Raw genomic sequence first — 57,671 nt, forward strand, 5'->3', positions numbered from 1 at the left:
AGCAGATGGGGACACAGCAAGCAGGCGCAGGATAGGGGAGTGAATACCTAGCTCTGGCTTACCGTAAGCCGTTTCCGAGGAAGAGAACAATAGTGCGCTACCAACGATTTGCTCATTGAGCTCAGCGATGATTCGCACAATTGGGGCATCTCCATGGACGGAATCAAGAAGCGATTTCCGGTATTCCAGCCATAACGGTTCGGGCATGATCTTTGAATATTGGTGGTAAGCGTCCAGTATCACTTCAGCGATGGCATCACGATCATGATTCTCAGCTTCACGGATAATAATCTCTTGTGACATATTCTCGCGATCCCCTTTCAATTAAATGTATAGTTCATACGAATGGAGTCATTATATACGATAATTCCGAGTTATATAAGGGGTATTTTATAATCTTGATAAATGAATAGAAAAGCTTTATATGAAATAAACATAACAGTCGATTACAAAGGGATTCGTTAACGCTTCTTCAGTTCAAACGTTGAACTTATGTATTAATTATACGTCGGATTTTTTAAAATCCGATTATTTTACACGGAATTTAAGTTGACAAAAAATGGGGGCGTGAATAAGATATAAACAAAATCTATAGGAAAGCAACGCTATATTTCATTGTTTTTTCATCGGAATAGTAAAGTTAACAGAAATTTAGGGGGAATAGGGATGAACATTGAAAATATTGAGGCTTTTGTCTACATCAATCATTATGGAAGCTTCAACAAAGCGGCCGAAGTCCTATATATTTCTCAGCCGACAGTTACGGCACGGATTCAATCGCTCGAAAGGGAATTGGATTGCAGAGTGTTTGATCGGTTGGGTAAGCAGATTAGCCTAACGGATAAAGGGAAGCAATTTCTTCCCTATGCCCAGCAGATTCTCCAGATCTATCAGAACGGTAAACATCAGGTTCAGGCCAAGGGGCATATTCCGAATGAGCTGAGGATTGGCAGTACTGTCTCGGTTTCCAATTATCTGATGCCCCATCTAATGCTTCATTTGAAGCGTAAGTATCCGCATATCACGATCAAGCTGATGACAGCTTCTACGGAAGTGTTGATTGATAAACTGAAATCCAAAGAGCTAGATCTGGCTTTTATTCGGAAGGTCGTAAATCCAGCCATTCAAGCCTTTCCTTTCTGCGAAGACCCCATTTCGTTGTATGTAGAGAAGGGGCATCGCTTAGCAAAGGCACAACGTACATCGCTGGAAGATATTCGCCAGGAGACGTTAGTCTTTTTTGAATGTGGGTCTTTAGATTGGATGCGGCTGCATCGTGTATTTGAGAGCATGGAACAGCCGCCGAAGATTGAATATCAGGTGGATAACCTGGAGACGGCCAAGAAGCTGGTGTTGAAAAAAGCAGGCATATGTTTTCTTCCGGCACTCAGTGTACAAGAAGAGGTATCGGCAGGGACGTTAGTACGGGTGGATATTGCGGAGACGGAAGGTATCTCCTTACGAACCAGCCTGATTTCACTTAATGGTGAGAACGCTGAATTCATAGAAACTCTACTTGAACTCGGGATTGGTAAAACGGGAGATCGACTAATTGTATAGATGTATTAAAAAACTCTATTAGCGCATCGGCACATGCAGTGATAAAGTTAATTGCATATAATCACGACTATTTCGATAGGAATTATAAATTTAATTCGAAAGGATGGAGAGCTTGCGATGAGTGAGACATACAGGCTGGCAGAACTGAAAGATGCGGAGAATTTGCTAGAGGTTACATACCGTGCTTATGAGCTGATTCGTGAGCTCGGGCTGCATTGGCCGGCGGCTACAGCTGGCTTGGCACTTATTGAAGACAATATTGCTACGAATGAGTGTTATGTGCTTGAAGTTGATGGAACGATCGTTGCAACGATAACACTTTCAAAAGAAGAAGAGATTAAGAAGATTAGCCCACTTCCTTTTATTAAATGGTTTGCTGCTCATCCGGATTACAGTAACAGAGGTTATGGTGGAAAGCTTCTGGATTGGGTGGAAGAGCACATTATTGCTGGACAATTGGGTTCGGCTGCGGTCACGCTGGCAACGGCGAAGAAGCACCCATGGTTAGTTCAAATGTATGAACGCCGGGGGTATGAACGGTTTCTGGAGCTGGACCAGCAGAATGGTGACGGCATTATGTATCTGATGAAAAAAACACTTATAGATAAACCACAATTCATTCAAAGGGGATAGAACAATGAAAAAGTCCATTTCACTAGTAATTGCATCGTTATTGACTCTGGCGATTGCCGGTTGCGGAAATAGCAGCACGAACAGCAGTAAGAACGGAAATGTGTCTGATGCCACAACACCAGCTAATGCTTCGGAAAAGGTAACTAAAATCATCGTAGGTACGGGTACTGCTTTTCCGAAAGTCTGCTTCATAGATGAGAACGGCAAGCTTACAGGCTTCGATGTAGAACTGCTCAAAGAAATCGATAAGCAGCTTCCAGAATATGAATTTGAGTTTCAAACCATGGATTTCAGTAATTTGCTGCTGAGTCTGGAAACTAAAAAAATCGACCTTGTCGCCCATGTCATGGAGAAAAATCCAGAGCGGGAATTGAAATATTCTTTTAACAAAGAAGCCTATGCCCACTGGAGAAACCGCATCGTAGTGGCGAAGGATAATGATTCGATCCAATCACTCGATGATCTTAAAGGAAAAAAGGTGTTAGTCGGTGCGACAAGCGCACAAGCGCAAATTCTGGAGAACTACAATAAAGAACATGACAACGCAATTAATATCGTGTATCAGAACGGTGCAGCGAATGATACCGTCGCACAGATTAGTACTGGGCGTGTGGATGCTACGCTAGCTGCAGATTTTGTCCTGCCGATCATTGATCCGCAGAGTCAGCTAAAAGCTTCGGGCGACGAGCTGTCCTCCGCAGACATCCTCTATGTTTTCCGTAAGGATGATGCCGATTCACAAAAGCTGTCAGATGCGATTGACAGTGCAATTAAAGAGCTGAAGACAAACGGAACACTGGGTAAGCTGAGCACGGAATGGCTGGGTGCGGATGTTACTGCGGATTCGGTTAAATGATTGAGCCGGTGAGCACGGGAAGGGAGGGAATATATGGGCGCACAGTTTGATATCAGTTTTGTATTTTCGTTTTTGCCTAAGTTACTAGGGACTTTAAGCACCACGCTTCTGATTGTCGCCTGTTCTCTACTGACAGGAATTATTGTCGGCTTTCTCGTAGCTCTGCCAAGACTTTATAAAGTGCCTGTGTTAAAAACCCTCTCCGAAATCTATATTTCTTTTTTTCGGGGAACTCCGATTCTTATCCAGCTCTTCTTGTTTTATTATGGTTTGCCTGAAATCATGAAGCTGGTCCATGTGGATATGACCCGAACTCCAGTACTTGTCTTTGTGATTCTGACCTATGGTCTGCATACGGGAGCATACATGTCCGAAATGATTAGGGCTTCTGTGATGGCAGTGGATAAGGGGCAAGTGGAGGCTGCATATGCTGCGGGAATGACGGGGTTTCAAGCTTTTATACGAATCGTGCTGCCCCAAGCGCTAGGTATAGCAGTTCCGGTATTCTCCAATCTAGTAATTGCACTACTGAAAGATACGTCATTAGCTTTTACCCTCGGGGTGATGGAAATGTCAGGTAAAGCTCAGACGCTTGGCAGCCTAACACAGCATTTTATTGAAACGTATATCGCGCTTGCGCTTATCTATCTGGTCATCAGCTTTACGATTGAGAAGCTGCTGCTTGTAGCAGAACACCATCTGCTGAGGCATGAGAAACGGAATACACCGGAGAAAAATTTGTATAAAATCAACAAAAGCTGGTCCTACCGTCGCATTATTGCAGAATTAGGAACGGGCAAAGGAGGTACCGGATTATGAAACTAGACCCATCGTTTATATGGACCGCTCTGGTGCAAATTCTGAGTGCAATTCCTACGACCTTATATATTACCTGTGTCTCTGTGTTAATTGGTTTTGTGATTGGTGTGGCTGTAGCCTTAATCCGGCTATACAGAGTTCCACTGCTCTACCCGTTGGCAGTTGGTTATGTAACTTTCATCCGAGGGACTCCAATGCTGACGCATCTGCTGCTTATATATTTTGGGCTTCCTGTACTGATTGATGGTCTGGCGGCGCATTTCGGCTGGAGCTTTAGGTCGGTTTCGATTCCGATGATCGGTTTTGCTTATATTTCGTTCTCGATTACTGCTGGAGCTTATATGTCAGAGGTCGTCCGTTCCGGTCTGCTCGCTATGGATCGTGGTCAGCTAGAAGCGGCCCACTCTATCGGTATGACTACTCCCCAAGCACTGAAGCGGATTGTTTTTCCTCAAGCGCTTGCGGCAAGTCTGCCTAATCTTTCGAATTCAGTAATCGGTATGCTTCACGGATCTACCCTAGCTTTTACCGTTTCGGTGGTGGATATCAATGCTAAGGCACAGATAGTGGCTTCGACGAACTGGAAGTTTTTTGAGGCTTATTTAGCGGCAGCGCTGATCTTCTGGGTACTAACGTTTCTGATCGAACGCGTGACGTCGGTCATTGAGAGAAGGATCAATCTGTACAATCGAGGTGGAGTAGCATGATCAAACTTGCACAAATTTCGAAGTCATTCGGTCGGAATCAGGTGTTAAACAATATAGATTTAACGGTGACGAAGGGTGAGGTTGTCGTCATTCTCGGTCCCAGTGGCTCAGGCAAAACGACTCTCTTACGCTGTGTGAATTATCTGGAGAAGCCAAGCAGCGGAGAGATCGCTATTGGAGATTTCAAAGTAGACTGCAAACATGCTCGTAAAAAGGAGATTCATCAGCTTAGGCAAAAAACGGCAATGGTATTTCAGCAGTACAATTTGTTCCGTCATAAAACCGCGCTGGAGAACGTGATGGAAGGGCTGCTAATTGTCAAAAAGCTTCCGAAGGACGAAGCGAGAAAGCGGAGTATTTCACTGCTTGAAAAGGTTGGTCTTGCCAGTAAGCTTGACGCTTACCCAAGTCAGCTATCCGGGGGTCAGCAGCAGCGTGTAGGGATTGCTCGAGCCTTGGCGCTTGAGCCAGAGGTTATATTGTTCGACGAACCAACATCGGCGCTGGACCCTGAGTTAGTGGGTGAGGTGCTGGCTGTTATCCGAAAAATTGCCAAGGAAGGTATAACAATGATTGTAGTCACCCATGAAATGGGGTTTGCACGCGATGTGGCAAATCATGTGGTTTTTATGGACGGAGGCGTCATTGTTGAAGAAGGAACGCCGACAGAGTTGTTTAATCATCCGCGCGAAGAAAGAACGAAGCAGTTCCTAAAGCGGATCACACCTGAATTTAACTATTCCATATAGGAGGAAAAACAATGGCTATTACAATCAGCGTACTCGATCAAAGTCCGATCTATCCGGGAGAAACGCCGGAGGAAGCATTCCAGCATACCATTAAGCTGGCACAACTGTCCGAGGAGCTTGGATTCCAACGATTCTGGGTTTCCGAGCACCATGACTCCGAGCAGGTAGCTGGTTCGTCCCCTGAAGTACTCATCTCACATCTGCTGGCCAAAACAGAGCGCATTCGCATTGGATCAGGTGGCATTATGCTCCAGCATTACAGCCCGTATAAAGTGGCGGAGAACTTTAATGTACTAGCTACGCTGGCTCCTGGCCGAGTGGATCTTGGTGTGGGACGTGCTCCCGGCGGTCTCCCGCGCAGCACTCAGGCACTTCAGCAAGGAAGGGCTGAATCCCCTAGCCTAACGGACAAAATCATCGAGCTGGAGAAGTATGTACATAACCGGCTTGAAGAAAACCATCCGCTGGCAGGGTTGAAGGCAGGTCCCCTTCCTGGTACTCCGCCTGAGCTATATGTACTTGGCGCAAGTGTAGGCAGTGCAGAGATTGCTGCTGAACTTGGATTACCTTATGTATTCTCCTTATTTATTAATAGCGATAAGACAGTAGCGCTAGATGCTATTCGTGCTTACCGCAGCGGTTTTGTTTCTTCACAGGGCAGACAACCGCAAGCAATTATCGCTTTAGCACTAGTGGTGGCTGATACTGAAGAGGAAGCGAAAGAACTGGCAGGCGCGCATAAGTTGATTCGGATTCAGCTGGCAAGCGGAAAGAAGCTAACTGTTGGGACTCAGGAACAGGCGGAAGAATTTGCCCGGCAGAGTAATGAAGCCTACACAATTGAAGAGCTGGAACCAGAGATTACTAAAGGAACAAAGGCATCTGTGCGTGAACAGTTGTTGGGACTTTCGAAAGCATTCGGTGTCGAGGAGTTTATCATAACGACGAATGTACAGCCGTTTGACAAACGACTCCGTTCCTTTGAACTGCTGAGCGAAGCTATCGCTGAAGTGGCGGCAGAAGCATAAGCGGCCGGATCAGGGGCACACAAAAGATCGTGTAAAGGAGGGAGACTGTATATGACAAGCAAAGCAATAGAGCTGAGTGCGGAAGCGCTTGGAGAAGAATTAATCGGGATACGCCGTCATCTGCATCGGCACCCGGAACTGTCCAACGAAGAATATGAGACAACAAAATATATTATTACCCTGCTGGGGCGGGCAGGAGTCAGGGTCGTAGATTACGGTCTGTCTACCGGAGTGATCGCAGAAATTGGGGGCAAGCAGCCCGGTCCGGTCATCGCGCTGCGTGCAGATATCGATGCCTTGCCAATCCAGGAGGAAACTGGAGCAGCTTATGCTTCGTTGTATCCCGGCAAAATGCATGCCTGCGGACATGATTTCCATACCGCAGCTTTGATCGGTGCTGCCTATCAATTGAAGCAGCAAGAACATCAATTGCAAGGGACGGTACGCCTGTTGTTTCAACCGGCCGAGGAGAAGGCGCAAGGGGCACAGCGGATCATTGCTAGCGGGGCGCTAAAAGAAGTCCGGGCAGTAATCGGGCTGCATAACAAGCCGGAACTGCCAGTCGGAACGATCGGTATTACGGCGGGCCCTTTAATGGCAGCGGCTGACGGGTTTGTGATTGAAGTGCAGGGTGGCAGTTCTCATGCTGCCGTTCCAGAAGCTGGGATAGACCCGATTGTAGCTGCTTCGCATATCGTGACTGCATTTCAATCCATTGTAAGTCGCAATGTCAGTCCCCTACAAAGTGCGGTGGTCAGTGTGACGCAGATTCACAGCGGAAATTCATGGAATATCATCCCCGAAAAAGCCGTGCTTGAGGGTACAATCCGTACATTTGATGAAACAGTGCGCAGCAAAGTACTTGACCGCTTTCGGGAAGTGGCGACTGGTGTGGCAGCTGCTCTTGGAGCAAAAGCCACTGTCCGTTGGATAGAAGGGCCGCCTCCGATTATCAACGACACTACCTTAGCGGCTTTAGGAGTAGAGTCCGCTGAAGCTCTTGGCTATCGAGCGGTCAAACCAGAGCTTTCACTGGCTGGAGAGGATTTTGCTTTCTATCAGCGCGTGGTACCGGGATTGTTCGTCTTTATTGGTACTGAAGGAAGCCAAGAATGGCATCATCCAGCCTTCAATCTGGATGAACAGGCACTCCCTTTGGCAGCACGATTCCTTGCGGATACGGCTGTACGTTCCCTTGAGAACTACAATTCCAGTGGAGGTGCAGAATTATAGCTGAACATAAAAGCTACGATGTAATTATCGTAGGCGCAGGCTCGATGGGCATGAGCGCTGGTTACAATCTTGCGAGGCGCGGAGTGAAGACACTACTAGTTGATGCCTTTGATCCACCTCATACACAGGGTAGCCATCATGGGGAATCCCGGCTGATCCGACATGCTTACAGCGGTGAACCCGCATACATTGATTTAGCTTTGCGGGCAGATACACTATGGAAAGAAGCGGAACAGTTGAGCGGAACAGAACTGCTTGTCCGCTCAGGCGTGTTGAATCTCGCGGATAGCACAGTATATTCCTTCAACGGTCGTCTCGAAGAAGCGAAGAAACGGAAGGTGCAGGTCCAGCATCTGGATGCCGAAGAGATCCGGCGGCGCTGGCCGGTACTGAACATACCGGAATCATTCGCAGCAATGTATGAACCAGATGCCGGGTATTTGTACAGCGAACGCTGTATTTCCGCCTACCGCCAGCTTGCCCTTGGACATGGTGCGGAACTGTTGACGAACACTCCAGTAGTGAATATTACCGCTCGCGAAGGTAGCATTACGGTTCATACGACAAATTGCGATTATCACGGAGCGGCAGCTATCCTTAGTACCGGAGCTTGGTTTGGTGCGTTGGCACCTTTTGTACATTTGCCGATTAAAGCAATCCGCAAAGTTGTGGGCTGGTTTGAGAGCTCCCCTGCTTTTGCTGCGGGTAATTTTCCTGGCTTTACGTTAGGAGCAGAGGAAGGTGGCTATTACGGATTTCCCAGTATTGATGGAGCTGGTCTGAAGATCGGCCGGCACGATACAGGGCTGGAATGGAAGCCGGGTACACAGCTTGCCCCGTTTGGCATTGAAGCCAGCGATGAGGGTGACCTCCGCAAGGTACTAGAGTCATATATGCCGGGTGCAGCTGGCCGATTGCTAAAAGGTTCTGTATGCAAATATGAACATACGCCTGATGAAGATTTCGTTGTAGACCGCCATCCGCTCCACTCCAATGTGCTGATAGCTGGAGGGTTTTCGGGGCATGGTTTTAAATTTTCTAGTGTTGTAGGTGAAATACTGGCCGATTTGGCGATCAGTGGAGTCACCGGTCATAATATCAAGCCTTTTTCGTTATCTCGTTTTGCACCACCGGATCATTCTCAAACAGATCGTATATTGGAGGGGATTTAATGAGCAGCGTTCAAATCAGTGATTTTTTAAGAACGTACCATCAATTAGTAAAGTCGACCGCCGGGTTAACGGAGGAGCAACTGAAATGGAAGGCGGCACCCGCCAGTTGGAGTGTGACTGAGGTGCTGACTCATCTGGCTGATCACAGCATCGTAGTTTCGTTCCGCATTCGTGATATTCTCGCTGCTACGACTGCACAGCTTCCCGTCTTCAATCAGGATGCTTGGGTTAGCGGTCAGTACGCCAACAGCGGAAATGCTTCCGACAATCTGGAGCTGTTCCGCAGTCTGCTTTACTATAACAGCCTTTTGTTTGAACGCCTTAGCGAAGAAGATTGGGAGAAAAGCGGAATTAATTTCAAGGGGGAGACCGTGAAAATTTCCGATATCGTGCACGGCTTCACTGCACATGTGGAGAGACATCTTGGCCAGATCGAGCGAATCAAACAGGGCGCAGCTAATGCATCGTTTGTGCAATGAGCTTAGTGAAGTCCTTACATTCAGTTCTATAGTCTGTATTTAAAACAAAACTTTTAGGAGGAATGAACATGACCAAACCAAGACAACTGAAGCTGGGTGCACTGCTGCATGGGGTAGGAGGCAGCACGTCGATGTGGCGCCATCCAGATGCCAAACCGGATGCCAGTGTAAACTTTGAATTATACAAAGAGTGGGTACAGAAGGCAGAAGAAGGCAAGTTGGATCTGATCTTCATCGCAGACGGTCTGTACATTAATGAAAAGTCCATTCCTCATTTCCTTAACCGGTTTGAGCCGTTGACCATTCTTAGCGCACTCGCAGCCGTCAGCACTAACATCGGTTTAGTCGGTACCTTGTCTACCTCGTACAGTGAACCATTTACCGTAGCACGTCAATTCGGCTCACTGGATGTAATCAGCGGCGGCCGGGCCGGCTGGAATGTGGTGACTTCACCGCTGGAAGGCTCTGCCTCGAATTACAGCAAAAAAGAGCATCCTGACCATGGAAAACGCTACCGTATTGCCACCGAATATTTGCAGGTGACACGCGGACTATGGGATTCTTGGGAAGATGATGCGTTTGTACGAGACAAGGAATCAGGTGTATTCTTTGATCCGCAAAAAATGCATACCCTGGACCATCAAGGAGAGTTTTTCTCTGTGAAGGGACCGCTGAATATTGCTCGTTCGAAACAGGGGCAGCCTGTCGTATTTCAGGCAGGATCCTCGGAAGTCGGTAAGAATTACGCCTCCAAGGAAGCAGATGCTATCTTCACTGGACACGAAACGCTAGAAGATGCCCAAGCATTCTATAACGATGTCAAGACACGGGTAGCTTCGTTTGATCGGAATCCGGATGAGGTGCTGATCTTCCCTGGAATCGTTCCAATCATCGGTGACACACCGGAGGAGGCAGAGCGCAAATACCAGGAGGTTGCTGGCCTTGTAACGATTGAGAATGCACTGAACTACTTAGGCAGATTCTTCGAGCATCATGATTTCTCGCAATATCCGCTGGATGAGCCATTCCCTGAGCTTGGCGAGTTGGGGCGCAATAGCTTCCAAAGCGGCACGGATAAAATCAAAAAGGATGCGAAGGAGAGAGGCTTGACGCTTCGACAGGTCGCCTTGCAATCGGCTACCCCACGCAGCAGCTTCATTGGCACACCGGAGCAAGTAGCTGATCAGATTCAAGCTTGGTTTGAGAGTGGTGGGGCAGATGGATTTATGATCGCGGCTGCCGTCCCTAACGGACTGGAGGAATTCATCGATCGGGTAGTTCCGATTCTGCAGGAGCGGGGTTTGTTCCGCACTGAATATGAAAGTGACACGCTACGTGGAAATCTCGGCATTCCGTTGCCGGAGAACCGCTATTCCAAAGCTTCTCAGCCAGCAGGGCAAATTTGACGGTTGATCCAGTATTCGCAATCCACCAAAACTCGAATATTGCGGAGATGATGCATTACGCCGGCCAGCTGCAGGATGAAATGATTGAATACCGTCGTGATTTGCATGCCCATCCGGAGCTACTGTATGATGTCGTCCGCACTTCTAATAAAGTAGCAGAATTGTTGGAGGAGTGGGGGATCACAGTACGGAGAAATGTCGGCAAACATTTCGGAATGGGAGTGGTCGGCCTCCTGCAAGGCTTAGCAGACAATGGTAATAGTGGGCCCACTCTTCTTCTAAGGGCAGATATGGATGCCCTGCCGATACAAGAGTGCAATGAGTTGCCTTACAAGTCAGTCAATGACGGCATTATGCACGCCTGTGGCCATGATGCCCATACCGCTATGCTGTTGGGGGCTGCCCGAACCCTGGCAGCCTTCCGCGAACGATTGATTGGCACGATCATTTTCGTCTTTCAACCAGCTGAGGAAGGCGCTGTCAAGAGTCCGCTTGATGGAAGATTACTCTCGGGCGGCCGCGATCTCATTGAGGATAACTTGCTGGAAGGTGTCGACTATGCCTACGCGCTACACGTCATGCCAGAGCTTCCAGTCGGAACGCTTGGCATTCACCCTCATGATGCCATGGCAGCATCCAGTCACTTTAAGGTGGAATTTCAGGGGACATCCGGTCATCATAGTGCTCCGCACAGAGCTGTAGATGCGATCCAGATGGCGGCACGATATATAGGAGAGATTAACGGAATGATGGCTAATCGAATCGATCCGCAGGAGGCGGCGGTGTTGGCCTTCGGAACGTTGCAGGCTGGTACTGCTGTTAATGTGATCGCTGAACATAGTGTACTTACAGGAACGTTCAGAGCATTTACCAAGACGACGGTAGCTGCAATTACAAATGGTTTACAACGCCATGCTTCAGCCATAGCTGAGTCTTACGGAGGAAAATACAAGCTGGAGCTGCGTGAGGGAATTGCAGTAGTGAACAATGCGGAAGCGGTGCAGCAGGTGCTTCATGCAGCCCGTGCAGTTCTAGGAGAGGATCAGGTAATACTTCTGGAGCAGCCAAGTCTGGCTGGTGAGGATTTTGGTTGGTATCTTGAAAAAGTTACTGGTGCCTTCGCCTTTATTGGTTGCGGCAATAAGGAGAAGGGAATTCTCCATGCTATCCATCAGCCACAGTTTAATATCGATGAAGCGATGCTAGGTCATGGTACGAGTATACTGGTTAGACTCGCAATACAGCATAATGGCTCGGTCAGCAGTGAAAAAACGTAAAAGGTACCCAACTAGGGTACCTTTTACATTTGTTTAAGCTTGTCAACTCACCAGAAATACGTTTCGAATGTGTAACCGTTTTTCCCAAAGAAAGTTATCTCCCCGCTTGTTACTTCCTCAGGAATGTCAAAAAACATGCCTTGTTTACCCGTGATATCATAGGTGTGAGTTACTTTCTTTTCATGAACTTTGTAACTTACCTCAAAATGACTGAATTGCTTCTAAAGACCTTGACCGAACATACCGACACTAACGAGTTGTCCGCTCCTCTTCACTTGGACGTCGTCTTCATCATCCCCCATGCCTAAATCCATATTCCAGTCTAAACTCCCGTTTTTTAAACGATCGACGTATTTCAACGTAAGCGATTCTACGCCATCTTCCTCTTCGATATGTAGAGTACAGCCTCATCAGGAGATTCGAGTTCAGCACGAAAGTCATGATCCGTGGTAATGATCACTGTTCTAGTTGCTACATCCCAATCAACGGAGATCCCGATTCGTTCGGCAAAAGCGCGCAATGGAACAGGATCATTAGTTTGACATTATGCAAACACTTAACTATACTTAATATAGTGACTTACTTAATTATATTTAATGGACAAATCATAAATGAATTCTAACTTCTTAAAGAAAAGAGGATAATCATGGAACAATATCGGATCAATGCAGACAACGGCTTAGAGTTTGGACTTTATACATTAGGTGATCATCTAGCGAACCCTGAAACTGGGAGCCGAATATCTGCCAAACAACGCATACGTGAAATTATTGACTTGGCTCAATTAGCGGAGCAAGCAGGAATTGATTTTTTTAGTGTAGGAGAGAGTCATCAAGAGTATTTTGCTACTCAGGCGCATACCGTTGTGCTGTCAGCAATTGCACAGGCTACTAAGAAAATGAAACTAGGTAGCTCATCTACGATTATAAGCACCTCTGATCCGGTTAGGGTGTACGAAGATTTCGCTACAATTGATTTGATTTCAAATGGTCGAGCTGAAATAATAGCTGGCCGTGCCTCTAGAGTGGGGTTATATGAATTATTGGGCTATGATCTTAATAATTATGAGGAATTATTTGAAGAAAAATTCGACTTGTTATTAAAGATAAATGAAAACGAAGTTATGAATTGGAAGGGAGAATTTCGTAACCCTCTCAAAAATGCAAGAATCCTCCCCCGTCCTGAGGGAAACTTACCGATATGGAGAGCTGTAGGGGGAACTTCTGCCAGTGCGATCAAAGCAGGCATTGCAGGTGTACCTATGTTTTTGGCCCATTTAGGGGGTCCCGCAGTCTTGTTTAAAAGATCCATCGATGCTTATCGTGAAGCTGCGAGCCAGAACGGATTCGATCCGTCGAAGCTGCCTGTAGCGACTGCTGGATTCTTTTACGCGGATGAAACTACACAAAAGGCACAAAGAGCCTATTATCCATATATAAACGAAGGAATGAAACTAACCAATGGACGTGGTTTTCCTAAACAGGCGTTTGCTCAAGGAGCCGATCCCCGTGATGTTATGAATATTGGCAGCCCACAGGAAATCATTGAAAAAATTCTATATCAACATGAACTTTTCGGCCATCAACGATATATCGCACAAATGGATTTTGGTGGCGTGCCTTTTGAAAACTTAATGAAAAACATAGATTTAATCGGTTCTGAAATTCTACCAGCTATTAAAAAATATACGGCAAAAAAATAAACTCCAGGAGGTCAGAAATATGAAAATTGTAGCATTATCAGGGTCAAAGATAGGCTCGAAAACCAGAATCGCTATGAATTACACAGTAAATTCGTTTCATGAAAAATACCAAGATGCAGAAGTTACGCTTCTAGATCTGGCGGAGTATGATGTTCAGTTCAGTGATGGTCGCAATTATCTGGAATACGAAGGGGACACCAAGTACGTAATTCAAACAATCATGGAAGCAGATGTTATCGTAATCGGAACGCCTATATTTCAAGCTTCCATCCCAGCAACACTAAAGAATATATTCGATTTAGCACCCGAAAAAGCATTTCAACACAAGGTTGTAAGTATGCTCATCACGGCAGGTTCTGCACGTCACTATCTGGTAGCAGAGCAGCAATTGAAACCGATATTGGCCTATATGAAAGCGCAAATTGTTCAAACGTATGTATTTATAGAAGAGAAGGATTTTTATCGAAAAGAAATAGTAAATGATGATGCGTTATTCCGTATAGATCGCTTAGTGGAAGATACCTATGTACTCTCTGAGACTTATGCCAAAATTCGAGAGGCTGAAGAAGCTAAATATGGTTTCTAAGGAAGATACTTTTTTTCAAGTTCACCCTTCATCCATTAGGATGAGGGGTTATTTGTACAATTTCTTTCCAACAAGGCTCCCAGTTGCGCTGCTAATTCTAGATAAGTTACAGGTCTTTCATTCTTAAACCACCATTCAACGACACCCACATAAGAAGAAGCTAGAAATTGTACGACTAGCTCTTTATTTAAGCCTTCGTTTTTACCTTTTGTGATATCCACTTCGTCTTTAAACTCTTCGATTAGAAATTCTAGAAAGCGACTCCGGAAGAAAGGTGCTCCTTTACTAGCCAACATCATGGAGAAAAATGCATAGTTACTCTCAAAATATTCCATCCAAAATTACAGATCCCGTTACAAAATCCAAATCAGATGCTGCTTCACATTTCTCACGAAGTTCATTGATATGGTTCTCGATAAGTTTATTAAGTAGATCATATTTATCCATGTAGTGAAGGTAAATGGTACCACGACTCACGTTTGCTTTATCTGAGAGTTCCTGTAGGGTTATATCGTCAAATTTTTTTATGGACATTAGGTCAATTACAGCTGTCTTCAAGGCTTCCTGTGTTTTTAAGGATTCTTCGATCAACTTTAGGCAATTTGCTCACCGAACTTTCTTTATTCATCAAAAATAGAGTAAGAATTCTTTATATAACATACTATAACAAACTCATCAAAGGGGATATCTGTTTGAATTTATTCACTTAAATCTAAGAAGTGATATCAATATGTTTATCTAGTAATCGTTTATTTTGATGAGAAAAGTGTTTAATAGGAGGGTTAGATAATGGGATTAACAGATGCAGCAAAGACGTATAATGAAAGAATGTTTCCAGGCTACAAAATTATATCTCAATGCATCCCTTTCATAGGTTATCCGCGTAGTCTTAATGCTCTGCGGTGTGTGAATGAAGCAGCAGCTAAATCGGAATAAGAAGTTTAGGAGGGAATGATTATGAACAATCGTACATGGCTAATTACAGGTGTCAGTAGTGGTTTTGGTTATGAGATGAGACGCTTATTTGCAAATGGTGTTTACAGATCCAGTGCCGCTTAATACCGCGATTGGTAATGTAACTTTTGCTCCAGGCGCCCGAAATAACTGGCATGCGCATCTGGTTGGCCAAGTTCTGTTAGTCACCGGAGGAAATGGGTGGTATCAGGAAGAAGGGAAGCCTGCCCAATTGCTCAAAACAGGTGATGTGGTCAACATTCCACCTAATGTAAGACATTGGCACGGTGCGACAAAGGATAGCTGGTTCGTGCATTTGGCCATGACGCCAGGGGAAACGGAATGGTTTGAGGCACTTTAGAAATTGAATCTTATAAAAACTTAGAAATGGAGGCATGCTCTGTGGAATATATTAAATTTGGAAATACGGGAATGGACATCTCACGGATTTGCCTTGGTTGTATGAGCTTTGGAGAGGTGTTGCCTGGAGGGCATCAATGGGTGCTTGATGAGGAGAACAGCCGTCCTATCATAAAAAGAGCGCTAGAGCTCGGCATCAACTTTTTTTGATACAGCTAATATTTATGCAAGTGGTTCTAGTGAAGAAATTATCGGACGTGCGCTTAAGGACTATGCGAATCGGGAGGAAATTGTTCTTGCCACGAAGGTCTGGGGTCAGATGCGTCCAGGTCCAAATGGTGGTGGGCTTTCCCGAAAAGCTATTATGAGCGAAATAGATAACAGTTTGAAGAGACTTGGAACCGATTATGTGGATCTCTATATCATACACCGCTGGGATTACAACACACCCATTGAAGAAACCATGGAAGCCTTGCATGATGTGGTGAAGTCTGGAAAAGCCAGATATATCGGTGCCTCTGCCATGTATGCTTGGCAATTTCAAAAAGCATTACATGTGGCCGAGAAGAATGGCTAGACTCGTTTTGTATCCATGCAAAATCACCTTAATCTCATCTACCGCGAAGAGGAAAGAGAAATGATGCCGCTCTGTCAGGATCAAAAAATTGCGGTAACTCCTTACAGTCCTCTAGCATCAGGAAGATTGATTCGAGATTGGTCGGAAGTAACGCGTAGATCCGAAACCGATCTCATTCAAAAATCCAAGTATGATTCAACCGCTGATGTAGATCGATCAATTGTTGAGCGAGTAGCTTCATTGGCAGAGAAACGCGGTGTTCCGCGTACACATATCGCACTTGCATAGATGCTGCAAAAAGCTTCTGTAGCTGCGCCTATTATCGGTGCAACGAAAATCGCTCAGCTCGTAGATTCAGTAGATGCGCTATCGGTGAAATTATCTCCTGAAGAGAGAGATATTGTTCCTAGAAGAACTGTATGTTCCGCATCCCATCGTAGGAGCCCAGTAGTTACTGATACCTATAAGCCGTACTATATGTACTTAACCATCAACGGATAACACCTTTAGGTAAACGAATTTAATTAAGCCTGTGATCAGAACCAAAGGATCATAGGCTTTTTTTACGCAATAAATGATTTAACGTAATTCACTTGGAGTCCGCTGTTTAATTTGTTTAAATACTCTGTTGAAGGTACGGATATTAGTGAAACCACATTCCAGCGCGATCTCCAGAATGGATTTGTCTGTGGTCAGCAGCAGTTGTTCTGCCTGATTAACCCGGATGTTGCTGAGGTACGCAATATAGCTCATACCTGAAATGCTCTTAAAGAAGCGTGAGAAATAAAAGAGGCTCATATTGGCTTGGCGTGCAGCGTCAGCAAGTGTGATGGAATGCATATAGTTGACGTCGAGATATTCAAGAACCTCCTGCATAATCTTCATGTTAGTAATACGCCTTTTGTCTTTCTGTGGATTTATTTTATCCAAAGGGACATGCCGTAAAATGAGTCCACTCCATTCGTGCAACAAGCCAATGATTAACTGTTCATGATATTCAAGCTTCTGATTATATTCGCGCATAAGCTCCTTCATAATGGCAGAAAGTCGGTTGTTGATAGCTACTTCATCTTCTCTAATGACTAAGCACTTATCAATAAAAGGAGAGGTCAGTCTCACATTCAGAGGCCACCCTCCAGGAAAACCGATTAAAGAAGGATTAAAAATAATCATCATTATCTTAGAACTGCCGTCCTTGCTGTCATAGTAATGAATGTCTCCGCTGCTACATATAGCCATGTCACCAGCTTCCAAGATCCGCGTTTCCGAATTGATTCCCATCCGAATGGAGCCCTCGAATACATAGACTAATTCAAGATCATTATGCCAGTGGGCTAGGAAATCTATATCATCAGACACTATTACTGTGAAAGGAAAATTCGAATGATAGGTTCTATTTTCGTGAAAAGCTTTCATAGGATCTCCTGTTCATGCGATTTGAATTGAATGTTCTCCTTTAAAACTTAGCAAAAAATGACCATTCACACAAGTGAAATGGCGAGCAGATATCTCCAATCTGGATTACAATTTCATCAGATGGAAGTAAGCTAGTTTTCATATAAAAAGGAGATTGCAGCATGACGAATAAGGCATTGATTGTAAAAGGTGGATGGGATGGGCATGAACCTAATGAAGTAGCCGCGATATTCGCTGGCATACTTGAAGCTGAGGGTTTTGAGGTCGAAGTGTCTGATACACTAGATAGCTTCAACAATACAGAGAAGCTTGCCGAATTAAGTCTTATTGTACCGGTGTGGACCATGGGAGAAATCAGCAATGATCAGGTATCTTCCGTTCTTAAGGCTGTAGCTTCTGGCGTAGGAATTGCCGGTTGTCATGGAGGGATGTGCGACTCCTTCCGTAACAATACAGATTGGCAATTTTTGACCGGATCTCAGTGGGTGGCGCATCCATTTAACGATGGGGTAGAGTACGAAGTCAATATAGTACACTCTGGCTCAAGCGCCATTGTGGAGGGCATCCAAGACTTTAAGGTGAAATCGGAGCAATATTATTTACATGTGGATCCAGCGGTAAATGTTATAGCAACAACTACGTTTGTAATGAGTGAGGGTGAGCATTCAGCGAATGGTGTCATCACAATGCCCGTTGTATACACAAAAAAATGGGGAACAGGCAAGGTTTTCTATAATTCACTTGGACATCATGCCGATGTTTTCGATATTCCGGAAGCCAAGGAACTGATGCGAAAAGGTTTTTTATGGGCGGCTAACTAAAACTGAGATAAGGTGGGAATGATCTTGCGCAAAGTGAAGGTAGGTATAGTTGGCTGCGGAAACATCAGCAGCATTTATTTTGAAAATTTGAACGGTACCTTTGTTAATACTGAGGTGTATGCTTGTTCCGACTTGGATAAAGAAAGAGCAGAGCAGGCAGCGCAGAAATATGGAGTTCCTCATGTGTGGACGACAGAGCAATTACTTGCTTCGGAAGAGGTTGAAATTGTTGTTAATCTGACAACGCCTAATTTTCATTTTGATGTGTGTAAACAAGCCTTGTTAGCCGGTAAGCATGTGTATGTGGAAAAGCCATTATCCCTTTCCCTAGAAAATGGCGCAGAGCTAGTTCACCTGGCGAAGGAAAAGAATCTGTTCCTCGGCTGCGCGCCAGACACTTTCCTCGGAGGCGGACTGCAAACCTGCAGTAAGCTGATTGCGGACGGCTATATCGGACAACCGGTGGCAGCAACAGCCTTTATGCTCTGTCATGGACATGAAAGCTGGCATCCAGATCCGGAATTTTATTATAAAGCCGGTGGCGGACCGATGTTTGACATGGGACCCTACTATCTAACTGCCCTAGTGTCTTTGCTGGGCCCAGCAAAAACAGTATGCGGCATCACTAAAACTTCCTTTGCCCAAAGAACCATTACTAGCGAAAAGAAGTTTGGTAAAGTCATTGATGTAGAGGTGCCTACACATGTTGCCGGAACAATTGAGTTTGACAGTGGTGCTGTGGCAACGATGATCACCAGCTTCGATACTTGGCATAGCACATTGCCGAGAATCGAGATCTACGGATCGCAAGGAACTTTGATCGTACCGGACCCTAATAACTTTGGAGGGCCGATCCTTCTACGTCCGGCACACAGCCCGGAATTCCATGAGATTCCGCTTATCTATAACTATGCAGATAATAGTAGAGGCATTGGCGTAGCTGACATGGCCCGTTGCATCGACACAGGGGAAACGCCGCGTGCAAACGGAGAACTCGCCAATCACGTACTTGAGATTATGCATGCGTTCCATACAAGTTCTGATTCTAAACGGTATGCGGAGCTGGTCACCAGCTGCGAGCAACCCAAACCATTGCCGCTTGGCTTAGTTAAAGGATATTTAGGATAGCCTATACCTGAAATAAAATACTAAATGTAACGCTGCAGTTAATCAGCATTCAAAAGAGTAGAAGACGGATCGATCTGTCTTCTACTCTTTTTGGTCTGATGAAGCTCTGATTTCCGGTACATTAGCGGTGTAATCCCATATTTATCTTTAAACGATTTCTGGAAATGACTTTGACTGGAGAAACATAGGTATGTGCTTATTTCACTAATCCTTTTGTCGGAGAATGCCAGCTGATCTTTGTCTTCTTCTAGCTTGCACTGTTTAATAAAAACACTTAAATCAAAGCCCAGTTTCTTTTTAACTTTTCGTGATAGATAGGGTCGACTATAGCCCACATGTTTGGCCACGTCGGTGAATGGAGAAGCAAGCCGTAATCATTACTCCCCGGGTTCAGTGTGTGAATGGTTATTCGATACAGTTGGAGGCATACGTATATCTGGAGAAAATTCCTTTATTATTCAACTTGTACCCGGAGGTACTTTAATTTATGCCATTGCGAAATATGTCAGCATATATGGAACTGTAACTAGCAAATGGTGAATCACATATTGTAACCTGCGGAACATTTATTTATGAGATATAAAAACGCGTTTGGAATTGATATTTAATAATGTTAATAATAAATCACCTAAAGAATCGGTACTCTTACCAGGAAATCTTAAAAGGCATTTTGATAATACGAGCAAGTCTGCTTATGTGTGGCTGCATAAGACCGTATGTTGAACCTTGGTTCTGACATGCGGTCTTATTTTTTACTTCGTGTTATATTACATAACATCTACTATCATCTGTTTGAAGAAATTACATTACAGCAGCTATCGGATGTGTCCAGACTCAATCCAAACTATTTATCACAGCTCTTCAAGAAAGAGTTAGGGTTGACTCTGATGAATTTCATTCAAAGAGAACGTATAGAATAAGTAAAAAAACTGTTAGATCTTTCAAATGATATAATCTCATCGATTGGTTCGCGACTTACTTTTTTATGATTAAGCGCATTTCATCAAAGTATTCAAGAAGCATGTGGGTGTAACACCAAAGCAGTATAGGAATCGAAGTGTAAGAGTAAATACATGAAATTAGATAACTACTGATAAATCTGGACAGTACGCGCCAGGTGTTGCTTGGGAACTGGGGAATCAATTCCTGAACTATGTCTGGAACTCAGAGGCAACAGACAAGTGGAAGCAATTCAAAAAAATTCAATGAAGGTGCCAAATCATCACCGGCCCTTGGCTTCACATTTGACAGCGAACCAGTCAAATCAGAGGTGGGGGCACTTGCAAACGTTTTAAGAGAATATCAAAAGATGCTTGAGACGGGGTCGGTCGATCTGGACAAAGAGTTGCCTAAGTATATCGCTGCCCAAAAATCAGCCAGCCTCGACAAAGTCATCGCTGAGAAGCAAAAACAGCTTAACGAATTCCTTGCAAGCCAGAAATAATCTCACAAGTATACAAATAAAAGTCCCAGTGGATGCTTTTTTTGACATGCTCTTTCTCTTAAAGTATGCTTTAGACATCTAATTCAAGCATAGGAGTGGATATAGTCTATTGACTGTATTCACTTTTTTCTTTGTCATTACTATGAGGAGGTTAATTCATGGACATAATCATTAGACAAGAAAAAATTGAAGATAATAACGAAGTGTACCATGTAGTCCAAAAAGCATTTGAGAAGGCAGATTACTCAGACCATGATGAACACAACTTAATAAATAGACTTAGAACATCAGCGAAGTTTATTCCGGAGTTGTCACTTGTAGCTGAATACGATAATGAAATCGTAGGACATATTCTTTTTACAGAAATAAAAGTGGGGGACCAGACTCTGATTGCGCTAGCACCTGTTGCTGTATTACCAGAAATGCAAAGCAAGGGTATAGGGAAGCTGCTCATTACTGAAGGGCACAGAATCGCAAAACAGCTTGGCTATAAGGGCGCTGTTGTTTTAGGTCATGATAAGTATTATCCGAAGTTTGGTTATACAAAGGCTAGTCAATATGGAATAGAGGCACCCTTTGAAGTTTCTGACGATAATTTCATGGCCGTTGAGCTTGTAGATGGCGGTCTTTCAGATGTCCATGGTGTTGTAGAATATGCTAAAGAATTTTTTGAAAAATAGATTAAAGTGCTCCAATGGAGAAGGAAAACCAGTCATTTTTAACGACTTTGGGTTTCCTTTTTTTTATATTTAGGCAAGTGACGTTCCTTAAAACTTAAATCGAATATCGAAAACGACTTGACGAACGATAATATCCTGTTTAAACTGAAGCAGTGATTTAGTAAATTAGTAAATTATAAAATCAGTAAATTAGTAATTGGAGTGAGGCAATGAAAATAACCACAACGTTAAAGTATAAACCGGTTGTCATGTCAGGAAGTTTCGAAAAGGTGTGAAAATCTGTAAAGGATAAGGGGTATTAAAATGTTTTCCAATCGTTATGTTCGGACAGTTATTCTCTCCCGTATGTTGTTGCAGCTCGGAATATGGATACGGAATTATGCCGTCCTTCTTTATGTTTCTGAATTGACAAATAATAATCCGGTAGATGTATCTTTGATATCGGTTGCTGAATTTGCACCGATCTTTATATTTGGTCTGATTGGAGGGACCTTTGCTGACCGATGGCGACCGAAGAGAACCATGGTATGGAGCGATTTGTTATCTGGCTTGTCCGTGGGGGTGGTGCTGATTTCGGTTATGAATGGCGGATGGGTTGCACTTCTCATCGGATCTTTCGTGTCAGCAAGTTTATCTCAATTTTCTCAGCCTTCGGCCATGAAGCTGTATAAGAGACATGTACCAGCTGAACAACTGCAGGGGGTTATGGCGATGTCCCAAACACTTGTCGCTGTCTTTACAGTTTTGGGACCCGTTATCGGTACGTTTATTTTTATAAAGTTTGGAATTAAAGTATCTCTAATTCTGACAGCCGTAATGTTTCTAGGATCCTCGCTTATATTGTCGTCCCTTCCACGGGATGAAGAGGAACCGAAGTCTGGAAAAGCCAGCGGGTTCATTAACGAGTTAACGGCTGGCCTACGTTATATTGGGTCGAGTAAACCCTTAAGAACACTTAGTTTAACTTTCTCGGCTGTGGGATTGGCATCTGGACTAACTCAGCCGCTTCAAATCTTCCTAGTCATCGAAAATTTGGGTAAGGATAAACAATTTCTGCAGTGGCTCGTGATGGCTAATGGAGCATCCATGTTAGTTGGCGGAGCTGCCATAATCGCGATAGCCAAAAAAGTAAGACCACAGCTACTACTGTTGATAGGCTTGCTCGTCAATGCCGTCTGTACGGTTGGAATGGGTGCGTCTAAGGAAATATGGCTGACGATTATTTTTTTAGTCATCAGTGGTTTGTTTTATCCTTGTATTCAAGGAGGGATTCAAACACTTCTTGTACGGAATACCGAAGGTGCTTTTATTGGACGGGTTTCGGGAGCGATAATGCCTATTTTTATGGGAATGATGGTCGTTGGCATGTTCATTTCCGGTTACCTAAAGGATACGTTCTCCCTAATGGGTGTATTTATGACGAGTGGTGTTTTTGTGGTTATCGGTGCGCTTTTTCTGCTTCCCATTGTTGTTAAGAAAAGAAGTAAGAGTGAGCATAATCATTCCATGAATATTCAATAACTACGATAAGGAGAGAAAGAAATGGATATGAATAAACGCAAAGAGCTGATCGAGGAGTACAAACAAATTAAGATTTATATGGGTGTTGCTCAAATCAAAAACCAGGTTAACGGCAAAATCTTTATTGACAGCTATCCTAACTTGAAAAACAAATGGCTTACCCTGCAAATGCAGCTGGATTCAGGGAGATTTGCAAATGCCCAGCTCCAGAAGGATTGGAAAGAATTTGGTGCCGATGCGTTCATGTATGAGGTACTGGAACAGAAGGAAATAGATAAGGTAACAGATATGCGCTGGGAACGGAAGAAAATCTTAAAACCATGGTTAGAGAAGTTACAGCCATACGGAGATAGAGGTTATAATAAACCACGAATTGACTAACAAGTAAATCCAAGCTAAGATAAAACCGTCGTTTAGTAAATTAGTAAAATAGTAACTGGAGGAAGAAAATAATATGAAAATACCTACAACATTAAAACATAAACCTGTTGTTGTATCGGAAAATTATGAGCAGGTTGACGGCCGATTGGCAGGAAATACGGACGCAAAAGGTCTTTCTCTTGGATTGGCCCAGTGGAACGATAGAGGAAAAGTCGATATATCAGCTAAGGTATGGAGATATACTGGAGAAAAATGGTCCAGACAATCGGAGGAGCTTCCTCTCCATCGTGTTCTTGATTTGTCCATTCTGATTTGTCGGTCTTTGGAACATTTTCGGGAAGCGTATCGATATGAGAATTTATATGACACTGAGCAGCCTATAATTGATCGAATTGGCTTGCAAGGGGATGCCATGACCGTAGGAATCTGTACGGACAATGAGCGAATTAATGAAGATATTAAACTGTTCAGTCAAGCGCTGAGCGATGATGATGAAATGATCGGTGAGCGTCTGAGCACGTTATCCAAAATATTAAAGGATATGGGATATTAATTAGGAAGTGGCAGTCAATCGGGGCAAAGCAGCCTTCGTGACTGTCACTTTTTTATTGTAATCAGTTTATATGCTGATGGAACACCTATCGGATGAGAAATCGTTTAATTGAGAGCACTTTACTAAAAGATAAAATGAGAGAATTAGGCAATGATTTAATACTATTGTGGTATCTGTTTAGTAAAGAATTGTTGCATACTTGAATAGTACTCAAACTAATTTGACTAAACTTCATGAGAAAGGAAGAGCACAGAAGCGCAAGCGTAAATTAGGAAATAGCGGCTTGGAAGTATCGGTAGTAGGGCTTGGCTGTATGGGAATTGGCTCAAAAACCATATATTCTCCCGATTCCAGGTACTACAAAATTAAACAGATTAGAAGAAAACCTATTTGGAGCCGACCTTAAATTAACAACGGAAAATGTAAATCATCTGAATGAAGCGATTTAGAAGTTGGATATTTAATATAACTTGATAAAAGAGGGGTTAACCATATTAATGAGTTAACTCCTCTTTTATTTATTAGACGTCTCTATGGGATGTTTAAGGATAATTTAATTATAATTGTTTTTACTATCCAGATTGTCAGTAGAAGCTGATAAGCTGTACATTAACTGATCGGGTTTGGACGCATAAAGTAAAATTACAGGCTAAAGGAGAGATTTTTTGACAAATAATGAGGTTGTTGAAATTGCTGATGTGTATTTACTACCATTGATATCGGAGTTGTACGAGTTGAATGGTTATGAAATTCAGCCCATTCCGGCACATGATGGAGGGCGTAATGTCGTTTATACTTGTGAAAAAGAAGGTACTGACGCCAAAATACTCAGAATCGCCTTCCTAAATGACAGAAGCCGGGAAGATTTTTTAGGTGAAGTTGAGTATGTTAGGTATTTATTTGAGCATGGCGGAAGTGTCTCGAATGTAGTCAACTCCCTAAAGGGGAATCTGCTGGAAGAGATCATTCATAATAATCATACTTTTTTTATCTGCCTGTTTAGTAAGGCTAAGGGGAAATTGCTTGTAGAAAATAATTATCGGTACCGGGAAGAAGCTCCAATTACAGAATACTATTATAACTGTGGTAAGGTTCTAGGGAAAATGCATGAATTGTCGAAAAGATATACTCCTGTTCATCGTCGGCATAGTTTTTTTGACAGATTTAATGCCGAATATATTGATAAATTGATACCTGACTCCTTATCTCTCCTTAAAGAGAGATTGGTAAAACTTCTTAAAACTTTAGAAGAATTGGACAGGAATCTTGAGTCATTCGGTTTGATCCATTTTGATTACAATGATGGGAACTATTCGATAGATTTTGATACTGGACAAATCACTGTGTATGATTTCGATAATTCATGTTTCTGTTGGTATATGTTTGATCTGGCAGGTCTCTGGACACAGGGCGTGGGATGGACACAATTCGAACCAGATGCTGTTAAACGAAAGAAGTTCATGGATGATTATTTTGAAGTAGTCCTAAAAGGATACAGATCTGAGACCGCGGTAGATCAGTCAATGATGGATAAGCTCCCCTTATTCATCCAAGTGACGCTCATGGAGAATATTGTAGATGCATTCGAGGTAATGAGGAACAATGGTGTAGTACCCACATGTGATGAGGAATTATCCTATCGCATAAAATGCATGGAAGACGACATTCCGTTTATGGGTTTTTTCGATGACATTTACTCGTGTGAAGAACCATTTGAATATGAGGAAAGAGATATTAGTCTCTAATTTATAGGAGTTGAAGCTACGGTGACCTACGCGAAGCCAAAATTGGCCATGAGTGAAATTGAAAAAGTATTAGAGAATCATCTTAGACCAGGTGCAGTTGAGATTACACCTCTTTCCGGTGGTAATATAAGCAACGTGTTTTCTTTTATCCTCGAAGGGAAAGGATATGTAGTTAAATTCAGCGATCTGGCAGGAGCGTATGAAACAGAAAACTATGTATCGAATCTGCTGTCAAGTCAGAACATCCCTTTTCCGAAATGTTTGGCATTAGGAAAAACTAGTCAGATAACCTATTTAATCATGGAACGAATGGAAGGACGCAACCTATCCGATTACACGGCAGAGGAGCAAACCCTTCACTTGCCTGAAATTATCAGCATTTTGACAAGAATGGGAGCAGCGGATATTGGGGCAACTTACGGGTATGGGTGGATCGGTGCTAATGGCAACGGGGTCTATTCATCTTGGAAAGACTTTGTTGTTGCAGTAAATGCTGAGGATCAAGCGGGAACGTTCTGGGAGAATTGGTATGATCTCTTCCATACGTCTTGCTTGGAGAAGGATGTATACGAAGAAATATACAGTCGGTTGATGGACTACGTACCCTATAATGAATCTAATAGAAGCTTTATACACGGAGATTTTCAGCAGTGGAATATTTTGTCCGATGGAACACGAATTACCGGGATCATCGATGGGAATTGCATGTACGGTGATTGTCTCATAGACCTTGCGATTCTCGATCGGCATATGCCTTGGAGTGATGTTATTAAGGTGTATCAAGACTATCAAGAAAAGAACGGAATAGAAACTCCTAATTTTAAAGAGCGGCTAATGGGAGCCTATTATTTCAAGGGACTTGATGGACTTCGATTCTACGCAAAAATGGGATGGAATGACGCTTATCAGAGCACAAGACAGTTTCTTTTAAACTTGTAGGTTGTAGAGCTGGGAGACTAATTGATTAAATTTGGAAATCGTAATTCTAATGATACTAAAAGATTAAGAGCACCCGTTTGTTTAAATGGGGGCTCTTTTTATTTATGGAGGCCAAGAATATGCTTTTACTCGAGATTCACGTTTACAATCTGTAATAAGTGCACCTGGACTTGTCATTAATCCACTATCTACAGCTTTGTCCAACTTGTTAAAATGTAAGCGCAACCATATTATCTATTGATTGGAGGAGTATGGCATGAAAAAGATTGGTGCAGGTTTTATATTCTTATTGGTGATGTGCGCAGCAATATCTACAACAGCTTTCGCTAAACAGCCTTATTCATCCTACTGGTTTCCAGAGCAATTGCTTCAGTGGAGTCCTGCATCCGATCCGGATGCCGCATTCAACCGGAGCACAGTCCCACTGCAAGATCGTTTTGTGACAGATGGTGTTAATCCCCATGCGACCAAAGCGCCGAAAGTTATGGCCTTATCAGCTCTGAACTCGGGAACAAGTGGTGTGCCATCACAAGGCTCGGACAAATTTGAGGCTAACACGTTCTCCTATTGGCAGTATGTTGACAAGCTGGTTTACTGGGGCGGATCAGCTGGCGAAGGGATCATTGTACCTCCAAGCGCGGATACTATCGACGCCGCTCATAGGAATGGCGTACCGATCATCGGAACGGTATTCTTCCCACCTACCGTGTATGGAGGAAAATTTGAATGGGTGGAGCAAATGCTTCAACAGAACAGTGACGGCTCGTTTCCTGCTGCAGATAAGCTGATCCAGGTTGCGAACTATTATGGATTTGACGGCTGGTTCATTAATCAGGAGACCGAAGGTGGTATGCCGGCTGATGCACAGAAAATGAAGGCTTTCCTAAGTTATCTAGAATCACACAAGTCGGAGTCTATGCAAATCGTATGGTACGACTCTATGACTAAGGAGGGTAGTATCAGTTGGCAGAACGCACTAAATGACAAGAATGCGATGTTCCTACAGGAAGATAATAAGAAAATAACAGACAGTATATTCCTAAACTTTTGGTGGAAGGATCTTAAAAGCTCCGCAGAGAAGGCCAAAAGCTTGGGAAGAACTCCATATGATCTGTATGCAGGGATCGATGTTGAAGCCAAGGGCTACGATACAAATGTGAACTGGAAACTACTGTACCCAGATGGCAAGCCTGCCGTCACTTCCCTTGGCATTTATCGCCCAGACTGGGCTTTTAACAGTGCAGAGAGTATGGAGGATTTCTTCGTACGTGAGAACAAATTCTGGGTGGGGCCAAACGGGAACCCCGGGAACACCGTGAGCGATCAGGCATGGAAAGGGATCGCGAATGATGTGGTAGAATCCTCCCCAGTAAATAAGCTGCCTTTCATCACCAACTTCAATACAGGAAGCGGACAGAAATATTATGTCCGAGGGCAGCAGGTACGAGATAAAGGATGGAATAACCGAAGCTTGCAAGATATCCTGCCTACATGGCGCTGGATCGCAAACAGCAAAGGAACAGCACTTACTCCGAGGCTTGATTGGTCCGATGCATATTACGGCGGTAGCTCTCTGAAGGTATCAGGTGAACTGAGCCATAACAATGCCACACATTTGAAGCTCTACAAGACAGACCTGAAAATTGAAGCAAGTACAAAGCTATCGATTACGTATAAAACGCCGAACAAGCCAAGTCTAAAGGTTGGTCTCGCTTTCGCAGACCATCCCGACCAATTTGTCTTCCTTAACGTGAAGGATAAAGCTTCGTCAGGCTGGACTACCGAAACTTTGAATTTGACCCCATATAAAGGAAAACGTATCGTTGCGTTGTCACTGTACTTTGATACCAAGGATACGATCAGTAATTATAGCATTCAAATTGGCCAGCTCTCCATCCAGAATACTAATGATTCAATTAAAGCACTGCCGGCAGTTCGCGAGCTTAAGGTCACTCAATCCGATTTCCGTAATGGAATTTACGGAGATGCTAGATTACAGTGGAAACCGCTTGATCAACAGGTGAAGCAATATGAAATCTATCGTGTACTGCCAGATGGCAGAGAAGTGCTGATGGGTGCAACAACGAATCATGTGTTCTATGTTCCTGAGATGAGCAGAATAGACAAAGAAACGGTCACAGAATTGAAGGTCGTTGCGATCAACGCAAGATACGAGCAAGGTCAGTCCTCCAGCGTCAAGGTCAGTTGGCCGGATTATCCGAAGCCAATCGCTGGGTTCAAGGCTGATCGGACCCTGGTGGCACCAGGTGAGAGCGTAAACTTCATTGACTTATCGACGGAAGTAACAGAAGGATGGTCATGGAATTTCGAAAGCGGAAGCCCAGCTGTGAGTACATCGAAGAACCCTGCTGTAACGTTCAATCAGGAAGGCGTGTATAGCGTGACACTTACTGCAACTAACAGCGCGGGGCAAGATACCATTACGAAACAGGCGCTCATCACAGTAAGCAAAGAAGCTGGAGCGGTGAAGAATTTAGCACTTGGAAAAATTGCAACGGCTGATCATGCATGCGGAGATAAGGAAGGAGCAACGAACGCCGTTGACGGCAAAGTTACGGATAACAGCAAATGGTGCGCACTTGGAAATCTGCCTCATTGGCTTCAGGTCGATCTCGGAGCCGAGCATCAAATTAGCACTTTTATCATCAAGCATGCTCAGAGTGGAGGAGAATGGTCCGGGTTTAATACGAGCGATTATACCATTCAGGTGAGTATTGACGGAACGAATTGGACGGATGTCGTTAACGTTCAGGGAAACTCGGAAGCTGAGTCAACAGACGCAATCGCGTTGGTGAAAGCACGCTACGTAAAATTAATAATTCTTAAACCCACGCAGGGAGCCGATACGGCGGCGCGAATCTATGAGTTTGAAGTCCATGGGTTATAGCTCCAGTGTAAAAGATGGAGTATAGTCCGAGTGTTGGTTATTGATTACTGGAATCAAAAAAAGAACCTGAGTCGTTTATCAGGTTCTTTAATATTGCATATGAACAGACACGATGATATAATCATATCACGTCTTTACATTGTTTATCGGACAAAGTTAATGCATATTATATTAATAATGTACCATGCCGCTAAACTCTTGTCAAATGTTTCTTTCTAAATTTAATAGATAGGAGAGATTGAATGAGTTCTTTAGTTCTTGGGTTTCAGGAAATAGATCATACGCAGCTTTCGCTTGTTGGTGGAAAAGGGTTAAATTTAGGGAGATTATCAACTATCGAAGGAATAAATGTACCAGAAGGATTTTGTGTTACAACAGCGGGCTACCAAAAAGCTATCGAAAAGAACGAAAAGTATCATACTTTATTAGATCAACTATCCATGCTAAACGTAGACGATCGAGAGCAAATTGGAGAAATCAGTAGGAAAATTCGAGAACTCCTTATGGAAGTAGAAATTCCTTCAGATGTTGTGACAGCAGTTACTCACTATCTCTCCCAACCTGGTGAAGAACAGGCTTACGCAGTACGTTCTAGTGCAACTGCTGAGGATTTACCACATACCTCTTTCGCCGGCCAACAGGACACCTATTTAAATATCATTGGACGAGAAGCAATCATGCAGCATATAAGCAAATGTTGGGCGTCTCTATTTACGGATCGCGCAGTAATCTACCGAATACAAAATGGTTTTGATCACAGACAAGTTTATTTATCCGTTATTGTTCAAAAGATGGTTTTTCCACAGGTATCAGGAATTATATTCACCGCTGATCCAATGACCTCTAATCGAAAGTTGCTATCCATTAATGCCAGTTTTGGGCTCGGTGAAGCTCTGGTTTCTGGCTTGGTATCTGCCGATTGTTATAAAGTACACGAAGAGAAACTCGTCGATACGATGATAGCAACCAAAAAAATAGCTATCTACGGCATAAAAGAAGGTGGAACAGAAACCCGGAAAATCGATCTCGAACAGCAAAAATCTCAAACACTTACAGAACAACAAGTTTTACAACTGGCACGAATAGGTAGAGCGATTGAAGCTTATTTTGGTTGCCCGCAAGATATCGAATGGTGTTTGGATCATGATACTTTTTATATTGTTCAAAGTCGACCAATCACTACTTTATACCCGATCCCTGAAGTAAATGATCAGGAAAATCACGTTTACGTATCTGTTGGTCATCAACAAATGATGACGGATCCCATGAAACCACTAGGATTGTCTTTTTACCTGTTAATAACTCCTGCACCTATGCGTAAAGCCGGCGGAAGGTTGTTTGTTGATGTTGCACATATGCTGGCTTCACCTGCCAAAAGAGAAACTTTCATAAATACCCTTGGAAAATCCGATCCGCTCATAAAAGATGCATTTATAACCCTAATAGAACGAGAATATATAACATCGATACCAGATGATAGAAAAGAACGGAGTCCCGATAATAGCAGTAAAGATAGGTCGTCAGAAGTTTTTCAAGCCCTAATCGAAAATGATCCGGCAATTGTTTCTGATTTGATTAAGAACAGTCAAACATCGATAGAAGAATTAAAACATAACATCCGAACAAAATCAGGAGCTGATTTATTTGATTTTATTCTCGAAGATCTCCAGGAATTAAAGAAGTTCTTATCTAACCCACAAAGTACAAAGGTTTTTATGACTGCTATGAACGCTTCGTCATGGATCAATGACAAAATGTACGAGTGGTTAGGTGAAAAAAACGCAGCAGATACGCTTTCTCAATCTGTACCCAACAACATTACTTCGGAAATGGGTCTAGCGCTATTGGATGTTGCAGATGTGATTCGTCCTTACCCGAAAATAATTGATTATTTACAACATGTAAAAGATGATAAATTTTTGGATGAACTGGTTAAGTTTGAGGGTGGACGGGAGACTCAAGACGCTATTTATGCATATCTCAACAAATATGGGATGCGATGTGCCGGTGAAATCGATATTTCGAGAACTCGTTGGAGCGAAAAACCAATTACACTTCTCCCCATGATTCTCAATAATATCAAAAACTTTGAGCCAAATACTGGAAAATGGAAATTTGAGCAAGGACGACAGGAAGCTTTGGAAAAAGAACAAGAGTTGTTAAATCGATTGAAGCAATTAGCGGATGGTGAACAAAAAGCTGAAGAGACCAAACGAGTGATCAGTTTAATCCGGAATTTCATCGGTTATCGTGAATATCCAAAATACGGTATGATTAATCGCTATTTCGTTTACAAACAGGCATTACTGAAAGAAGCCGAACAACTAGTAGAAGCGGGAATTATTCATGAAAAAGAAGATATATTTTATCTCTATTTTGAAGAACTTCACGAAGTCGCACGCACAAATAAACTGGATTATCAGATCATCAGTAAACGAAAAGACGATTACAATTTTTTTGAAAAACTAACTCCGCCACGTGTAATCACTTCTGATGGTGAAATCATTACGGGTAAGTACAACCGAGAAAATCTGCCAGCCCAAGCGATTGTAGGTCTACCTGTTTCTGCCGGAGTTATAGAGGGACGAGCACGTGTCATCTTAAACATGGAAGAGGCAGATCTGGAAGATGGAGATATATTAGTCACCGCTTTTACTGACCCTGGTTGGACATCATTGTTTGTATCCATTAAAGGCTTGGTCACCGAAGTTGGCGGACTGATGACCCATGGAGCGGTTATCGCTCGTGAATATGGCTTACCGGCTGTTGTGGGAGTAGAAGACGCTACCAAGCTGATAAAAGACGGGCAGCGAATTCGTGTGAATGGCACTGAAGGGTACATTGAATTATTGTAGAAATATTTATATAAAAATTTTTATCGATGTTCTCTTTCGCATATCTAAATTTCGGTTTAATGTAGGAAAAGGAAGTAAATGATATGGGGATATGGACAACCTCATAAATTCTTCAACTAAGGAGAGTATAAATTATGATTAATAAAATGGGTCAAGTAATGTTATATGTAAATAATCAAGAAGAATCCAAAGATTTCTGGACAGAGAAGCTAGGGTTTGAGGTGATTTTGGACGAAACAAATGGCCCTATGAGATTTATCGAGCTTGCTCCGAAAGGTGCAGCTACTAGCATTGTTCTTCATAATAAAGAGTTGGTTGCCCAAATGAATCCTGAAATGAATCTCGGAACACCTTCTATAATGTTCTTTTCAGATCATTTTGATCAATTGAATCGAGAGTTAAAGAACAAAAATGTTACGGTAGGAGATATTGTAGAAATTCCCGGTGGAAGAGTATTCAATTTCGCTGACAGTGAAAATAACTACTTTGCTGTAATGGAAAAGGACAATAGATAATAGGGTAACATGCAATATAGCTATAGTTAAATAAGTTACGTCAGCAGCTAATCCAAATGATTAGCTGCTTTTTTTATTCCCATATTGGGCGTTAAAAACTTCAAAATCTTACTTGTTAAGTAAAGAATATCATGGTATTCTGCAGAAAGAGGAGATGATCAGATGTTTGAGAAGGGATCGTTCCAACCCGTTCAATCCACTAAGTTAGTGGACGATGTTGTTAACCAAATCCAACATAAGATTTCAACAGGAACTATCTTACCAGGAGACAAATTACCTCCAGAACCTGAATTGATGCAATTATTTAATGTAGGGCGATCAACGATAAGAGAAGCAGTCCGTGTGTTAGTTCATGCTGGACTATTGGAGAAAAAGCAGGGTTTTGGAACTTACTTAAAATCCAGTCCTCTTATTCAAGAACCACTCACCCATCGTTTACTTCGTGCAGAATTGATTGAAGTCTTCGAAGCTCGAAAAATGATTGAATTAGAAATCGCAAGATTAGCAGCTCTACGACATGATGACACTGATTTATCCAACATGCGGAAACATTTGGATACAAGAAATATGGCTCTACAGAAGAATAATCGTGAACTGTATGCCAAATCAGATATAGAATTCCACATGGCAGTAGCAATGGCAAGCAAAAACGCTGTGATCATTGATTTATATAGAACCTTTACACATATTTTGTCAGATGCAATGAGTAAATTAAACCGTAATTATAGTTCACATGATCCTCAATCCGATTACCATGAACAAGTTTATGAATCTATTAAAAATGGGGATCCAGATCAAGCGGTACAATGCACTCTGAGTATTTTAAATGGAACTCTTTCTGAGCTTTAAGCTCAATACAGACATTTATAAGGAGGGGAATTTGGGGCATGATTATATCTCTCAAAAATGTATCGTGGCAGCGCGATACAACCATGATTTTACGCGATATGAATTGGGAAGTGAAACAAGGGCAACATTGGTGTATCGTCGGATTAAACGGTTCAGGTAAGACGACGATGCTTAACGTAGTGAACGGCTATATATGGCCGACGACTGGGCAAGTCGAAGTGCTAGACCATCGCTTCGGTGATGTTGATCTTAGGGAGCTGCGCAAACGAATCGGTTGGGTCAGCACCTCCCTGCAGCAGAAGCTATACGGACATCAGACCGCCCTGACCATCGTCCTCAGTGGAAAATTTGCAACTATCGGTTTATATGACAAGACCAATGAAGAGGACCAAAAGCAAGCCGAAGAATTGATGGAGTTTCTAGACTGCTCTTCCTTAGCCGCTCGTACATACGATACCTTGTCGCAAGGTCAGCGACAGAAAGTCCTCATTGCACGCGCACTTATGGCCAATCCAGATCTGTTGATCCTAGATGAGCCATGCACAGGGCTTGATATTTTTGCCCGAGAACAGCTGTTGCAAATGATCGAGAAGATTACGAAGCAACCCGGCGGACCAACTTTGCTGTATGTAACGCATCATATCGAAGAGATAACCCCCTGCTTCACACATACGTTATTAGTTAAGAACGGCGAAATCTACAAAGGGGATGAGACGGAAAACTGCCTGCAGTCGGTTGTGTTGAGCGATTTCTTTGATACCCCCGTTGAAGTTCAGGAGCATCACAATCGCAAGTGGCTTACACTTGCCGGTGATAAGTAGGATACGGTGCTTGAACATCGTTACAATAACAAAAGCTGCCATGCGATTGCTTGGCAGCTTTTGTTATTGTATATGGAAATAATCGAAATGGATCTAAATTAAACAAGAGGAGTCACAGCAACGTTAGGGGTTCATTTCATTGATATTACAAATACTGGTTCTTTATTTGGAGGAGAGATAGTACAGCTTTATATTAGCGACAAGATCGGAATTTCGTGGTGCATATTATTTGCTGACCTTACAATAAATCAGATTAGTAGGAGGTACTATGGAAGAGAACAGATTGTGGAAGGGAAATTGGATTTGGTCTAAAGGCTATCCGTGGACGTCAAATCCGGGAACACATGAATTGGTGTATTTTCGCCGAGAATTTAACGTTTCTGATTCAGATGGAGCAAAACTCGTTGTTGATATCACGGCGGATAGCCGGTACCGATTATTTCTTAACGGTGAATCCGTCTCTGTAGGACCCTGCAAAGGTGACCAGTTCAGCCATTATTACGAAACAGTTGATCTGGGCGAGCGTCTTATTACTGGAAAGAACGTGCTAGCAGTTAAAGTACTTCACTATGCTGCAGCCGGTCCCTTTGTACTTGGTGAAAGCGGTCCCATTTCGACTTACCGCGCTGTCGGAGGTGCAATGCTGCTTGAGGGTGAACTTATTGAGCGAAAAGGGTCTTCACAAGCTCTTCATACCGATGAGAGTTGGCATTGTAAAATGATGACTGGATTTATGCTTGTCCCTAGCCCGATTATCTTTCACCTTGGCGGCTTTGAAGATATCGATGGAAAGGGATTGGACCACGGTTGGGAAATGCCCGATTTCATTGGTGAGGGATGGAGAGATGCAACAATAGTTTCTAGAACAGACGATGAATATGGTCAATTAACACCTTGGCAATTGTCACCACGCCCGATTCCTTTATTAAACGAGACGTTGATGTTCTTCCGTGGCGTCACAAATGCTGATAATGTCTCAGCTATACCCAATTACACTTCATTTCTTAATGAGAAGCATTCAGAATCTCTGCGTGTAGAACCTGGCTGTTCTATCTGGCTGGAGATTGATGCTGGAGAATTAGCTACAGGCTATCTTACATTGGAAATGCGGGGCGGCCGTGACAGCCAGATCAGGGTTCAATATTCAGAGTCTTATGAGGAAGCCTCATCTAATCTACATCATAGAGTGAAGGGAAAAAGGGACGATGCTAAGAACGGTATCTTAATCGGAGAGAGTGATTACTACACGGTGGCTGGAGTAGGCAATGAATACGTTGCGGAGCGTTATGAACCTTTTGAATTCCGTACTTTCCGATATATCAGACTTGAAGCAACTGCGAAGAATGAACCGCTCGAAATTGTTCGGCTTTCTTACAGAGATGTAGGCTACCCACTGGATATTAAAGCGTCCTTTGCTTGTTCAGATCCGGATTTCGAACAACTCTGGAAATTGTCTTTAAATACGCTCAAAAGATGTATGCACGAAACGTATGAGGACTGTCCATATTATGAGCAAATGCAATATTCGATGGACACCCGACTTCAGATGTTATTCACCTATGCGCTTAGTGCCGATGACCGATTAGCCCGCCGTTCGTTGTTTGACTTTCACAGTTCTGCACTGCCTTCGGGCATACTACAGAGCCGCTATCCAGCTGAATATAGGCAAGTGATTCCGTCCTTTTCCTTTTATTGGATTCATATGCTTAACGAACATTATCAATACTTTGGTGAGCGAAACTTAATTCGGCGTTATTTGCCTACAATGACTGGAGTTCTTGATTGGTTTAGACGTTTACTGACACCTGAAGGACTTGTTGCTCCGACGCCACGTGCGTACTGGCCTTTCTTCGATTGGTGCAAAGAATGGCAGATAGGAACCCCTCCGGCACATAATCAAGGTCCACTTACATTGCTCAGTCAAATGTTCGCAGCTGCCCTTAATACTGCTTCTGAACTATATCTGGCATTGAGTTGGGCGGATGCGGCGCGCGAAGCCAAAGAAGAATCAAACGCCATAAATGATGCCTTGCTACGTCACTGTTGGCGAACAGACCGTGGGTTATTCGCAGATGGACCAGAGGTTGATGATTTTAGCCAACATACACAAGTCTGGGGGATTGTATGCGGTGCAGTTTCAGGAGAGGAAGCTGTCCAACTGCTGGAACGTACAATCGAATACCCAGCCGAACAAATGACGCAATTGTCTATGCCTGCTTCATATGAACTATTCCGGATATTATCTCATCATAAATTGTATGACAAAGCTTCTGTAGTGATTGACCGCTGGAGAGCTTTTCTGGATCTGCATCTTACGACCTTACCAGAGGTGCCAGACGATAATAATCCACGCAGTGATTGCCACGCTTGGAGTGCATTGCCGATCTCAGAATTTCTAGGTGAGATTCTTGGTGTAAGGCCAGGGGCTCCTGGGTATTCAACCATCATTATTGAGCCCAAGTTGTTAATGTTGGATTGGGCGAATGGCAAGGTGGCCACAAAACACGGCATAGTTGAAGTCGAGTGGACTCTGAAGAAAGATAATATATTCCGCATTACGGGATTTGGACCGGAGAATATACCTGTTGTACTGATATTGCCGAATGGGGAACGCTTGGAGTTTCAGAACGGCGGAGGGTTTGAAGCTTCGATCAAGTTTCCGGTAGTGGTATAGGTATCTAGAATAACTATGAATGATATCGAAAAGCGATCTCCGAGAAAGGGGAACGCTTTTCGCTCATTAGGGCAACATAATCCATCTCTATGCCATTAATCATTACTTGGATGTTTAGTAGCTATTGCTCAACTCGTAGCGAATTACTATATTGCCGGGGAGTCATTCCGATCTTTTTTTTAAATATTTGGTGAAAAAACTTCAGGTCAGCATATCCGACTGCTGCGGCAATTTCGCTTACACTTCTATGACCTCCAGAAAGCATGCGGCAGGCAGCATCCATACGAATACTTTGCATGTAATCTGTAAAACTCATTCCCGTTTGATGCTGAAAAAGTCGGCTGAATTGCCGTTCACTAAGGTTCGCTTTGCTAGCAAGATCGCTAAGTTTAAGCCCACTGGCATAATTATAATTTATAAATGCAATGGCTTCATCAACTGCCATCCATTGTGGCTTCACCCCTATTGGTGTATTAAGCTGTAACCGATGTCTAAACAAGCCCGTTAGTATTTGCACGACAAGAGCATCGAGGACAGCTAAATATCCAGGTGGTTTTGCCGAGAATTCACGAAACAGTTCACGGAACATTATATGGTATGCACCATTGATATCTTTCATAGAGAACCATAGCAATTGCATGTCTGTGAAAAATTCACAAATATCTTTAGCGTGAGGAAAAGTAACCTGAAGCTCAGATAAATACTCTACCGGAAACAAACAGTTGTAAACAATAAGCGGACGGTCTTTTATAGGTGTCTTAGGGCGAAATACATGACTGCGTCCGATAGGTATAAAAAATAACGTACCGTGCTCGACTGGAACGGCCTCATCCTCAATGTAGTGAACCCCTGCGCCTTCACTGATATAAGTAATCTCGATAAACTCATGAGAATGCGCATTCAATTCGAACGTTTCGTAAGCCCTGTTCACATAAATTGGCACACCAGGCTCAAAAAAGCTATCTCCGGACATGACAAAGGTACTGCGTCTGATACTCATATCGTGGCCCCTTTCAAATTACCTAAGGCTAGTCTCATCGTATGAAATTTATGAATGAATGTCCAGATCCACCTATAAAAATGTCAGAAATACCCCCAATTCTATGTTAAGCGACCTCGTACAATAGAATTAGCACTGCTGGATACATGAGCGACAATTCTATTCTTAACTGTTCTGGTAGGTTACCGAATGAATATAGGAGGTAGTTACAAATGTCCAATTTTGAGGTCACAAATCTTAAGGTGAATTATAGAAAAAATCCATTGGGGATTGATGATTTACATCCGCGGCTTAGTTGGTGGATCAGCACAGAAGTAAGGGGCTTTATCCAATCTGCCTACCAAGTTCAAGTCGCGAATGATCCTAAATTCGTTTCAGAACTCATCTGGGATTCTGAAAAGGTAGAATCAGATAGCAATGTTCATATTGAGTATGCGGGTCCCGACTTACAGTCACGCACTCGGTATTACTATAGGGTTCGAGCTTGGAACGATCAAGGGAAGGTTTCGGAATGGAGTGAACCTGCATACTGGGAAACAGCCTTGTTGTCGGTCAAAGAGTGGCAGGCAAAATGGATAGCAGCACCCCTGAGTAACCAAGATAACGGAGCGGAGCCTTGTGATTATATTCGTACGGAATTTTCAATCCCTGACAATGTCGTATCAGCGCGTGTGTATGCAACCTCGCTTGGATTGTACCGACTTTATATTAATGGTACTCCAGCAGATAACACACTATTTAATCCTGGTTGGACCAGTTATAACAACAGACTTCAATATCAGACCTATGACGTGACGTCATTGATTGCTGCTGGTGGCAATGCGCTTGGTTGTATTCTGGGAAACGGGTGGTATAAAGGTTATTTAGCATGGGAAGGAAAGAAAGACATCTTCGGTAATGGTCGTGCTGTGCTAATCCAGCTACACGTCACATTATCCGATGGTTCTGAACATATCATTGTATCGGATGAGAAATGGCGTACTTCGACAGGTCCACTTTTGATGTCGGAATTATATCATGGCGAAACATATGATGCGAGGCTCGAGAAAGAAGGATGGTCTTCTTCCGGTTTTGATGATTTAAAGTGGCAAAAGACTATTCTCAAGGACCGTCCAGAAGCTACATTGGTTGCTCAGGAAAACGAACCGGCTAGGGTTATAGAAACCATCAAGCCTATCGCTATCATTACTACACCTAAAGGCGAACACGTGCTGGATATGGGACAAAATATGGTTGGATGGGTAAGGTTTATGGTTCATGCTGAAACAGGAACCATAGTTACTTTAGAACATGCTGAGGTCTTGGACCGCGAAGGGAACTTCTACATCGGTAATTTACGATCGGCAAAGCAGACTGTTACTTACGTATGCCGAGGCGGAGAGGAAGAAACATTTGAGCCGTATTTATCATTCCAAGGATTCCGTTATGTAAAAGTGACTGGTGTACCACAAGATCAATTATTGGAACAATTCATCGGCTGCGTCATCCATACGGACTTAGAGCAAACGGGCAAGTTCAACTGCTCAGATGAACTCTTAAATCAACTTCAGCACAACATCTTATGGGGACAAAAGGGGAATTTTCTAGATATCCCGACAGATTGCCCTCAACGAGACGAAAGATTGGGATGGACGGGGGATGCTCAAGTTTTTATTCGCACAGCTGCCTTCAACATGAATGTCGTTCCGTTCTTTGAAAAGTGGCTAAAGGATTTGGCCGCGGATCAAGAAGAGGACGGAAGAGTTCCACATGTTATTCCAGATGTACCAGCGGCAGGATACGGCTCTGCTGCTTGGGGAGACGCCGCGGTGATTTGTCCTTGGACGCTTTATCAATGTTATGGGGACATTCGTGTGCTGAAAACGCAATATCCAAGTATGAAAGCTTGGGTCGAGTATATTCGGGTGCAAGGTGAAGACGAATATCTATGGAATACAGGTTTTCACTTCGGAGATTGGTTAGGTCTAGATGCCAAAGAAAACAGCTACGTCGGAGCAACTCCAAAAGAGTTGATCGCTACCGCGTTCTATGCTTATTCAACGGAATTGCTAGCTAAGACAGCGACTGTCATTGGAAAACCCGAAGATGCCTTAAAATATGAAGCATTGCATGAGAAGATTGTTCTGGCATTCCGTCAAGAGTTCGTAACGCCAAATGGGCGGGTGGCATCACCGACACAAACTGCGTATACACTCGCCCTTATGTTTAACTTATTGGAGGAAAAGGATCTTCATCGTACAGCCAAGATGCTAGCAGACCACATCGAAGAAAATGGAGTGCACTTGACGACCGGTTTTGTGGGTACTCCGTATCTGTGTCTAGTCCTCTCTAAATTTGGTTACACGGATTTAGCCTACCAATTGGTACTGCAAAAAGAGTATCCTTCCTGGTTATATTCCGTAATTCAAGGGGCCACAACGATTTGGGAACATTGGGATGGAATAAAACAGGACGGTTCGTTCTGGAGCGATGATATGAACTCCTATAACCATTATGCTTACGGCGCTATAGGTGATTGGCTCTATCGCACTGCCGCTGGTATCGAACTATTGGAACCAGGCTACAAAAAAATACGGATCCAACCGCTAATCGGGAAACATTTGACGTGGGTTGATGCCTCGCTTGAATCTGTCCATGGAACGATCAAGGTAACTTGGCAAAAACAGAATGAAGCTTCAGTAGAAATGCAAGTATTGATACCATCTAATACAACAGCTGAGGTTATGATTCCAACGATGAAGCAGGAGAATATTTTGGAGTCTGGGATCCCAATAGAGCAAGTTATAGGTCTGTCTAGTGTGGAACAAATGCCAGAAAGCCAAAAACTAATCATTGGATCTGGAAATTATCAATTTACGTATCCAATGAGCTAAAAATGATATAACCTTCTACTTTGCAGACAAGCCAAATAGGCTTGTTTTTTTTATTCAGTTGATGTCGAGTATAATAAACTTACTTATAGTAAATCAGATAAATAAGATTGGAGTGAACGATAGATTGAAGGTCATTATATTTGGCGCTACGGGAATGGTAGGTCTAAGTGCACTGCGGGAGTGTATATTAGATGACAGAGTGCGAGAAATAGTTACAATAGGTCGTAAACATCCAGAGCAACAACATATAAAACTAAAATCAATCGAGCTCAACGATGTCACAGATTTGAATCGAATTGAACATGAATTAGAAGGATTTGATACTTGTTTATTCTGTCTAGGTGTATCATCTCAGGGTATGAAGGAAGATGAATATCGACGAATAACGTATGACATTACGCTATCCGTTGCGGGAACTTTGGTTAGACTAAATCCCCAGATGACCTTTTTATATGTGTCGGGAAGTGGGACAGATAGTTCTGAAAGAGGTAGGTCCATGTGGGCGAGAGTGAAAGGAAAGACGGAAAATGATCTGTTACAGCTTCCGTTTAAGGCGGCATATATGTTCCGACCAGGAATCATTCTTCCTTCTAACGGCGTCCGATCCAAGACAAAAATGTATCAACTTTTATACGATGTGCTAAGACCTTTTTATCCCATACTTAGAAAACTGAAGGGTGTCGTTACTTCGGAACAATTTGGGCAAGCAATGATACAAGTAGTAAGTGCTGGTTATCCTAGTCCAATCCTTGAAAGTAATGAGTTCAAAAAGATATCTATGGATAATAAGGAACTACAGCATTAAGCCAAAAAAACACATGACATACGTAGTCGCCTTGTCGGCGGCTTTTTTGATTTAACCAAACAAATCATCGAAAATCTTATCTTACAAAAAGAGTTCCCATTAACAGTATTCAATAATAAATTTTGAGATTAGGTTAAAAAAGCGTATTTGTTGACAAATAGTCTAATTAGACTAATAATATAGACAGTCTAATTAGACTATTGAAGAGAGGATGAGAATTATGGTCAAATCATTTTTAATGATTGGTCAGTCAAATATGGCTGGACGAGGATTTATACATGAAGTACCCCCTATCTATAACGAAAGAATACAAATGTTGCGTAATGGTAGATGGCAAATGATGGCTGAACCTATTAATTATGACCGTCCTGTTTCAGGAATAAGTCTTGCTGGATCATTTGCGGATGCATGGTGTCGTGAAAATGAAGAAGACATTATTGGCTTAATTCCTTGCGCTGAGGGCGGGAGCACGATTGATGAATGGGCAGTAGATGGGGCACTTTTTAAACATGCATTACAAGAAACTAAATTTGCAATGAAGAATAGTGAATTATCGGGGATTTTATGGCATCAAGGAGAAAGTGATAGTAGTAACGGCAACTATAAAGTCTATTATCAGAAATTACTTCAGATTGTTACGGCGCTAAGAAAAGAGTTAGAGGCTCCAAATATTCCATTTATCATTGGTGGTCTAGGGGATTTTTTAGGCAAAGAAGGATTTGGTAAACATTGCACGGAATATGCGTTAATGAATCAAGAATTACAAAAATTCGCTTTTGAACAAGATAATTGTTACTTTGTTACAGCTTCAGGTTTAACTTCTAATCCGGATGGGATTCATATCGATGCAATATCTCAAAGAAAATTTGGGTTACGATATTTTGAAGCCTTTATTAATAAGCAACATGTACTTGAGCCGTTAATGAATGAACATGAATTGTTAAGTCTCCATAATGCAAGAATACACACTAAAGCGGAAAAAATGTATATATTGAGTATGGATTTTGCATTAGGAAAAATATCATTTGATGAATTTCAAGCCCAGTTCATACAAATCAACAATGATTAAACCTAATAGTATTTTGACGGAGGCGTTTATTTGATAATATTACTAATTTTAGGATTATTAAAACAAAATCCAGGGGCTCACGGTTATGAATTGTTATCCTTAATGGAGGAAAAACACTATAAATATATAGTGAATTTCACCAAGGGGTCCTTTTATTATAATCTTGGGCAATTAGTAGAGAAAAAGTATATTGTAAAAGTTGAAAGAGACAACACCAGAGAGACGCATAATTATAACATCACTGAATTAGGGGAAAAAGAGTTTGAAAAGTTGATGTTCAAATATGGGTCTAAGACAGACTATATAAATCTATCTTTTTATGTAGCCATGCTATTTTCAGATAAATATAAAAAAGAAGAACTATCTAAATTAATTGAATTACAAATTGAACAAACTAAAAATAAGATTTCTTTACTACAGCTATCTATTGAGAACGATGAAAATATCAGTTCTAATTTTAAAAAAATGTTAGAAAATTCACTATCTCATCATTTAGTAAATGTTCAATGGTTTGAAGGATTGCTTGAAGATATAAAAAAAGAAAACTGATCAAATCATGATCTTATAAGAACCCGCGCCCGCGCGGGTTTTGTATTTTGTTTACAAGTTTTTAGCCAAGGTGCCTCAGTATTAGCGTAACTACATACTAACGGTACCTGCAAAAACATTTTGACATATCTAACAGGTACCGTTATAATAAAAACCAACAGGTACCGTCACAAAGATTAACAGGTACCATAAAAACTTTAAGGAGGATCCAATATGGACATGAATACTGAATTATACGAAAAACTCGCGAAACTGCAATGGCTGCTGCAACGTCAACACTTAAAAACACACGCTGCTGTTGGCCCTATGGCCGACACATCCCGCGGGCAAGGCAGGATACTAGCGTTTCTTCGTATGAAAGACGGTATCAGCACAAAAGATTTATCCTATATGCTGGACATCCGTGTATCATCTCTCAATGAATTACTTGCAAAATTGGAGAAAGCCGAATATATCACCCGTAAGCCATCAGAAACAGACAAGCGCATCATGTTGATTTACTTAACCCAAAAAGGACAAGAGGAAGAAAGACAAGAGTTAGACAGCGTTAATATATTTTCTCGCCTATCACCAGAAGAACAGGTTGCTTTCGGGGATTACTTAACCCGCGTCATCACGGCGTTAGAAGAAGAACTTGGAACGGACGGAGAACGCGATGTAATGGCTATGTGGATGGAGGCCGCAAAGGAGCGTATGGGAACAGAGGAATTTGAAAAACTAATGGCCATGCGCGGACAAATGCATAGAATGTGGGGAAATTCTAGAGACGAACGCTTTAACGGAAGATTCCCTGGATTTGGCAGGGAAGGGCATGGTGACATGCGCGGATTCGGTTGGCCATCCAAAGGTGGAACGAATTCGTCACCAGACAAGTCACAGGACCCGAACGATAAGTAAACAGAGTCTTTTAAACAAACAGTAGCTATTGCGCTGCCTTTTCTTAAGAGAAAGAGGAACGTCAAAGGCAGCGCAATGACATGCTTTTCTAGATAATTAAGATCAGTCCAATCCGGCAAACCAAACCTGAGAACTCGTCGTTATGGTACGGGTTTGTTTGTTGCCGTGTCACGGTTTATATTGGATTAATAGTTAGAATTCTAAGTAATTTGAAAAATAAAATAAAGACAGATAGTGGTGACCGATATGGACGCAGAAAACCTTCATTACTTTGAAAAAGCACCTGTCGCAAAAGCCGTAGCTCACTTCGCAGTACCGATGATGCTAGGCATGTCGATGAGTGTCATATACTCCATCTTGAATGCCTATTTCCTTGGTACACTGGGCAATACTGCGATGTTAACCGCACTCGCACTAACTTTACCGTTATTCGCGGCCATTATGGCGCTAGGTAACTTGATTGGCATCGGCAGTAGTGCATTCATCTCCCGTTTGCTCGGAGAGAAAAAAAATGATGATGTAAAGCACGTATCTTCATTCGCCTTTTACAGCAGTTTAGTACTCGGACTTATTTTGATGGCTGGCGGTATCCCGTTGATCGATCCAATCGTTCATGGCTTGGGAGCGACGCCTGACTCCTTCGGTTTCACGAAAGACTATGTCACGATAATGCTTATTGGTTCACCGTTTGTCGTATTATTCTTCACGCTGGAGAATATCGTGCGCTCGGAAGGTTCAGCAATCACATCGATGATCGGTATGCTTCTCAGTGTTGTTGTGAATATTATTCTCGATGCTCTAGTCATCTTCGTCTTCCATTGGGACGTGATCGGCGTTGCGTCTGCTACAGTCATTTCTAACTTGGTTGCAAGTGCATTCTACGCCTTCCATATGGGATATAAGAGCCAATTCTTGACCATCTCCGTAAAATGGTTCAAAGCTAACAAAGAAATTCTCAGCAATGTATTCAAAATCGGAGTTCCCGTCTTCGTTATGAGTATCTTTATGGGTGCAATGTCGCTCATCTTTAATCGTTTTCTGGTCGAATATGGGGAGCAGGCTATAGCAGCATTCGGGATTTCATCACGTTTATTGCAATTTCCTGAGGTTATTCTGATGGGTTTATGCGAGGGAGTCGTGCCGCTAATTGCCTTCTCTTTTACAGCAAATAAATTACGCATGAAGTATACCATTACATTCACAATCAAAGCGACTGTGGTGTTAGCCGCCGTATTCGGCGTCATTGTCTATCTGATTTCCGATCACTTAATTAGCTTATTCACGAATGACCCTCAATTAATTGAAATGGGTAGCTACATTCTTCATGTGACGTTTTTATCCCTGTTCGTTTCAGGAACGACCGCGTTGTTTACGGGGATTTTCCAAGCAACAGCGCAAGGAACCGCCGCATTTATTATGTCAGTTATTCAAGGTATTACTCTGATTCCAGTGTTGTATATCGCCAATCGAATGAACGGTTTCCATGGAGTGGTCTGGTCGCTCGTCATTTCGGATGCCGTAGCATTTCTTATTGGTGCCATCATGCTGTATACTTTGCGGAACAAATTGCAGCCGGATCTAGATACTTTAGTACAGTAGAATTCTGAGCCTTAAGTTGATATTTTACGTTCATAAAAAAAACCTTGATTTAGCAAGGTTTTTTTGGTGTAGTAGGCTTACAATCTCCGCAAAAACACGCACGATGATGTAGCCAGTTAAGAGTCAGCACTTAGCCGCGTTGGAAGCTACAGTTAAATCTTAATGCTGACTTCTCCACTTGAAAGATATTCCTCGTCACCATTCTCATATCTGACTTTCAGATGGCAATCGTTATCGATATCCATTGCTATTGCTTTACGTTGTTGATTATTCTTAATCACTGTTACGGGTTTGCCAAGTGAAATTAACCGTTTTCTATATTCGGAAAGAAACAATCTGTCCGTTAAATGCTCATAGAATCCCATAAAATTGTTTAGTACTTCTGCTACCAGTCGGTTACGGAGATCACCATTAGGTTTATTTTCAGAAGTTACAGTTGTTGCAATCTCGGTAAGATCATTAGGAAAGCCCTCAGAAGGTAGCGCTACATTGATACCAATACCGAGAACGGCATAATCAAGCCAACCGTTTTCCAGTGACACGGATGCCTCGGTAAGGATCCCGCACACCTTTTTACCTTCCATGAAAACGTCATTCACCCATTTAATCTGTGCTTCTTTACCTGATATACTCTCGATGGAAAGGGCAACAGCAACAGCGGCACAAGTAGTCAGCAGAGCGGAATCCGTTGCTGATAGCTTGGGACGCAGCAGGATACTCATATAGATCCCTGTTCCCGGTGGAGAAAAGAATTTACGGCCCATTCTCCCTCGACCTGCTGTCTGTTCTTCCGATAGGATCACCTTACCCTCAGCTTCTCCACTTGAGGCAAGGTTTTTTAAGGCTTCGTTCGTTGAAGACAATGTCTTAAAGACTTCAACACGTAACTTTTGCCCCTGGGTATCCAGGTACTTTGAAATTGCACTATCAGACAAGATATCCGTTTGAGGGGACATGGAATAGCCTTTATTGGTTACAGCTTGTATGGAATAACCGTCTGTCTGTAACGATTTTATGGCTTTCCAGACCGCGCTGCGCGTCACGGATAACTGAACGGCTATTTCCTCACCGGAAAAAAATTCACCTTTATTACTATCAAGCAAGGCAAGAATATGTTCTTTCACTGTCATCAACTTAAACCTCCAGAAGTATAACTCTCCGACCAAAATCCATTGAATATTTTATCATTCAACGATTGCGACTGAATACTCTAATTCTATATAACAATAGGAAAAACTCAAGCGCGTTATTTCACTCTATTGTAAACCTATAATTATATTTTGGTTTACAATCGTAGCTATCTCCATTATAATTCAGCTTACTGGACGTATTTGCTAACCAGAATACACTTATTTTTTTCCAATGGAGGTTATTTTTTTGAAGACAAAAGAACTTATTTATGCTGCGTTATTCGCAGCACTTATCGCGGTGTTGGGAATGATTCCGCCCATCCCCCTCGGATTCATCCCTGTTCCGATCACTGCGCAGACGCTTGGCGTCATGTTGGCTGGATGTTTTCTGGGGAAAAGGATGGGAGCCCTCAGCCTAATCATTTTCATCATTCTAGTAGCCATTGGGCTGCCTGTATTGACCGGTGGTCGTGGCGGAATCGCGGTGCTCGTTGGGCCTTCTGCAGGATACATACTTAGCTTTCCGATCGCGGCCGGCCTTATAGGCTGGTATTCTGAAAAAATCTGGCCGAAGGTCCGAACTTGGAAGCTGATAGTGATCAACGTGATTTTTGGTGTATTGCTAGTGAGCCTGATTGGTGCCCCCATCATGGCATTGATAACAAATACGTCGATATGGGCCGGACTTACCGGAGCGCTAGCCTTTCTTCCGGGAGACACCCTCAAAGCCGTTATTGCAGCCGTTATAACGATGCAGCTTAAAGCAATCAGTCCTATAGAAGAAAAAGCACAGATGTGAATAAATGTGAAACTCGGGTAAATGTAACCCGAGTTTTTTTTATTGAAAAATAATATGGTTATGGAGTGAATTTGTTTATACTATAAAAATTAAAATGAAATTGAACTAGGGTGGAGAAAAAATGGATAAGGGATTTAAGTTAGCCAACCAACTATTAACGCTGCTTGATACGGAACAAAGATGGTTTACCTTAGCCGAAGTTGAAAAAAATTTAGGCATTTCAGATAAGACCATACGTAAGATGGTGGAGGAAATCAGTAAGCAGCTACCACCAACAGTGACCATTGAAGTTTCTAGAGGAAAGGGAATCGTTCTTCGACGTGATGGGCGAAGTACGATTAGTGAAGTGATTTCTTCTATGTTCAGACAAACCATTTTTTATCGGCTGATGGATTTATTGTTTACGAATGTGGGTCGACTTTCCGTGGAGGAGCTCGCTGAAGCTCTGTTTATGAGTACGTCTTCTTTAAAAAAGTTAATTGTGGAATTAAATAATAATGATCTAAAAGCGTATAAGCTACGCATTAGTTACTCTACACCTGTGATCAAAGGGAATGAAATGAATATCCGATATTTTTATTGGAAGTTATATTGTGATGCATACGAGTTTACAGGATGGCCCTTTGCGAATATCGATTTTGCTTATATAAATCAGTTGATCACAAATATAGAGAATGAGAATAACATTGTATATTTTATCAATTCCAAAAGGAAATTGTCCTTTTTGTTGGCCATTGTAATAGAAAGTGCTGCTAAAGGAAATTGTGTAACCATCGACGAAAATGCATACCCCTGGGAAAAGGGAATGTTTTATATACCAGTGAAAGCCATAGCAGAGCGTCTTGAAAAAAAGCTGTCCATCGAATTCCCAAAAAGTGAAATTTTCTTTATGCAATCCATGGTTAGTCTCAGCCAATATCATTATTATGAAGGGTCAGAGATCACTCCGATTAAAGAAGTCGAATTACATAAGGATAATGAAGAATATCAAATGGGGAATCTGCTTCTAATGTTATTGGCAAAGGTATACCCGAACTTAGATATGCAAGAGCGATTTATATTGGAGATTTACGGGTTCTTTGACAAGCTATTAATCGAAAATGCAATTCCGGAATGGATGATGATTTCAAAAAGTCATTTAACAACTTATGTAGAGCAGGAGTGCCAGCAGATATATCAAGAATTGCAAACCTGTATGCAAACGTGGAATAAAATTTACCCTTCCATTCTGTTTAATCATTTTCATTTAACAAAGCTAACCTTAATAGTTCGTTCGAGTTTACGTTACAAAAGTAAAAGGGCTTTCTTAGTGATCGGGGAAGAATTCTCGATTCGTCATTACATAGCAGATTTGATAAAGAAAGAGATAGGGGATCAGTTAATCCTAAATACTTCCATAATGAAAGGGCTAACCGACGAGATCATGCAGCAAAATAATATTGATCTTGTCATTAGTAATATCCCGGTGGCACTAAAGACAGTGCCGGTTGTTATTATTTCTACGATCCCATCAAAAAGAGATTTGGACAATATTCGTAAAGAACTACTTTTATAATTTGACCAATTATTTTCCGTTAGCTCCGTAAGTTTTTGGTCTAGTTTGTAATGTTAAAAAACCTTATGCTCAATCTAGTTTCGAAACTGATTTTACTTGACGGCAAGTGGAAAGCGATTTCGGTAAACCTCAGTTTACAATTAAAAGTTGGAGGAAGAACTATGAGTAGGCATTTAGGTGCAAATAAGGGAGAAATAGCAGAGCGCGTTTTGCTCCCAGGAGATCCTTTACGTGCAAAATTTGTAGCAGAACACTTTTTAGAGGAGGCTAATTGTTATAACGAAGTAAGAGGAATGTATGGATACACTGGATTATATAAGGGTGTACCAGTGTCGGTTCAGGGGACAGGGATGGGAAATCCATCGATGAGTATCTATGCTACAGAATTGATCGTCGATTATGAAGTTAAGAAATTGATTCGCATTGGTACATGCGGCGCGATGCAGGAAAACATCAATATCCGCGATATTATATTAGCCCAAGCGGTGTCTTCAGACAGTAATATGACGGAGAAGATCTTCCATGGCTGTAATTTCGCACCTACGGCAGATTTCTCATTGTTAATAAAAGCATATCAACAAGCACAAGCTAAAAATGCAAATGTCTTTGTTGGTAACATCTATAATTCTGACGAATTCTATCGTGAGAGCTTAGATCGACTTCACAAGTTTATGGATTTCGGGGTTTTAGCGGTAGAAATGGAAAGCACAGCCCTATACACTTTAGCGGCAAAATATGGTGTAAAAGCGTTATCGATTTTAACAGTCGGCAGTCAATTGTTAAGACAGGAACACCTGACTCATAAAGATAGTGAACAATCCTTTTATGAAATGGTCGAAATAGCTCTTAATACAGTCATTGATGGCTGATTAATTAATAAGAGCAGTGTTGTTAGAGAAGAGAGTGAGAAAGAAATGAAGGGAATACTGTCAGGATTGCAGTGGATGATTTTTATGATCGCTGGTGCAATTGCTGCACCCATTGCTATCGCAGATTTATATAACTTAACACCCATAGAGACTTCTGGACTTATCCAGAGCACAATAATTACTTTAGGGATAGCTGGATTTTTACAAGGCCTGATGGGGCATAAATTCCCTATTCACGAAGGTCCGGCAGGGTTATGGTGGAGCATTTTTACGATTTACGCAAGTTTAGTAGGGGGACTTTATTCTTCTAACAATGGTGCTTTACAAGCTTTAAGTGGGGCAATGATCATTAGCGGTGTTTTATTTATCCTAATTTCGGCATTTAAGCTAATGGATAAAATCGCTCGTCTATTTACTCCCACCATCACTTTTATTTATTTACTTTTATTGATCTTTCAATTAAGTGGATCTTTTATGAAAGGGATGATGGGGATTACCATAGCCCACACCACGTTAGATGTTAAAGTATTCATCCTGAGTGTGATTGTGGTTTGCATTACCTTTTGGTTAGGAAAAAGTCGCTTTGTAGTACTCAGCCAGTTTTCAATAATTTTCAGTATATTGATAGGCTGCCTATTATTTATTATCTGCGGTATTATACCGGTGTTTTCTCATGCGGATACTTTGTTTAAGCTACCGAAAATATTCCCATTTGGCAAACCTCAATTCGATACCGGGACAATCACTACTGCATTTTTATTAACGCTGTTATTAATAACCAATGCAATTGCGTCCATCCGTTTGATGGAGACCGTTATGAAACAAAAGCAAGTGGATCATCGTCGTTATTTGCGCGCCGGGTTTACTTCTGGAATTACACATCTTATTAGTGGCGGTTTAGGAGCGGTCGGCTCTGTCCCTATCTCGGGAGCGGCGGGATATGTTGAACAAACAGGGATGAAGGAGCGCAGATCATTTTTAATTGGATGCTGCTTAGTGATCTCTATATCCTTATTTCCGCCAATGATGAATGTTATATCAGCAATTCCAGCTCCTATAGGCTATTCCGTTACCTTCGTCATTTTTGTGAAGATGGTCGGACTAGCGCTAAAGGAACTGAAGAAGGTCATTCATGAAGAACGAACATTTATCGTTAGTGGAGTTTCCCTTTTAGTGGGTGTGGGTCTAATGTTTATCCCTTCATCAGCTACAGCCCATTTATCTCCGATCGTGATAGCCATTTTAAATAATGGATTAATCTGCGGAAGTCTATTGGCGATTATTTTGGAACAAGGGTTAATGTGGAAAGATACATTTCGAAATGAGGATTCCAAGAAAATCAACCGATAATTTGGAGGGTTAAAAATGCACTATCTAATTTCTGTTGCCGGTTTAGTTATTGTTCTATTACTGGCATGGCTTGGAAGTAACAATAAGAAAAAGATTAAATATCGTCCAATCATTGTAATGATCGCTATTCAGATAGGCTTGGGATTAATTATCCTAAAAACGAGCATAGGCGAATTCTTAATTAAAGGCTTTGCTGATAGTTTTGCAAAATTACTTGGCTACGCCAATGAAGGTATTGACTTTGTATTTGGCGGGATTGCAAATGAAGGGGCGCATACATTTTTCCTTTATGTTTTGATGCCAATTGTTTTTATGTCAGCATTAATAGGGATTTTACAACACTATAAAATATTGCCATTCATTATAAAGTATATTGGTTTGGTACTGAGTAAAATAAATGGCATGGGCAAATTGGAATCCTATAATGCAGTTGCAGCTGCAATTGTAGGACAAAATGAAGTGTTTATTTCGGTGAAAAACCAACTGGGATTATTGCCAAAACATCGCTTGTATACATTATGTGCGTCCGCAATGTCGACGGTATCCATGTCAATCGTTGGTTCATATATGACGATGCTAGAACCTCGATATGTAGTGGCGGCGTTAATATTAAACCTTTTCGGTGGATTTATCATTTCATCCATCATTAATCCATATGAAGTTACACCTGAAGAAGATATTGTTGAAGTTCAGGTAGCGGAAAAACAAACGTTTTTTGAAATGCTGGGTGAGTATATTATGGATGGCTTCAAGGTAGCCATAGTAGTTGGAGTAATGTTGATTGGTTTTGTGGGAATCATTGCTCTAATTAACGGGGTCTTCAGCGGAGTATTCGGTATTTCGTTTCAAGGAATTTTAGGGTATGTCTTTGCACCAATCGCCTTTCTTATCGGTGTGCCATGGCATGAAGCAGTTGATGCAGGCAGTATTATGGCGACAAAGCTTGTTGCGAATGAATTCGTTGCTATGCTTGACTTTGTTAAGATCCAAGACGGTTTAAGCGGACGTACTACAGCCATTGTCTCTGTTTTTCTAATCTCATTTGCTAACTTCGGGTCCATTGGTACCATTGTGGGTGCTGTGAAGGGATTGAATGAAAAACAAGGGAATATCGTAGCTCGATTTGGATTAAAGCTGTTATTCGGCGCCACACTTGTAAGCGTTTTATCTGCTTTGATTATCGGTATCATATTCTAGTTGAATCAAGGAGTATTAACATGAAACAAACACCCCGGTTTAAGCGTGTTTTCGTCATCGTTATGGATTCTGTAGGTATTGGTGAAGCTCCAGATGCTGAAAAGTTTGGGGATGCAGGATCACATACATTACGGCATATTGCGGAAAAAATGAATGGACTACATGTTCCTGTGTTATCCAAGTTAGGGTTAAGCCATATTGACCAAATACCCGGAGTGCCCAAAGTAGATCAGCCTTTAGCTTATTGGTCAAAAATGCAAGAGGCTTCAAATGGAAAGGATACGATGACAGGCCATTGGGAAATAATGGGTTTGCGAATTGAGGTTCCTTTCAAAGTGTTTCCTGAAGGATTTCCATATGAATTAATTAATGAATTAGAAGAAAGAACGGGACGAAAGGTAATTGGGAATAAACCCGCTAGCGGTACTGCTATTCTCGATGAGCTTGGACAAGAGCATATGGACACCGGTGCACTCATTGTCTATACATCAGCAGACTCAGTGATTCAGATTGCCGCTCATGAAGAGGTTATTCCTTTGGAAGAACTGTATCAAATCTGTGAGATTGCCAGAGAGATTACTTTACGCGAGGACTACATGTTAGGCAGAGTGATCGCAAGACCGTTCCTCGGACAGCCCGGAAATTTCAAAAGAACATCGAACCGCCATGATTATGCCTTGAAGCCTTATGATAGAACCGTGATGAATGAGCTCAAGGATGCTGGGTTAGATGTACTAGCGATTGGCAAAATCTCAGATATATATGATGGAGAAGGTGTCACCAAGTCTTTGCGCACAGTGTCTAACATGGATGGCATGGATAAACTTATGGAGACCATTCATAGTGATTTCACAGGACTTAGCTTCTTGAATCTTGTTGATTTTGATGCTCTTTATGGTCATCGTAGAGATCCGATCGGGTACGGGAAAGCACTAGAAGAATTTGACGAACGATTGACGGAAGTTCTCGCGGAGCTGAGTGAAGATGATCTTCTTATGATTACGGCAGATCATGGCAATGATCCCGTTCATACTGGTACAGATCATACCCGTGAATATGTGCCTTTACTCATCTACAGTAAGCGTTTCAATCAACAATGTGAGCTTCCTGTATGTAAGACATTTTCGGATATTGGAGCAACCATTGCAGAAAATTTTGGTGTAGCCCTGCCACAATTTGGACAGAGCTTCCTCCAGGAACTTAAATAAAACTAAATTTATTATGAAGCAGGATACCTAACTTATATTTCGTAAAAAGGTATCCTGTTCGTCTTTTTAACTAGACATCTACGTATACAAAAAGTCGCTTAGAAAGCGGCTTTTTGTGTTGTGATTTTGAACAAGTATTTAGACGGGAAATAAATGAAAAAGAATAATTGATTATCAAATGGGTTAATAAAAGATAAACCATCTGGCAATACCCTTTTCCAATGAATCGTAGTTAAGAGTACTGGTATAAATGTTATTGTCACTTCTTTTGCTCACGGCTTAGATAATTATTAGTATTGACAACCTGTATATACAGGTTTAAACTGTGGATGTGTTTGAACTTGTATATACAGGTTTAATGTTTGACATAAAGTAATTCATTTGGAGGTGCTCAACTTGAGTCAGTCCCAGAATTCAGAATGGTGGCGCCGGTCCACGGTGTATCAGGTGTACCCAAAGAGCTTTAAGGACACTACAGGCAACGGAACAGGAGATATTAAAGGACTTATTGAAAAGTTAGATTATTTACAGACCCTTGGAATTGATATTGTCTGGTTACAGCCGGTCTATGTTTCGCCGCAACATGATAACGGTTACGATGTTGCGGATTATGAAAATATTAACCCGGATTTTGGAACGATGGAGGATTTCGACGAGTTAGTACAGGAATTGCACAGACGCGGCATGAAGCTAATGATCGATATCGTAGTTAACCATACTTCAACAGAACATGAGTGGTTCAAACAATCCATTTCAAGCAGAAACAATCCCTACCGTGATTACTATATCTGGAAGGACCCAGCTCCAGACGGAGGCTTACCCAACAACTGGCAGTCGAAGTTCGGAGGCCCTGCCTGGCAGTTCGATGAAGCTTCGGGACAATATTATCTAACTCTCTTCGATAAAACCCAAGCGGATCTGAATTGGGAGAACGAGAAGGTCCGTAGAGCAGTGAATGATATGATGCTATTCTGGGCTAAAAAGGGTGTCGACGGCTTCCGCATGGACGTAATTAACTTAATTTCCAAGGATCAGCGCTTCCCTAATGATGACGGAAGTGTTCCGCCGGGGGATGGACGAAAGTTCTATACTGACGGTCCACGTGCTCATGAATACATCAAAGCGATGTATGAAGAGGTATTTGGTCCGTATGAGATGGTGACTGTAGGAGAGATGTCCTCAACTACACTGGAGCATTGCATCAGGTACTCGAACCCTGAAGAACGGGAATTTTCCATGACGTTCAATTTTCATCATTTAAAAGTCGATTATCCGAATGGACAGAAGTGGGAGCTAATGCCCTATGATTTTGAGGCGATGAAACGGTTGTTCACGCAGTGGCAGAATGAAATGCAGAAAGGCCGGGGCTGGAACGCATTATTTTTTAACAATCACGATCAACCGCGTGCCCTCTCCCGATTCACTGATGATAAGGTCTACCGGGTGGAGAGCGCCAAGCTGCTCGCGACAACGCTGCATGGACTTCAAGGGACACCTTATGTCTATCAGGGGGAAGAAATCGGTATGCCAAATCCGGTATGGAATAGTATCGATGAGTTCCGTGATATCGAGTCACTGAATATGTTCCGCATATTGTGCGAACAAGGGAAAAGCCCTGAGGTTGCCTTGAGTATTCTTCAGGAACGTTCACGGGATAATTCCCGAACGCCGATGCAGTGGGATGACAGCCGAAATGCCGGATTCACCACCGGTACTCCATGGCTGAAAGTTGATGAACGGTATCCGGACATCAATGTGCAGAAGGAGCTAGCCAATCCCAATTCCATCTTCCATCATTACCGCAAGCTAATTGCGTTACGCAAAGAGTATGGGATATTTATAGACGGTGTTTTCAAGAGACTCGATGAAGCACATCCTGAAGTATTTGCTTACGCTAGAACAGGAGATGGGGAAGCGCTTGTCGTGGTCTCAAACTTCAGCAGTAAACAGATTACCTTCCGCTTTGAAGACAGTCACTGGTCCGAATTGTCATCGAGGGGGAAGGACGAGCTCCTGATTGGGAACACAACAGATACACCTGCTTTAACACAAGAGCTTCAGCTTAGTCCTTATGCTTCCTACATGTGGTTAATCCGCTAACGAGGTGTACTTGAGAAGGAGTCCATATCAATTATGTAAGGAGTGAAAATATGGCAATAGACCGCAAAAATGTTGAGGATATTGTACGGGCAATTGGGGGCAAGGAGAATATAGAGGTTGCGACACATTGTGTAACCCGGCTGAGATTCTCGCTGTATGATGAGAGCAAGGTGGATTCGGAAGCCTTGGACCGTAACGAACTAGTAAAAGGACAATTTTCTAGTCAAGGGCAGTTTCAAATCGTTATCGGACCGGGAACTGTAGATAAAGTATACGATGAAATGATTCAGATCACAGGCGGTTCTCGTTCTTCCAAAGATGAAGTGAAATCCGCGGCTGCCCGAAAACAGAATCCGCTGCAGCGTGCGATCAAGACGCTGGCTGATATATTTATTCCTATTCTACCGGCTATCGTAACCGCAGGTTTGCTGCTAGGGATCAATAATATTTTGACTGGACCTGGTATCTTCTTTGATAATCAGTCGCTGGTGGATGTCTATCCCGCATGGAAAGACATTGCTGCGATTATTAATACGATTGCCAGCACAGCATTTACCTTTTTACCAGCACTAATCGGTTGGGCAGCTGTTACACGGTTCGGCGGCAGTCCTCTGCTCGGGATCGTTTTGGGCCTCATTCTAGTGCACCCGGATCTATTAAGTGCCTATAACTATGCAAGTGCTTCCACTGAGGGAACTGTTCCAACCTGGAATTTGTTCGGCTGGCATTTGGAGAAGATCGGTTATCAGGGACAAGTATTGCCAGTGCTGGTTTCGGCCTATATTCTGGCAAGGCTGGAGAAGTTCCTCAACCGCCGGGTGCATGATTCCATTAAACTGCTGGTTGTTGCGCCAGTGACTTTACTGATTACAGGTTTTCTGGCCTTCACCATTATCGGACCGGTTACGTTTGGCATTGCCAATGCCATCACCTCTGGCCTGATCTTTGTATTTGATCATTTTGCTCTTCTTGGTGGCTTGATTTACGGCGGATTCTATGCGCTTCTGGTCATCACTGGTATGCATCATACCTTCTTAGCGGTTGATGTGCAGCTCATCGGCAGCGAGGGCGGGACTTTCCTCTGGCCGATGTTAGCGTTATCCAATATTGCACAAGGTGCAGCTGCACTGGCAATGATGTTCGTAGTCAGAGAACAGAAGGCAAAAGGCTTAGCGGCTACGTCTTCCGTCTCTGCGTTCCTAGGCGTGACAGAGCCGGCGATCTTTGGGGTAAATATCCGCTATCGTTATCCTTTCATCTTCGGGATGATCGGCTCAGGGATTGCCGGTATGCTTCTTACCGTTAATCAGGTTCGCGCTTCAT

General features: G+C 42.5%; 51 protein-coding genes and 4 pseudogenes (2 of these 55 running past the window's edge). 48 read left to right on the plus strand and 7 right to left on the minus strand.

Features of this window, described 5'->3' with window-relative positions; genetic code table 11:
• On the minus strand, positions 1-303 hold the 5' portion of the coding sequence (locus NST74_RS14955) for a GNAT family N-acetyltransferase (RefSeq protein WP_341112906.1). 231 nt of this gene lie to the left of the window's left edge; only the first 303 of its 534 coding nucleotides appear in the window; the start codon lies at positions 301-303; its stop codon lies off the left edge, out of view.
• 363 nt (positions 304-666) lie between these two features.
• On the opposite strand from NST74_RS14955, the gene NST74_RS14960 reads away from it, so the two are divergent.
• The 12 genes from NST74_RS14960 (at position 667) to NST74_RS15015 (ending at position 11,919) form a co-directional block, all read left to right on the plus strand.
• A complete protein-coding gene (locus NST74_RS14960) occupies positions 667-1,560 on the plus strand; it encodes a LysR family transcriptional regulator (protein ID WP_341112907.1) in 894 nt (297 codons plus the stop codon).
• 117 nt (positions 1,561-1,677) lie between these two features.
• On the plus strand, positions 1,678-2,193 hold the full coding sequence (locus NST74_RS14965; protein ID WP_341112908.1) for a GNAT family N-acetyltransferase: 516 nt from the start codon (positions 1,678-1,680) through the stop codon (positions 2,191-2,193).
• Positions 2,194-2,197: 4 nt separating this feature from the next.
• Entirely contained in the window at positions 2,198-3,049 is an 852-nt protein-coding gene (locus tag NST74_RS14970; RefSeq protein ID WP_341112909.1) for a transporter substrate-binding domain-containing protein, read from the plus strand.
• 33 nt (positions 3,050-3,082) lie between these two features.
• Entirely contained in the window at positions 3,083-3,868 is a 786-nt protein-coding gene (locus tag NST74_RS14975; RefSeq protein WP_341112910.1) for an amino acid ABC transporter permease, read from the plus strand.
• A complete protein-coding gene (locus tag NST74_RS14980; RefSeq protein WP_341112912.1) occupies positions 3,865-4,575 on the plus strand; it encodes an amino acid ABC transporter permease in 711 nt (236 codons plus the stop codon). Before NST74_RS14975 ends, NST74_RS14980 begins: the two co-directional genes overlap by 4 nt.
• The gene (locus tag NST74_RS14985) at positions 4,572-5,324 is read left to right on the plus strand and encodes an amino acid ABC transporter ATP-binding protein (RefSeq protein WP_341112913.1); all 753 of its coding nucleotides are present in this window, start codon (positions 4,572-4,574) and stop codon (positions 5,322-5,324) included. Before NST74_RS14980 ends, NST74_RS14985 begins: the two co-directional genes overlap by 4 nt.
• A gap of 11 nt (positions 5,325-5,335) precedes the next feature.
• Positions 5,336-6,352 carry an LLM class flavin-dependent oxidoreductase gene (locus NST74_RS14990; RefSeq protein WP_341112915.1) on the plus strand — a complete coding sequence of 339 codons (1,017 nt, stop codon included), beginning with the start codon at positions 5,336-5,338 and terminating at the stop codon, positions 6,350-6,352.
• 51 nt (positions 6,353-6,403) lie between these two features.
• Entirely contained in the window at positions 6,404-7,585 is a 1,182-nt protein-coding gene (locus NST74_RS14995) for an amidohydrolase (RefSeq protein ID WP_341112916.1), read from the plus strand.
• A complete protein-coding gene (gene solA / locus NST74_RS15000) occupies positions 7,582-8,757 on the plus strand; it encodes an N-methyl-L-tryptophan oxidase (RefSeq protein ID WP_341115899.1) in 1,176 nt (391 codons plus the stop codon). The genes NST74_RS14995 and solA overlap by 4 nt, the downstream gene beginning before the upstream one ends.
• Positions 8,757-9,236, plus strand: a complete 480-nt coding sequence (locus tag NST74_RS15005) for a DinB family protein (RefSeq protein WP_341112918.1) — start codon at positions 8,757-8,759, stop codon at positions 9,234-9,236. The genes solA and NST74_RS15005 overlap by 1 nt, the downstream gene beginning before the upstream one ends.
• Positions 9,237-9,304: 68 nt before the next feature.
• A complete protein-coding gene (locus NST74_RS15010) occupies positions 9,305-10,642 on the plus strand; it encodes an LLM class flavin-dependent oxidoreductase (protein ID WP_341112919.1) in 1,338 nt (445 codons plus the stop codon).
• Positions 10,639-11,919: a M20 metallopeptidase family protein gene (locus NST74_RS15015; RefSeq protein WP_341112920.1), complete on the plus strand. Its 1,281-nt coding sequence runs from the start codon at positions 10,639-10,641 to the stop codon at positions 11,917-11,919. The genes NST74_RS15010 and NST74_RS15015 overlap by 4 nt, the downstream gene beginning before the upstream one ends.
• 370 nt (positions 11,920-12,289) lie before the next feature.
• On the opposite strand, the gene NST74_RS15020 is transcribed toward NST74_RS15015, so the two are convergent.
• A complete protein-coding gene (locus tag NST74_RS15020) occupies positions 12,290-12,439 on the minus strand; it encodes a stalk domain-containing protein (RefSeq protein WP_341112922.1) in 150 nt (49 codons plus the stop codon).
• A 126-nt stretch (positions 12,440-12,565) separates the two neighbouring features.
• On the opposite strand from NST74_RS15020, the gene NST74_RS15025 reads away from it, so the two are divergent.
• Together NST74_RS15025 and NST74_RS15030 are read left to right on the plus strand one after the other, a co-directional pair.
• Complete coding sequence (locus NST74_RS15025; protein ID WP_341112923.1) at positions 12,566-13,621, plus strand: LLM class flavin-dependent oxidoreductase; 1,056 nt, start codon at positions 12,566-12,568, stop codon at positions 13,619-13,621.
• A 19-nt stretch (positions 13,622-13,640) separates the two neighbouring features.
• Positions 13,641-14,207 (plus strand): NADPH-dependent FMN reductase, encoded by a 567-nt coding sequence (locus tag NST74_RS15030; protein ID WP_341112925.1) that lies wholly within the window; start codon positions 13,641-13,643, stop codon positions 14,205-14,207.
• 35 nt (positions 14,208-14,242) lie between these two features.
• On the opposite strand, the pseudogene NST74_RS15035 reads toward NST74_RS15030, so the two are convergent.
• A pseudogene (locus NST74_RS15035) lies at positions 14,243-14,808 on the minus strand (TetR/AcrR family transcriptional regulator).
• 188 nt (positions 14,809-14,996) lie between these two features.
• Between NST74_RS15035 and NST74_RS15040 the strand changes: the two are divergent.
• From NST74_RS15040 to NST74_RS15050, 3 genes and pseudogenes are all read left to right on the plus strand, one after another.
• The gene (locus NST74_RS15040; RefSeq protein WP_341112927.1) at positions 14,997-15,143 is read left to right on the plus strand and encodes a hypothetical protein; all 147 of its coding nucleotides are present in this window, start codon (positions 14,997-14,999) and stop codon (positions 15,141-15,143) included.
• Positions 15,144-15,222: 79 nt separating this feature from the next.
• A pseudogene (locus NST74_RS15045) lies at positions 15,223-15,522 on the plus strand (cupin domain-containing protein); the annotation flags it as partial.
• Positions 15,523-15,563: 41 nt separating this feature from the next.
• Positions 15,564-16,549 (plus strand): annotated as a pseudogene (locus tag NST74_RS15050) (aldo/keto reductase).
• Between the two features lie 128 nt (positions 16,550-16,677).
• Here NST74_RS15050 and NST74_RS15055 read toward each other — a convergent pair.
• Complete coding sequence (locus NST74_RS15055; RefSeq protein ID WP_341112929.1) at positions 16,678-17,514, minus strand: AraC family transcriptional regulator; 837 nt, start codon at positions 17,512-17,514, stop codon at positions 16,678-16,680.
• A 161-nt stretch (positions 17,515-17,675) separates the two neighbouring features.
• Between NST74_RS15055 and NST74_RS15060 the strand changes: the two genes are divergently transcribed.
• Positions 17,676-18,335, plus strand: coding sequence for a ThuA domain-containing protein (locus NST74_RS15060; protein WP_341112932.1), 660 nt, complete (start codon positions 17,676-17,678; stop codon positions 18,333-18,335).
• Between the two features lie 24 nt (positions 18,336-18,359).
• Complete coding sequence (locus NST74_RS15065; protein ID WP_341112933.1) at positions 18,360-19,463, plus strand: Gfo/Idh/MocA family protein; 1,104 nt, start codon at positions 18,360-18,362, stop codon at positions 19,461-19,463.
• 38 nt (positions 19,464-19,501) lie between these two features.
• On the opposite strand, the gene NST74_RS15070 is transcribed toward NST74_RS15065, so the two are convergent.
• Positions 19,502-19,810 (minus strand): helix-turn-helix domain-containing protein, encoded by a 309-nt coding sequence (locus tag NST74_RS15070; protein ID WP_341112934.1) that lies wholly within the window; start codon positions 19,808-19,810, stop codon positions 19,502-19,504.
• A 649-nt stretch (positions 19,811-20,459) separates the two neighbouring features.
• Between NST74_RS15070 and NST74_RS29990 the strand changes: the two are divergent.
• The 15 genes and pseudogenes from NST74_RS29990 to NST74_RS15140 all read left to right on the plus strand — a co-directional run.
• Positions 20,460-20,540 (plus strand): annotated as a pseudogene (locus NST74_RS29990) (AraC family transcriptional regulator); the annotation flags it as partial.
• 76 nt (positions 20,541-20,616) lie between these two features.
• Positions 20,617-20,907 (plus strand): DUF3502 domain-containing protein, encoded by a 291-nt coding sequence (locus NST74_RS15075; RefSeq protein ID WP_341112936.1) that lies wholly within the window; start codon positions 20,617-20,619, stop codon positions 20,905-20,907.
• Positions 20,908-21,065: 158 nt separating this feature from the next.
• A complete protein-coding gene (locus NST74_RS15080; RefSeq protein ID WP_341112937.1) occupies positions 21,066-21,587 on the plus strand; it encodes a GNAT family N-acetyltransferase in 522 nt (173 codons plus the stop codon).
• 303 nt (positions 21,588-21,890) lie between these two features.
• Positions 21,891-23,108 carry an MFS transporter gene (locus NST74_RS15085; RefSeq protein ID WP_341112938.1) on the plus strand — a complete coding sequence of 406 codons (1,218 nt, stop codon included), beginning with the start codon at positions 21,891-21,893 and terminating at the stop codon, positions 23,106-23,108.
• A gap of 21 nt (positions 23,109-23,129) precedes the next feature.
• Positions 23,130-23,489, plus strand: a complete 360-nt coding sequence (locus tag NST74_RS15090; RefSeq protein ID WP_341112939.1) for a GIY-YIG nuclease family protein — start codon at positions 23,130-23,132, stop codon at positions 23,487-23,489.
• A gap of 73 nt (positions 23,490-23,562) precedes the next feature.
• Positions 23,563-24,042 (plus strand): DUF6530 family protein, encoded by a 480-nt coding sequence (locus NST74_RS15095; RefSeq protein WP_042127831.1) that lies wholly within the window; start codon positions 23,563-23,565, stop codon positions 24,040-24,042.
• A gap of 320 nt (positions 24,043-24,362) precedes the next feature.
• Positions 24,363-24,491 (plus strand): hypothetical protein, encoded by a 129-nt coding sequence (locus NST74_RS15100; protein WP_341115900.1) that lies wholly within the window; start codon positions 24,363-24,365, stop codon positions 24,489-24,491.
• A 216-nt stretch (positions 24,492-24,707) separates the two neighbouring features.
• Positions 24,708-25,787 (plus strand): phosphotransferase enzyme family protein, encoded by a 1,080-nt coding sequence (locus NST74_RS15105; protein WP_341112941.1) that lies wholly within the window; start codon positions 24,708-24,710, stop codon positions 25,785-25,787.
• Positions 25,788-25,808: 21 nt separating this feature from the next.
• Positions 25,809-26,726: an aminoglycoside phosphotransferase family protein gene (locus NST74_RS15110; protein ID WP_341112942.1), complete on the plus strand. Its 918-nt coding sequence runs from the start codon at positions 25,809-25,811 to the stop codon at positions 26,724-26,726.
• A 256-nt stretch (positions 26,727-26,982) separates the two neighbouring features.
• A complete protein-coding gene (locus NST74_RS15115) occupies positions 26,983-29,634 on the plus strand; it encodes an endo-beta-N-acetylglucosaminidase (RefSeq protein WP_341112943.1) in 2,652 nt (883 codons plus the stop codon).
• Between the two features lie 242 nt (positions 29,635-29,876).
• Positions 29,877-32,489 (plus strand): phosphoenolpyruvate synthase, encoded by a 2,613-nt coding sequence (gene ppsA / locus NST74_RS15120; protein ID WP_341112945.1) that lies wholly within the window; start codon positions 29,877-29,879, stop codon positions 32,487-32,489.
• 134 nt (positions 32,490-32,623) lie between these two features.
• Positions 32,624-33,004, plus strand: coding sequence for a VOC family protein (locus NST74_RS15125; protein WP_341112947.1), 381 nt, complete (start codon positions 32,624-32,626; stop codon positions 33,002-33,004).
• Positions 33,005-33,166: 162 nt separating this feature from the next.
• On the plus strand, positions 33,167-33,853 hold the full coding sequence (locus NST74_RS15130; RefSeq protein WP_341112949.1) for a FadR/GntR family transcriptional regulator: 687 nt from the start codon (positions 33,167-33,169) through the stop codon (positions 33,851-33,853).
• Positions 33,854-33,891: 38 nt separating this feature from the next.
• A complete protein-coding gene (locus NST74_RS15135) occupies positions 33,892-34,674 on the plus strand; it encodes an ABC transporter ATP-binding protein (protein ID WP_341112950.1) in 783 nt (260 codons plus the stop codon).
• Between the two features lie 268 nt (positions 34,675-34,942).
• Complete coding sequence (locus tag NST74_RS15140) at positions 34,943-37,348, plus strand: family 78 glycoside hydrolase catalytic domain (protein ID WP_341112951.1); 2,406 nt, start codon at positions 34,943-34,945, stop codon at positions 37,346-37,348.
• 121 nt (positions 37,349-37,469) lie between these two features.
• Here the strand turns inward: NST74_RS15140 and NST74_RS15145 are convergent, their stop codons facing one another.
• Positions 37,470-38,348 carry an AraC family transcriptional regulator gene (locus NST74_RS15145; RefSeq protein WP_341112952.1) on the minus strand — a complete coding sequence of 293 codons (879 nt, stop codon included), beginning with the start codon at positions 38,346-38,348 and terminating at the stop codon, positions 37,470-37,472.
• A gap of 212 nt (positions 38,349-38,560) precedes the next feature.
• On the opposite strand from NST74_RS15145, the gene NST74_RS15150 reads away from it, so the two are divergent.
• From NST74_RS15150 to NST74_RS15175, 6 genes are all read left to right on the plus strand, one after another.
• Complete coding sequence (locus NST74_RS15150) at positions 38,561-41,221, plus strand: family 78 glycoside hydrolase catalytic domain (protein WP_341112953.1); 2,661 nt, start codon at positions 38,561-38,563, stop codon at positions 41,219-41,221.
• A gap of 124 nt (positions 41,222-41,345) precedes the next feature.
• A complete protein-coding gene (locus NST74_RS15155) occupies positions 41,346-42,026 on the plus strand; it encodes an epimerase (protein WP_445668196.1) in 681 nt (226 codons plus the stop codon).
• A gap of 220 nt (positions 42,027-42,246) precedes the next feature.
• Positions 42,247-43,095: a sialate O-acetylesterase gene (locus NST74_RS15160; protein ID WP_341112955.1), complete on the plus strand. Its 849-nt coding sequence runs from the start codon at positions 42,247-42,249 to the stop codon at positions 43,093-43,095.
• 30 nt (positions 43,096-43,125) lie between these two features.
• A complete protein-coding gene (locus NST74_RS15165; protein WP_341112956.1) occupies positions 43,126-43,644 on the plus strand; it encodes a PadR family transcriptional regulator in 519 nt (172 codons plus the stop codon).
• Between the two features lie 213 nt (positions 43,645-43,857).
• Positions 43,858-44,541: a MarR family winged helix-turn-helix transcriptional regulator gene (locus NST74_RS15170; RefSeq protein ID WP_341112957.1), complete on the plus strand. Its 684-nt coding sequence runs from the start codon at positions 43,858-43,860 to the stop codon at positions 44,539-44,541.
• 246 nt (positions 44,542-44,787) lie between these two features.
• Positions 44,788-46,140: an MATE family efflux transporter gene (locus NST74_RS15175; protein WP_341112958.1), complete on the plus strand. Its 1,353-nt coding sequence runs from the start codon at positions 44,788-44,790 to the stop codon at positions 46,138-46,140.
• Between the two features lie 152 nt (positions 46,141-46,292).
• On the opposite strand, the gene NST74_RS15180 is transcribed toward NST74_RS15175, so the two are convergent.
• Complete coding sequence (locus tag NST74_RS15180; protein ID WP_341112959.1) at positions 46,293-47,270, minus strand: biotin--[acetyl-CoA-carboxylase] ligase; 978 nt, start codon at positions 47,268-47,270, stop codon at positions 46,293-46,295.
• A 247-nt stretch (positions 47,271-47,517) separates the two neighbouring features.
• Here NST74_RS15180 and NST74_RS15185 point away from each other — a divergent pair, with 247 nt between their 5' ends.
• From NST74_RS15185 to treP, 8 genes are all read left to right on the plus strand, one after another.
• Positions 47,518-48,069 carry a biotin transporter BioY gene (locus NST74_RS15185; protein ID WP_341112960.1) on the plus strand — a complete coding sequence of 184 codons (552 nt, stop codon included), beginning with the start codon at positions 47,518-47,520 and terminating at the stop codon, positions 48,067-48,069.
• A 121-nt stretch (positions 48,070-48,190) separates the two neighbouring features.
• Positions 48,191-49,624, plus strand: a complete 1,434-nt coding sequence (locus NST74_RS15190; RefSeq protein WP_341112962.1) for a helix-turn-helix domain-containing protein — start codon at positions 48,191-48,193, stop codon at positions 49,622-49,624.
• A gap of 161 nt (positions 49,625-49,785) precedes the next feature.
• Entirely contained in the window at positions 49,786-50,493 is a 708-nt protein-coding gene (gene deoD, locus NST74_RS15195; RefSeq protein ID WP_341112964.1) for a purine-nucleoside phosphorylase, read from the plus strand.
• 45 nt (positions 50,494-50,538) lie between these two features.
• A complete protein-coding gene (locus tag NST74_RS15200) occupies positions 50,539-51,843 on the plus strand; it encodes a purine/pyrimidine permease (protein WP_341112966.1) in 1,305 nt (434 codons plus the stop codon).
• Between the two features lie 15 nt (positions 51,844-51,858).
• Positions 51,859-53,040, plus strand: coding sequence for a NupC/NupG family nucleoside CNT transporter (locus NST74_RS15205; protein WP_341112967.1), 1,182 nt, complete (start codon positions 51,859-51,861; stop codon positions 53,038-53,040).
• A 20-nt stretch (positions 53,041-53,060) separates the two neighbouring features.
• Complete coding sequence (deoB, locus tag NST74_RS15210) at positions 53,061-54,248, plus strand: phosphopentomutase (RefSeq protein ID WP_341112968.1); 1,188 nt, start codon at positions 53,061-53,063, stop codon at positions 54,246-54,248.
• Between the two features lie 396 nt (positions 54,249-54,644).
• Positions 54,645-56,348, plus strand: a complete 1,704-nt coding sequence (gene treC / locus NST74_RS15215; protein WP_445668140.1) for an alpha,alpha-phosphotrehalase — start codon at positions 54,645-54,647, stop codon at positions 56,346-56,348.
• 50 nt (positions 56,349-56,398) lie between these two features.
• Positions 56,399-57,671, plus strand: the 5' portion of a protein-coding gene (gene treP, locus NST74_RS15220) for a PTS system trehalose-specific EIIBC component (protein WP_341112972.1). 698 nt of this gene lie beyond the right edge of the window; 1,273 of the gene's 1,971 nt are visible here — the first part of the coding sequence; the start codon lies at positions 56,399-56,401; its stop codon lies off the right edge, out of view.

The sequence above is a fragment of the Paenibacillus sp. FSL F4-0125 genome (assembly GCF_038008565.1).
Lineage (GTDB): Bacteria > Bacillota > Bacilli > Paenibacillales > Paenibacillaceae > Paenibacillus_AQ.

What these genes read in the sequence shown, in the direction of transcription:
- deoB (WP_341112968.1), top strand. Translation starts at nt 53,061, where the DNA reads ATGAAACAAACACCCCGGTTTAAGCGTGTTTTCGTCATCGTTATGGAT.
- NST74_RS15180 (WP_341112959.1), bottom strand. Translation starts at nt 47,270, where the DNA reads ATGACAGTGAAAGAACATATTCTTGCCTTGCTTGATAGTAATAAAGGT.
- NST74_RS15075 (WP_341112936.1), top strand. Translation starts at nt 20,617, where the DNA reads ATGTCTGGAACTCAGAGGCAACAGACAAGTGGAAGCAATTCAAAAAAA.
- NST74_RS15080 (WP_341112937.1), top strand. Translation starts at nt 21,066, where the DNA reads ATGGACATAATCATTAGACAAGAAAAAATTGAAGATAATAACGAAGTG.
- NST74_RS15055 (WP_341112929.1), bottom strand. Translation starts at nt 17,514, where the DNA reads ATGAAAGCTTTTCACGAAAATAGAACCTATCATTCGAATTTTCCTTTC.
- NST74_RS15095 (WP_042127831.1), top strand. Translation starts at nt 23,563, where the DNA reads ATGAAAATACCTACAACATTAAAACATAAACCTGTTGTTGTATCGGAA.
- NST74_RS15200 (WP_341112966.1), top strand. Translation starts at nt 50,539, where the DNA reads ATGAAGGGAATACTGTCAGGATTGCAGTGGATGATTTTTATGATCGCT.
- NST74_RS14985 (WP_341112913.1), top strand. Translation starts at nt 4,572, where the DNA reads ATGATCAAACTTGCACAAATTTCGAAGTCATTCGGTCGGAATCAGGTG.
- deoD (WP_341112964.1), top strand. Translation starts at nt 49,786, where the DNA reads ATGAGTAGGCATTTAGGTGCAAATAAGGGAGAAATAGCAGAGCGCGTT.
- NST74_RS14975 (WP_341112910.1), top strand. Translation starts at nt 3,083, where the DNA reads ATGGGCGCACAGTTTGATATCAGTTTTGTATTTTCGTTTTTGCCTAAG.
- NST74_RS15030 (WP_341112925.1), top strand. Translation starts at nt 13,641, where the DNA reads ATGAAAATTGTAGCATTATCAGGGTCAAAGATAGGCTCGAAAACCAGA.
- NST74_RS15170 (WP_341112957.1), top strand. Translation starts at nt 43,858, where the DNA reads ATGGACATGAATACTGAATTATACGAAAAACTCGCGAAACTGCAATGG.
- NST74_RS15125 (WP_341112947.1), top strand. Translation starts at nt 32,624, where the DNA reads ATGATTAATAAAATGGGTCAAGTAATGTTATATGTAAATAATCAAGAA.
- NST74_RS14965 (WP_341112908.1), top strand. Translation starts at nt 1,678, where the DNA reads ATGAGTGAGACATACAGGCTGGCAGAACTGAAAGATGCGGAGAATTTG.
- NST74_RS15040 (WP_341112927.1), top strand. Translation starts at nt 14,997, where the DNA reads ATGGGATTAACAGATGCAGCAAAGACGTATAATGAAAGAATGTTTCCA.
- NST74_RS15060 (WP_341112932.1), top strand. Translation starts at nt 17,676, where the DNA reads ATGACGAATAAGGCATTGATTGTAAAAGGTGGATGGGATGGGCATGAA.
- NST74_RS15010 (WP_341112919.1), top strand. Translation starts at nt 9,305, where the DNA reads ATGACCAAACCAAGACAACTGAAGCTGGGTGCACTGCTGCATGGGGTA.
- NST74_RS15145 (WP_341112952.1), bottom strand. Translation starts at nt 38,348, where the DNA reads ATGAGTATCAGACGCAGTACCTTTGTCATGTCCGGAGATAGCTTTTTT.
- NST74_RS15160 (WP_341112955.1), top strand. Translation starts at nt 42,247, where the DNA reads ATGGTCAAATCATTTTTAATGATTGGTCAGTCAAATATGGCTGGACGA.
- NST74_RS15090 (WP_341112939.1), top strand. Translation starts at nt 23,130, where the DNA reads ATGGATATGAATAAACGCAAAGAGCTGATCGAGGAGTACAAACAAATT.
- NST74_RS14980 (WP_341112912.1), top strand. Translation starts at nt 3,865, where the DNA reads ATGAAACTAGACCCATCGTTTATATGGACCGCTCTGGTGCAAATTCTG.
- NST74_RS15025 (WP_341112923.1), top strand. Translation starts at nt 12,566, where the DNA reads ATGGAACAATATCGGATCAATGCAGACAACGGCTTAGAGTTTGGACTT.
- NST74_RS15135 (WP_341112950.1), top strand. Translation starts at nt 33,892, where the DNA reads ATGATTATATCTCTCAAAAATGTATCGTGGCAGCGCGATACAACCATG.
- NST74_RS15190 (WP_341112962.1), top strand. Translation starts at nt 48,191, where the DNA reads ATGGATAAGGGATTTAAGTTAGCCAACCAACTATTAACGCTGCTTGAT.
- NST74_RS15005 (WP_341112918.1), top strand. Translation starts at nt 8,757, where the DNA reads ATGAGCAGCGTTCAAATCAGTGATTTTTTAAGAACGTACCATCAATTA.
- NST74_RS14970 (WP_341112909.1), top strand. Translation starts at nt 2,198, where the DNA reads ATGAAAAAGTCCATTTCACTAGTAATTGCATCGTTATTGACTCTGGCG.
- NST74_RS15150 (WP_341112953.1), top strand. Translation starts at nt 38,561, where the DNA reads ATGTCCAATTTTGAGGTCACAAATCTTAAGGTGAATTATAGAAAAAAT.
- NST74_RS14990 (WP_341112915.1), top strand. Translation starts at nt 5,336, where the DNA reads ATGGCTATTACAATCAGCGTACTCGATCAAAGTCCGATCTATCCGGGA.
- NST74_RS15205 (WP_341112967.1), top strand. Translation starts at nt 51,859, where the DNA reads ATGCACTATCTAATTTCTGTTGCCGGTTTAGTTATTGTTCTATTACTG.
- NST74_RS15140 (WP_341112951.1), top strand. Translation starts at nt 34,943, where the DNA reads ATGGAAGAGAACAGATTGTGGAAGGGAAATTGGATTTGGTCTAAAGGC.
- NST74_RS14960 (WP_341112907.1), top strand. Translation starts at nt 667, where the DNA reads ATGAACATTGAAAATATTGAGGCTTTTGTCTACATCAATCATTATGGA.
- NST74_RS15175 (WP_341112958.1), top strand. Translation starts at nt 44,788, where the DNA reads ATGGACGCAGAAAACCTTCATTACTTTGAAAAAGCACCTGTCGCAAAA.
- NST74_RS15085 (WP_341112938.1), top strand. Translation starts at nt 21,891, where the DNA reads ATGTTTTCCAATCGTTATGTTCGGACAGTTATTCTCTCCCGTATGTTG.
- ppsA (WP_341112945.1), top strand. Translation starts at nt 29,877, where the DNA reads ATGAGTTCTTTAGTTCTTGGGTTTCAGGAAATAGATCATACGCAGCTT.
- NST74_RS14995 (WP_341112916.1), top strand. Translation starts at nt 6,404, where the DNA reads ATGACAAGCAAAGCAATAGAGCTGAGTGCGGAAGCGCTTGGAGAAGAA.
- NST74_RS15130 (WP_341112949.1), top strand. Translation starts at nt 33,167, where the DNA reads ATGTTTGAGAAGGGATCGTTCCAACCCGTTCAATCCACTAAGTTAGTG.
- NST74_RS15115 (WP_341112943.1), top strand. Translation starts at nt 26,983, where the DNA reads ATGAAAAAGATTGGTGCAGGTTTTATATTCTTATTGGTGATGTGCGCA.